49 protein-coding genes and 4 tRNA genes (1 of these 53 running past the window's edge) are annotated in these 57,671 nt (G+C 67.6%); 19 read left to right on the top strand and 34 right to left on the bottom strand.

Features of this window, described 5'->3' with window-relative positions; all coding sequences use genetic code 11:
- Together G3N62_RS10030 and G3N62_RS10025 are read left to right on the top strand one after the other, a co-directional pair.
- Positions 1–3,118, top strand: the 3' portion of a protein-coding gene (locus G3N62_RS10030; RefSeq protein ID WP_034186562.1) for an efflux RND transporter permease subunit. 191 nt of this gene lie to the left of the window's left edge; only the last 3,118 of its 3,309 coding nucleotides appear in the window; its start codon lies off the left edge, out of view; it ends in the stop codon at positions 3,116–3,118.
- Between the two features lie 159 nt (positions 3,119–3,277).
- Positions 3,278–3,661: a VOC family protein gene (locus G3N62_RS10025; protein ID WP_124670441.1), complete on the top strand. Its 384-nt coding sequence runs from the start codon at positions 3,278–3,280 to the stop codon at positions 3,659–3,661.
- Positions 3,662–3,743: 82 nt separating this feature from the next.
- Here the strand turns inward: G3N62_RS10025 and G3N62_RS10020 are convergent, their stop codons facing one another.
- Positions 3,744–5,213 (bottom strand): NYN domain-containing protein, encoded by a 1,470-nt coding sequence (locus tag G3N62_RS10020; RefSeq protein ID WP_124670442.1) that lies wholly within the window; start codon positions 5,211–5,213, stop codon positions 3,744–3,746.
- A gap of 230 nt (positions 5,214–5,443) precedes the next feature.
- Here G3N62_RS10020 and G3N62_RS10015 point away from each other — a divergent pair, with 230 nt between their 5' ends.
- Complete coding sequence (locus tag G3N62_RS10015; protein WP_034186559.1) at positions 5,444–6,073, top strand: NAD(P)H-binding protein; 630 nt, start codon at positions 5,444–5,446, stop codon at positions 6,071–6,073.
- A gap of 87 nt (positions 6,074–6,160) precedes the next feature.
- Here the strand turns inward: G3N62_RS10015 and G3N62_RS10010 are convergent, their stop codons facing one another.
- Positions 6,161–6,709, bottom strand: coding sequence for a peroxiredoxin (locus G3N62_RS10010; RefSeq protein ID WP_034186558.1), 549 nt, complete (start codon positions 6,707–6,709; stop codon positions 6,161–6,163).
- Positions 6,710–6,987: 278 nt separating this feature from the next.
- On the opposite strand from G3N62_RS10010, the gene cdpA reads away from it, so the two are divergent.
- Both cdpA and G3N62_RS10000 read left to right on the top strand, forming a co-directional pair.
- Positions 6,988–8,730: a cyclic di-GMP phosphodiesterase CdpA gene (cdpA, locus tag G3N62_RS10005; RefSeq protein WP_193791016.1), complete on the top strand. Its 1,743-nt coding sequence runs from the start codon at positions 6,988–6,990 to the stop codon at positions 8,728–8,730.
- A 27-nt stretch (positions 8,731–8,757) separates the two neighbouring features.
- On the top strand, positions 8,758–10,248 hold the full coding sequence (locus tag G3N62_RS10000; RefSeq protein WP_124670443.1) for an HDOD domain-containing protein: 1,491 nt from the start codon (positions 8,758–8,760) through the stop codon (positions 10,246–10,248).
- Positions 10,249–10,338: 90 nt separating this feature from the next.
- Here G3N62_RS10000 and G3N62_RS09995 read toward each other — a convergent pair whose 3' ends face one another.
- The 16 genes from G3N62_RS09995 to hpnI form a co-directional block, all read right to left on the bottom strand.
- Positions 10,339–11,133, bottom strand: a complete 795-nt coding sequence (locus G3N62_RS09995) for an ABC transporter substrate-binding protein (protein ID WP_059560659.1) — start codon at positions 11,131–11,133, stop codon at positions 10,339–10,341.
- Between the two features lie 276 nt (positions 11,134–11,409).
- Positions 11,410–12,438 (bottom strand): succinylglutamate desuccinylase, encoded by a 1,029-nt coding sequence (astE, locus tag G3N62_RS09990; RefSeq protein WP_176730047.1) that lies wholly within the window; start codon positions 12,436–12,438, stop codon positions 11,410–11,412.
- Between the two features lie 7 nt (positions 12,439–12,445).
- Complete coding sequence (gene astB, locus G3N62_RS09985; protein WP_034186553.1) at positions 12,446–13,786, bottom strand: N-succinylarginine dihydrolase; 1,341 nt, start codon at positions 13,784–13,786, stop codon at positions 12,446–12,448.
- A 14-nt stretch (positions 13,787–13,800) separates the two neighbouring features.
- On the bottom strand, positions 13,801–15,264 hold the full coding sequence (gene astD, locus G3N62_RS09980) for a succinylglutamate-semialdehyde dehydrogenase (RefSeq protein WP_124670444.1): 1,464 nt from the start codon (positions 15,262–15,264) through the stop codon (positions 13,801–13,803).
- 7 nt (positions 15,265–15,271) lie between these two features.
- Positions 15,272–16,318 (bottom strand): arginine N-succinyltransferase, encoded by a 1,047-nt coding sequence (astA, locus tag G3N62_RS09975; RefSeq protein WP_124670445.1) that lies wholly within the window; start codon positions 16,316–16,318, stop codon positions 15,272–15,274.
- A complete protein-coding gene (gene aruF / locus G3N62_RS09970; RefSeq protein ID WP_034186550.1) occupies positions 16,315–17,367 on the bottom strand; it encodes an arginine/ornithine succinyltransferase subunit alpha in 1,053 nt (350 codons plus the stop codon). Before aruF ends, astA begins: the two co-directional genes overlap by 4 nt.
- 31 nt (positions 17,368–17,398) lie before the next feature.
- Complete coding sequence (locus G3N62_RS09965) at positions 17,399–18,631, bottom strand: aspartate aminotransferase family protein (RefSeq protein WP_034186549.1); 1,233 nt, start codon at positions 18,629–18,631, stop codon at positions 17,399–17,401.
- Between the two features lie 1,008 nt (positions 18,632–19,639).
- On the bottom strand, positions 19,640–20,680 hold the full coding sequence (locus tag G3N62_RS09960) for a GlxA family transcriptional regulator (RefSeq protein WP_059560667.1): 1,041 nt from the start codon (positions 20,678–20,680) through the stop codon (positions 19,640–19,642).
- A 22-nt stretch (positions 20,681–20,702) separates the two neighbouring features.
- Complete coding sequence (locus tag G3N62_RS09955) at positions 20,703–21,497, bottom strand: ATP-binding cassette domain-containing protein (protein WP_034186547.1); 795 nt, start codon at positions 21,495–21,497, stop codon at positions 20,703–20,705.
- 20 nt (positions 21,498–21,517) lie between these two features.
- Positions 21,518–22,231 (bottom strand): ABC transporter permease, encoded by a 714-nt coding sequence (locus G3N62_RS09950; RefSeq protein WP_034186546.1) that lies wholly within the window; start codon positions 22,229–22,231, stop codon positions 21,518–21,520.
- The gene (gene hisQ / locus G3N62_RS09945; protein WP_006488734.1) at positions 22,228–22,917 is read right to left on the bottom strand and encodes a histidine ABC transporter permease HisQ; all 690 of its coding nucleotides are present in this window, start codon (positions 22,915–22,917) and stop codon (positions 22,228–22,230) included. The genes G3N62_RS09950 and hisQ overlap by 4 nt, the downstream gene beginning before the upstream one ends.
- Positions 22,918–23,186: 269 nt before the next feature.
- Positions 23,187–23,744, bottom strand: coding sequence for a lipoprotein (locus G3N62_RS09940; RefSeq protein ID WP_034186545.1), 558 nt, complete (start codon positions 23,742–23,744; stop codon positions 23,187–23,189).
- An 87-nt stretch (positions 23,745–23,831) separates the two neighbouring features.
- The gene (locus G3N62_RS09935; RefSeq protein WP_049031205.1) at positions 23,832–24,878 is read right to left on the bottom strand and encodes a lysylphosphatidylglycerol synthase domain-containing protein; all 1,047 of its coding nucleotides are present in this window, start codon (positions 24,876–24,878) and stop codon (positions 23,832–23,834) included.
- Entirely contained in the window at positions 24,875–25,759 is an 885-nt protein-coding gene (hpnK, locus tag G3N62_RS09930) for a hopanoid biosynthesis-associated protein HpnK (protein WP_034186543.1), read from the bottom strand. The genes G3N62_RS09935 and hpnK overlap by 4 nt, the downstream gene beginning before the upstream one ends.
- A gap of 3 nt (positions 25,760–25,762) precedes the next feature.
- Positions 25,763–27,184 (bottom strand): hopanoid biosynthesis associated radical SAM protein HpnJ, encoded by a 1,422-nt coding sequence (hpnJ, locus tag G3N62_RS09925; protein ID WP_049035264.1) that lies wholly within the window; start codon positions 27,182–27,184, stop codon positions 25,763–25,765.
- Positions 27,185–27,339: 155 nt separating this feature from the next.
- Positions 27,340–28,515 carry a bacteriohopanetetrol glucosamine biosynthesis glycosyltransferase HpnI gene (gene hpnI, locus G3N62_RS09920; protein ID WP_034186541.1) on the bottom strand — a complete coding sequence of 392 codons (1,176 nt, stop codon included), beginning with the start codon at positions 28,513–28,515 and terminating at the stop codon, positions 27,340–27,342.
- A 638-nt stretch (positions 28,516–29,153) separates the two neighbouring features.
- On the opposite strand from hpnI, the gene G3N62_RS09915 reads away from it, so the two are divergent.
- Complete coding sequence (locus G3N62_RS09915) at positions 29,154–30,152, top strand: LLM class flavin-dependent oxidoreductase (protein ID WP_124670446.1); 999 nt, start codon at positions 29,154–29,156, stop codon at positions 30,150–30,152.
- Between the two features lie 19 nt (positions 30,153–30,171).
- Here the strand turns inward: G3N62_RS09915 and G3N62_RS09910 are convergent, their stop codons facing one another.
- Entirely contained in the window at positions 30,172–31,233 is a 1,062-nt protein-coding gene (locus G3N62_RS09910; RefSeq protein WP_124670447.1) for an alpha/beta hydrolase, read from the bottom strand.
- A gap of 172 nt (positions 31,234–31,405) precedes the next feature.
- Here G3N62_RS09910 and pdxY point away from each other — a divergent pair, with 172 nt between their 5' ends.
- From pdxY to G3N62_RS09895, 3 genes are all read left to right on the top strand, one after another.
- The gene (gene pdxY / locus G3N62_RS09905) at positions 31,406–32,266 is read left to right on the top strand and encodes a pyridoxal kinase PdxY (RefSeq protein WP_034186753.1); all 861 of its coding nucleotides are present in this window, start codon (positions 31,406–31,408) and stop codon (positions 32,264–32,266) included.
- 273 nt (positions 32,267–32,539) lie between these two features.
- Complete coding sequence (locus tag G3N62_RS09900) at positions 32,540–34,684, top strand: phospholipase C, phosphocholine-specific (protein ID WP_124670448.1); 2,145 nt, start codon at positions 32,540–32,542, stop codon at positions 34,682–34,684.
- A 375-nt stretch (positions 34,685–35,059) separates the two neighbouring features.
- Positions 35,060–36,208: a branched-chain amino acid ABC transporter substrate-binding protein gene (locus G3N62_RS09895; RefSeq protein WP_034186537.1), complete on the top strand. Its 1,149-nt coding sequence runs from the start codon at positions 35,060–35,062 to the stop codon at positions 36,206–36,208.
- Positions 36,209–36,345: 137 nt separating this feature from the next.
- On the opposite strand, the gene G3N62_RS09890 is transcribed toward G3N62_RS09895, so the two are convergent.
- Entirely contained in the window at positions 36,346–37,095 is a 750-nt protein-coding gene (locus G3N62_RS09890) for a FadR/GntR family transcriptional regulator (protein WP_059560683.1), read from the bottom strand.
- A 361-nt stretch (positions 37,096–37,456) separates the two neighbouring features.
- Here G3N62_RS09890 and gudD point away from each other — a divergent pair, with 361 nt between their 5' ends.
- Entirely contained in the window at positions 37,457–38,809 is a 1,353-nt protein-coding gene (gene gudD / locus G3N62_RS09885) for a glucarate dehydratase (protein WP_034186535.1), read from the top strand.
- 56 nt (positions 38,810–38,865) lie between these two features.
- On the opposite strand, the gene G3N62_RS09880 is transcribed toward gudD, so the two are convergent.
- Positions 38,866–39,675 carry a hypothetical protein gene (locus G3N62_RS09880; protein ID WP_124670449.1) on the bottom strand — a complete coding sequence of 270 codons (810 nt, stop codon included), beginning with the start codon at positions 39,673–39,675 and terminating at the stop codon, positions 38,866–38,868.
- A 236-nt stretch (positions 39,676–39,911) separates the two neighbouring features.
- A complete protein-coding gene (locus G3N62_RS09875) occupies positions 39,912–40,976 on the bottom strand; it encodes a glycosyltransferase family 4 protein (protein WP_034186533.1) in 1,065 nt (354 codons plus the stop codon).
- Positions 40,977–41,541: 565 nt separating this feature from the next.
- Here G3N62_RS09875 and G3N62_RS09870 point away from each other — a divergent pair.
- Positions 41,542–43,374, top strand: a complete 1,833-nt coding sequence (locus G3N62_RS09870; protein WP_124670450.1) for an ABC transporter ATP-binding protein — start codon at positions 41,542–41,544, stop codon at positions 43,372–43,374.
- A gap of 77 nt (positions 43,375–43,451) precedes the next feature.
- Here the strand turns inward: G3N62_RS09870 and otsA are convergent, their stop codons facing one another.
- Together otsA and otsB are read right to left on the bottom strand one after the other, a co-directional pair.
- Positions 43,452–44,840, bottom strand: a complete 1,389-nt coding sequence (gene otsA / locus G3N62_RS09865; RefSeq protein ID WP_034186531.1) for an alpha,alpha-trehalose-phosphate synthase (UDP-forming) — start codon at positions 44,838–44,840, stop codon at positions 43,452–43,454.
- Positions 44,837–45,589, bottom strand: a complete 753-nt coding sequence (gene otsB, locus G3N62_RS09860) for a trehalose-phosphatase (protein WP_034186530.1) — start codon at positions 45,587–45,589, stop codon at positions 44,837–44,839. The genes otsA and otsB overlap by 4 nt, the downstream gene beginning before the upstream one ends.
- A 282-nt stretch (positions 45,590–45,871) precedes the next feature.
- Here otsB and G3N62_RS09855 point away from each other — a divergent pair, with 282 nt between their 5' ends.
- Genes G3N62_RS09855 through G3N62_RS09845 form a run of 3 tightly spaced genes read left to right on the top strand, consistent with a single transcriptional unit; the run spans position 45,872 to position 47,842 of the window.
- A complete protein-coding gene (locus G3N62_RS09855; protein ID WP_124670451.1) occupies positions 45,872–46,507 on the top strand; it encodes an SCO family protein in 636 nt (211 codons plus the stop codon).
- Between the two features lie 8 nt (positions 46,508–46,515).
- On the top strand, positions 46,516–46,962 hold the full coding sequence (locus tag G3N62_RS09850) for a copper chaperone PCu(A)C (RefSeq protein WP_124670452.1): 447 nt from the start codon (positions 46,516–46,518) through the stop codon (positions 46,960–46,962).
- A gap of 10 nt (positions 46,963–46,972) precedes the next feature.
- Complete coding sequence (locus tag G3N62_RS09845) at positions 46,973–47,842, top strand: cytochrome c oxidase assembly protein (RefSeq protein ID WP_069705373.1); 870 nt, start codon at positions 46,973–46,975, stop codon at positions 47,840–47,842.
- A 10-nt stretch (positions 47,843–47,852) separates the two neighbouring features.
- Here the strand turns inward: G3N62_RS09845 and G3N62_RS09840 are convergent, their stop codons facing one another.
- Positions 47,853–48,338, bottom strand: a complete 486-nt coding sequence (locus G3N62_RS09840) for a GNAT family N-acetyltransferase (RefSeq protein WP_034186526.1) — start codon at positions 48,336–48,338, stop codon at positions 47,853–47,855.
- Positions 48,339–48,482: 144 nt separating this feature from the next.
- The gene (locus G3N62_RS09835; protein ID WP_049029664.1) at positions 48,483–49,355 is read right to left on the bottom strand and encodes a pirin family protein; all 873 of its coding nucleotides are present in this window, start codon (positions 49,353–49,355) and stop codon (positions 48,483–48,485) included.
- A 111-nt stretch (positions 49,356–49,466) separates the two neighbouring features.
- On the opposite strand from G3N62_RS09835, the gene G3N62_RS09830 reads away from it, so the two are divergent.
- Complete coding sequence (locus G3N62_RS09830; RefSeq protein ID WP_069705371.1) at positions 49,467–50,384, top strand: LysR family transcriptional regulator; 918 nt, start codon at positions 49,467–49,469, stop codon at positions 50,382–50,384.
- A gap of 79 nt (positions 50,385–50,463) precedes the next feature.
- Positions 50,464–50,967 (top strand): GAF domain-containing protein, encoded by a 504-nt coding sequence (locus tag G3N62_RS09825; RefSeq protein ID WP_034186523.1) that lies wholly within the window; start codon positions 50,464–50,466, stop codon positions 50,965–50,967.
- A gap of 96 nt (positions 50,968–51,063) precedes the next feature.
- Here the strand turns inward: G3N62_RS09825 and map are convergent, their stop codons facing one another.
- A complete protein-coding gene (map, locus tag G3N62_RS09820; RefSeq protein ID WP_124670453.1) occupies positions 51,064–51,870 on the bottom strand; it encodes a type I methionyl aminopeptidase in 807 nt (268 codons plus the stop codon).
- Positions 51,870–52,106, bottom strand: coding sequence for a ParD-like family protein (locus G3N62_RS09815; protein WP_034186521.1), 237 nt, complete (start codon positions 52,104–52,106; stop codon positions 51,870–51,872). The genes map and G3N62_RS09815 overlap by 1 nt, the downstream gene beginning before the upstream one ends.
- Positions 52,107–52,255: 149 nt before the next feature.
- Between G3N62_RS09815 and G3N62_RS09810 the strand changes: the two genes are divergently transcribed.
- Complete coding sequence (locus G3N62_RS09810; protein WP_034186520.1) at positions 52,256–52,879, top strand: helix-turn-helix domain-containing protein; 624 nt, start codon at positions 52,256–52,258, stop codon at positions 52,877–52,879.
- Between the two features lie 47 nt (positions 52,880–52,926).
- The gene (locus G3N62_RS09805; protein ID WP_034186519.1) at positions 52,927–53,475 is read left to right on the top strand and encodes a GNAT family N-acetyltransferase; all 549 of its coding nucleotides are present in this window, start codon (positions 52,927–52,929) and stop codon (positions 53,473–53,475) included.
- Between the two features lie 97 nt (positions 53,476–53,572).
- Here G3N62_RS09805 and G3N62_RS09800 read toward each other — a convergent pair.
- The 6 genes from G3N62_RS09800 to uvrC form a co-directional block, all read right to left on the bottom strand.
- Positions 53,573–53,646, bottom strand: a tRNA-Cys gene (locus G3N62_RS09800).
- A gap of 99 nt (positions 53,647–53,745) precedes the next feature.
- A tRNA-Gly gene (locus tag G3N62_RS09795) sits at positions 53,746–53,821 on the bottom strand.
- A gap of 51 nt (positions 53,822–53,872) precedes the next feature.
- A tRNA-Gly gene (locus G3N62_RS09790) sits at positions 53,873–53,948 on the bottom strand.
- Positions 53,949–54,001: 53 nt separating this feature from the next.
- A tRNA-Gly gene (locus tag G3N62_RS09785) sits at positions 54,002–54,077 on the bottom strand.
- 149 nt (positions 54,078–54,226) lie between these two features.
- On the bottom strand, positions 54,227–54,814 hold the full coding sequence (gene pgsA, locus G3N62_RS09780) for a CDP-diacylglycerol--glycerol-3-phosphate 3-phosphatidyltransferase (protein ID WP_034186518.1): 588 nt from the start codon (positions 54,812–54,814) through the stop codon (positions 54,227–54,229).
- Between the two features lie 91 nt (positions 54,815–54,905).
- On the bottom strand, positions 54,906–56,948 hold the full coding sequence (uvrC, locus tag G3N62_RS09775; protein ID WP_124670454.1) for an excinuclease ABC subunit UvrC: 2,043 nt from the start codon (positions 56,946–56,948) through the stop codon (positions 54,906–54,908).
- Between the two features lie 76 nt (positions 56,949–57,024).
- On the opposite strand from uvrC, the gene earP reads away from it, so the two are divergent.
- The coding region (gene earP, locus G3N62_RS09770; RefSeq protein WP_206141229.1) for an elongation factor P maturation arginine rhamnosyltransferase EarP at positions 57,025–57,671 on the top strand (647 nt) is incomplete at its 3' end.

The following is a 57,671-nucleotide window of genomic DNA, read 5'->3' as shown; positions in this document are numbered from 1 at the left end:
GAGCCCGCTCGAGCGGCACCTCGGCTCGATCGCCGACGTCTCCGAAATGACGTCGACGAGCACGGTCGGCAACGCGCGGATCATCCTGCAGTTCGGCCTGAACCGCGACATCGACGGCGCCGCGCGCGACGTCCAGGCCGCGATCAACGCGGCACGCGCCGACCTGCCCGCCGCGCTGAAGAGCAACCCGACCTACCGCAAGGTCAATCCGGCCGATTCGCCGATCATGATCGTGTCGCTGACGTCGGAAACGTCGTCGCCCGCGAAGCTGTACGACGCCGCATCGACGGTGCTGCAGCAGTCGCTGTCGCAGATCGACGGGATCGGCCAGGTCTCGGTGAGCGGCTCCGCGAACCCGGCCGTGCGCGTCGAGCTCGAACCGCAGGCGCTGTTCCACTACGGGATCGGTCTCGAGGACGTGCGCGCGGCGCTGGCGTCCGCGAACGCCAACGCGCCGAAGGGCGCGATCGAGTTCGGCCCGCAGCACTACCAGCTCTATACGAACGACCAGGCCTCCCAGGCGTCGCAATACCGCGACCTCGTCGTCGCCTACCGCAACGGCTCGGCCGTCAGGCTGTCCGACCTGTCGGACGTCGTCGATTCGGTCGAGGACCTGCGCAACCTCGGCCTGTCGAACGGCAAGCGCGCGGTGCTCGTGATCCTCTACCGCTCGCCCGGCGCGAACATCATCGATACGATCGACCGCGTGCGCGCGGCGCTGCCGCAACTCACCGCGTCGCTGCCGGCCGACATCACGGTCACGCCGGTGCTCGACCGCTCGACCACCATCCGCGCGTCGCTGAAGGACACCGAGCACACGCTGCTGATCGCGGTCAGCCTCGTCGTGATGGTCGTGTTCCTGTTCCTGCGCAACTGGCGCGCGACGCTGATCCCGAGCGTCGCGGTGCCGATCTCGATCGTCGGCACGTTCGGCGCGATGTACCTGCTCGGCTTCTCGATCGACAACCTGTCGCTGATGGCGCTGATCGTCGCGACCGGCTTCGTCGTCGACGATGCGATCGTCGTGCTCGAGAACATCTCGCGGCACATCGAGAACGGCAAGTCGCGGATGCAGGCCGCGTTCGACGGTGCGCGCGAGGTCGGCTTCACGGTGCTGTCGATGAGCATCTCGCTCGTCGCGGTGTTCCTGCCGATCCTGCTGATGGGCGGCATCGTCGGGCGGCTGTTCCGCGAATTCGCGCTGACGCTGTCGCTCGCGATCGCCGTGTCGCTCGCGGTGTCGCTCACCGTCACGCCGATGATGTGCGCGCGCCTGCTGCCCGAGTCGCACGACCCGCAAAACGAAGGCCGCTTCGGGCGCTTCCTCGAGCGCGGCTTCTCGCGCATGCAGCGCGGCTACGAGCGCTCGCTGTCGTGGGCGCTGCGCCGGCCGCTGCTGATCCTGCTGACGCTGTTCGCGACGATCGGGCTGAACGTGTACCTGTACATCGTCGTGCCAAAGGGCTTCTTCCCGCAGCAGGACACCGGCCTGATGATCGGCGGCATCCAGGCCGACCAGTCGACCTCGTTCCAGGCGATGAAGCTGAAGTTCTCCGAGATGATGCGGATCGTGCAGGGCAACCCGAACGTGAAGAGCGTCGCGGGGTTCACCGGCGGCACGCAGACCAACTCGGGCTTCATGTTCGTCACGCTGAAGGATCGCTCCGAGCGCAAGCTGTCGGCCGACCAGGTGATCCAGCAGCTGCGCCCGCCGCTGGCGGACGTCGCGGGTGCGCGCACGTTCCTGCAGGCCGCGCAGGATATCCGCGTCGGCGGCCGGCAGAGCAACGCGCAGTACCAGTTCACGCTGCTCGGCGATTCGAGCGCCGACCTGTACAAGTGGGGGCCGATCCTGACCGAGGCGCTGCAGAAGCGCCCCGAGCTGACCGACGTGAACTCCGACCAGCAGCAAGGCGGTCTCGAGGCGATGGTGACGATCGACCGCGCGACGGCCGCGCGCTTCGGCATCAAGCCCGCGCAGATCGACAACACGCTGTACGACGCGTTCGGCCAGCGCCAGGTCTCGACGATCTACAACCCGCTGAACCAGTACCACGTCGTGATGGAAGTCGCGCCGAAATACTGGCAAAGCCCGGAGATGCTGAACCAGGTGTGGATCAGCACGTCGGGCGGCAGCGCGAACGGCTCGCAGACCACCAACGCGGCCGCCGGCACCTATGTCGCGACGTCGGCCGGCACGTCGAGCGCCGGGACGGCCACGCAGAGCGCCGCGGCGATCGCGTCCGATTCCGCGCGCAACCAGGCGCTCAACTCGATCGCCGCGAGCGGCAAGTCGAGCGCGTCGTCGGGTGCGTCGGTGTCGACGTCGAAGTCGACGATGATCCCGCTGTCGGCAATCGCGACGTTCGGGCCGAGCACGACGCCGCTGTCGGTCAACCACCAGGGGTTGTTCGTCGCGACGACGATCTCGTTCAACCTGCCGCCGGGCGTGTCGCTGTCGCAGGCGACCCAGGTGATCTACCAGACCATGGCGCAGGTCGGCGTCCCGCCGACGATCGTCGGCAGTTTCCAGGGCACCGCGCAGGCGTTCCAGCAGTCGATGAACGACCAGCCGATCCTGATCCTCGCCGCGCTGCTGGCCGTCTACATCGTGCTCGGGATCCTGTACGAGAGCTACATCCACCCGATCACGATCCTGTCGACGCTGCCGTCGGCCGGCGTCGGCGCGCTGCTCGCGCTGCTGCTGTTCAAGACCGAGTTCAGCATCATCGCGCTGATCGGCGTGATTCTGCTGATCGGCATCGTGAAGAAGAACGCGATCATGATGGTCGACTTCGCGATCGACCAGACGCGCAACAACAAGAAGTCGTCGTTCGACGCGATCCACGAGGCGTGCCTGCTGCGCTTCCGCCCGATCATGATGACGACGATGGCCGCGCTCCTCGGCGCACTACCGCTCGCGTTCGGCAGCGGCGACGGCGCCGAGCTGCGCGCGCCGCTCGGGATCGCGATCGCCGGCGGCCTGATCGTGTCGCAGGTGCTGACGCTCTATACGACGCCGGTCGTCTACCTGTACATGGACCGGTTCCGCGTGTGGGGAGAGAAACGCCGCAATCGCCGCGGCAATTCGGGCGGGCCGGCGGTGGCCGGCGAATGACGGGAAGCGGCGGCCCGACTGAGCCGACCCCAAGGGTTGGAGTGGTGTCCAACTCCTGGGGGCAATTCAGGCAGGCGGCCGTTTTTTTGCCCTTGAACCCGGGCGGCGATCGGCTATCGTGAGTCCATGCCTACCGCGAGCCCTTCGCCGGAACCCGCCATGAACGTCCAGCTCAATCACACGATCGTCTGGTGCAGCGACAAGCATGCGTCGAGCCGCTTCCTGACCGAACTCCTGGAATTGCCGCCGCCGACGCCGTTCGGCGCGATGCTGGTCGTCGCGCTCGACAACGGCGTGTCGCTCGATTTCTACGAACAGGCGGGGGAAATCAGGTCGCAGCACTATGCGTTCCTGCTCGACGAAGCCGGCTTCGATCGCGTGCTGGCGCGCATCCGCGCGCGCGGGCTCGCGCACTGGGCCGATCCCGCGAAGCGGCAACCCGACGACATCTACCGCCACAACGGCGGGCGCGGCGTGTACTTCGACGACCTGGACGGCCACTTCCTCGAAGTGATGACGCGTCCGTATGTGCTGAACGGCTAGCGCAGCCGCGCCGGCATTGCGCCGGCCGGTATCGTTCGGCGCGGATGCCGTCCCGCTTCGGACGGCACCCGGACGCCTGCCGTTACTCGGCCGCCGTCGTCTTGCGCGGACGACGTGCGCGCGGTGCCGCCTTGCGGGCCGGCTTTTTCTTGGCAGCGGCCGGCGCGTCGGCATGCGCTTCGAGCGGCGCCGCCTCATGCGACGGCTGGGCGGCAGCCCCGTCGCCGCCGACATCGCCGGCCGCCGGCTCGGCACGCGTCACGGCGGCATGCCGTTCGTCGCCCTGCTCCGCGTCGTCGGCATGCCTGCCGTGCGCGTGCTGGTCGCCGCCGCCGTGCTTCGCCTCACCGTGGGCGTCGTCGGTCTTCCCGGCCGCATGATGGCCGGCGCCCTTCGCGGCGGCACCCTTCTTCGCGCCCGTCTTCTTCGCCGCGCTCTTGCGCGCACGCTTGCGGCCGTCCTTCGCCTCGCCCGGTGCGTCGACCGCCTCCGCCGCTTCAGCCGTTTCAGCCGGTGGCGTCACCGACCCAGCCTCGACGAACTCGGCGACGTCCGCCGCTTCCGCTTCGGCCTGCTCGCTTTCGTGCGCCACCGCTTCGGCCCGCTGCCCGCGACGTTGCGCATTGCGCCCGGCCCGCGCCGGTTCGGCCGCGCGCGCACCGTGGTGGTGGGCGCCGCCGTGCGCGCTGCCGTCCCCGCCCGCCGCGACATGCTCCATGGCCGCCGGCTGGCGGGCCCGCGACACGAACGCGCCCGACTTGTCGTCGCGCCCCACTTCCAGCAGGCCGCGCGCCTGCGCTTCGTCGAGCAGGTTGCCGAACGCGCGGAACCCGTAGTACGACTCGTTGAAATCCGGCTTGCGGCGCTTGATCGCGCTCTTGAGCACCGACGCCCAGATCTTGCCGACGTCGTCGCGCTCCGACGCGAGCGCATCGAACGTCTCGACCGCCAGCGCGATCGCCTCGGCCTTGCGGGCATCCATGTCGTGCTTGCGCGAGGCCGGCTCGTCAGGCCGCCTCGCGCCGCCGTTGCCGGCACGCTGCTGCTGTTCGCGCTTCGCGAGCGTGCGCTGCTGCTCGCGCACCAGATCGTCGTAGAAGATGAATTCGTCGCAGTTCGCGACCAGCAGGTCCGACGTCGATTTCTTCACGCCGACGCCGATCACCTTCTTCGCGTTCTCGCGCAGCTTCGACACGAGCGGCGAGAAGTCGGAATCGCCGCTGATGATCACGAACGTATCGACGTGCGACTTCGTGTAGCAGAGATCGAGCGCATCGACGACGAGCCGGATGTCGGCCGAATTCTTGCCCGACTGGCGCACGTGCGGAATCTCGATCAGCTCGAAGCTCGCCTCGTGCATCGACGCCTTGAAGCCCTTGTAGCGATCCCAGTCGCAATAGGCCTTCTTCACGACGATGCTGCCTTTCAGCAGCAGGCGCTCCAGCACGGGCTTGATGTCGAATTTCTCGTACTTCGCGTCGCGCACGCCGAGCGCGACGTTCTCGAAGTCGCAGAACACGGCCATGCTGACGTTGTCCAGGGGTAATGCCATGTGTACTCCAACCGGTGGGCCGGCGCGTTATACGCGTAACGGCGAAAAAACCATCGCGCACATGATAGCCGGTCGGCGCGTCATTCCCGCATCCGTGTGAACGAATGAACGCCCGACGCCGGTACGCCCCTTAATACGCGCCCGCCGGCGGGGCAAATCGACATTACACTTGAGTTATCGGTCGTCCGTCCCTATCTGGACGGAAGACGCATCGAGCAAGGAGCGGTTTCATGACGACGAAGGTACTGCTGATTGGTGCGACCGGCCGGACGGGCCAGGCCTGCGCGGATCTGCTGCTCAAGCAGCCGGAGTTCGAGGTCACGGCGCTCGTGCGCCGGCACGGCTATGCGCTGGCGGGCGCACGGGTCGTCGAGGCCGATCTGACGAACGATTTCTCGCACGCGTTCCAGGGCATCACGCACGTGATCTACGCGGCCGGCTCGGCCGAATCGGAGGGCGCGGCCGAAGAGGAACAGGTCGACCGCGACGCGGTGGCCCGCGCGGCCGAATACACACTCGCCTTCAACGCGCAGAAGCTCGTCGTGATCAGCTCGCTTTCGGCGTACCGGCCCGAACAGGCGCCGGACGCGCTGCGCCATTATTCGCAGATGAAGCGCGAGGGCGACGACCGCGTGATCGCGTCGGGTGTCGACTACGTGATCCTGCGCCCGGGCCCGCTCACCGACGATCCGGGCGTCGGCAAGATCGCGCTGACCGACGCCTGGCTCGACCCCGCGCCGCCCGTGTCGCGCCAGGACGTCGCATGGGCCGCGATCGAGGCGATCAAGCTCGGCATCTCGCGCAAGATCGTCGGCTTCGTCGGCGGCAGCGTGCCGATCGAGCAGGCCTTGCGCGCGTGACGGCCCGCTGCGCGCCGCCGCCCGGCGGCGCGTGTTGTCGTGCCCGCGGCCCGCACGGCGGGCCGTTTTCGTGCCAGGCGCGGCCGCTTACGGCTTCGGATGCGCGTCGGCCCACGCCTTCACGGCGGCGAGCGTGTTCTCGACGTGCTTGTCGGGCGACAGGCTCGTGTATTCGTAGAGCACCTTCCCTTCCGGCGAGATCACGTAGGACACGCGGTTCGCGCGGTCGAGCGCCGGCAGCTTCGCATCGTATTCCCGGATGATCTTCGCGTCCGGATCGGCCGCGACCGGGAACTTGCTGCGGCACTCGCTCACCGAGAATTTCGTCAGCGTGTCGATATTGTCGGCCGATACGCCGATCACCGTCGCGCCGTAAGCCTTGTAACGATCGACCGCATCGGCAAACGCATGCGCCTCGATCGTGCAGCCCTTCGTGAACGCCGCCGGGTAGAAATACAGCACGACCGGCCCCTGCTTCAGCGCGCCGGCGAGCGAGTACGTGTAAGTCTTGCCGCCCAGCGACGCCTGCGTCGTGAAATCCGGCGCCGCGGCGCCCGGCTTCAATTCCGCCTGCGCCATCAGCGCATGGCCGGCCACCAGCGCCGCCACGGCGCCCAGCAACAGTTTTCGCTTCATCTGCGTCCTCATTTCTTATAAAGTCAGCCTCGATACAGGCCACGCCGGCGTTCGCCTGTCGAACATCCGGGATGCGATCCGGGCCGGCGGCTGCGCCATCCGCGGCCGGCCCGTTAAAGATTCCGCACAATCTGCCGTTATTCCTTGCGGACAACCAGTTCCAGCCCTTCACGTCAGCGAGAAACATGGAAGCCAACAGGAAACAGACGTCACGCAAGGGCTCCTGGCGCAGCGCCTTGCATACGCTGCGCCGCTTCGCCTGGTCGGGCGGCGCGCTGATGCCGGCGCGCGCCGGCGCGCCGCGCCGCGACGACTCCGTGCGCAACTGGCTGGAACAGACGGTCGGCACGGTGGATTTCCTCGCCCATGTCGACCGCGAGCTGCGCTTTCTGTACGTGTCCGACGCGAGCCTGCGCTTCATCGGCTACCACCGCGACTACCTGCACACGCTGACGCTGCGCGACCTGATCGCCGAACAGGATACCTCGGCGCTCGAAGGCCTGCTTGCGCGCGCCGCGCGTTCCGGCCAGGTCGAGAAGGCGACGATGTGCATCGTCAAGTCGCTCACCTACCCGCTGGACGTCGAGGTCCGTGCGTTCAAGAGCCGCCATCACGGCGTCGACGGTTTCGCGATCGCGGCATTCGACGTGTCGTCGTGGCGCGCGCTCGAGGCGAAGCTGACGTATGAAATGCACCATGACCCGATGACGGGGCTCGACAACCTGTCCGCGCTCGTGCCGGCGCTGATGCGTGCGCAGCAGACCGCCGACGAGGACGGCACCTGCGCGGCGCTGCTGCTGCTCGACCTCGACGACTACCAGCGGATCAACCGCGCGCTCGGTTACGACGCGGGCGACACGCTGCTGCGCGAGACCGCGCAGCGGCTGAAGGCGCTCGTCACGCCGAACGAGCGGCTCGCGCGCGTCGCGAGCGACAAGTTCGCGATCGTGCTCGGCGCCTCGGACCGCTCGCAGGCGAGTCACGCCGCCGACGCGCTCGCGCGCCGGCTGCAGGCCGCGGTGCGCGAGCCCTACGTGTACCAGGGGCAGACCGTGCACCTGTCCGCGAGCATCGGCATCGCGCTCTACCCCGACGAACGTGCCGCGCCGCATCGCGCGCAGCATCACAGCCCGCTGCTGCGCCGCGCCGACCATGCGCTCGCGCAGGCGAAGGCATCGGGCGGCAACGCGCTTGCGTTCCATGCGCCGGTCGACGATCCGGCCGACGCCGAACGGCTGAAGCTCGAGGCCGACCTGTACGACGGCGTGCGCAACGGCGAGTTCTCGCTCCACTTCCAGCCGATCACGCACAGCCAGTCGGGCGCGGTGGTCGGCGTCGAGGCGCTGATCCGCTGGCGCCATCCGGTACACGGCCTCGTGCCGCCGGCGACCTTCATTCCGCTCGCCGAATCGATCGGCCTGATCAACTACCTCGGCAACTGGGTGCTCAAGGCCGCGTGCATGCAGCTCGTCGCATGGGACAGCCAGGGGCTTGCGCTGCAGTACGTGGCGGTCAACGTGTCGCCGCAGCAGTTCCGCGACCCGCGCTTCACGCAGAGCGTGCGCGAGGCGATCGCGCTGACGGGCATCGACCCGCGCCGCATCGTGCTCGAAATCACCGAAAGCCTGCTGATGCACGATCCCGCGCATGCGAAAGTGCTGCTCGAGGAGCTGACCGATCTCGGCATCCGCTTCGCGATCGACGATTTCGGCACCGGCTATTCGAGCCTCGCGTACCTGCAGCGCTTCCCGCTCGCGAAGCTGAAGATCGACCGCAGTTTCGTCGAGAACCTGCTGACGTCGCGCAACGACCGCGCGATCGTGTCGGCGGTGGTCGGCCTCGCGCAGACGCTCGATCTCGAACTCGTCGCCGAAGGCGTCGAGACCGAGGCGCAGCGCGCACTGCTGACGGAGATGGGCTGCAATCACATCCAGGGCTGGCTCGTCTGCCAGGCGCTGCCGTCCGAGGAGCTCGCGCGGCGCTTCGAGGCGCAGCAGCTGCACCTGCACGCCGCCGCCTGACGCGCGCGGCGAACCGGACAGATCCGTATGTCAATCACCGAACACCTGCCCCGCACCGCTTTGCTGGACAAGCTGTGGGCCCGGATGAGCGAACGGGGCGATTTCCCGCTGCTGTCGGAATCGCTGCGCGCGACGATGGCCGCGATGAAGAACGACGACCTCGACTTCACCGCACTCGTGCGCGTCGTGCTGTCGGACTTCGCGCTCACGCAGAAAGTGCTGCGGCTCGCGAACTCCGCGATGTACATGGCGTTCGGCGGCAACATCACGACCGTGACGCGCGCGCTGATGGTGCTCGGCATGGACGCCGTCGGCCATCTGGTCGTCGGGCTGAAGCTCGTCGACCATTTCCACCACAGCACGCCGCGGCGCATCGACGCGAAGCTCGAGCTGAACCGCGCGCTGCTGTCCGGCTGCGTCGCGCGCAAGCTCACCGAGCGCGCCGACCTGCGCGCGGGCGAGGAAGCCGTCGTCTGCACGCTGATGCGCCAGGTCGGCAAGCTGCTCGTGGTCTGCTATCTCGACAGCGAATGGGACAAGATCCGCCGCCGCGCGGCCGAGATGCACGTCGACGAAGCGGCCGCCTGCGTCGAGGTGCTCGGCGTCGGTTTCGACGAGATCGGGCTCGAGGCGGCGGCACGCTGGCGGCTGCCCGACATGATCCGCGACGGCATCGCCGACCACTACCACCACGTGAACCGCGTCGACGCGTTCGGCCGCGAACTCGCGGCCGACGAGGACATGATCGAACGCGTGAACTGGCTGCGGGCGGTGAGCCGCTGCTCGGCCGACGTCGCGAGTGCGCTCGCGATGCCCGATGGTCCGCAGCGCGACGCGCACATCGCGGCGCTCGCGCAGCACTATGCGCCGGCGCTCGATACGGAACCCGACGCGCTCGTCGAGATCGCCGACCGGCTCGCGCACGAGGAAGCGAGCGACACCGTGATGCGCGAGATCGTCGAGTTGCGCGCGAACGCCGATGCGATTGCGCGTGCGCAGGCCGAGCCCGAAGCCTGTCTCGAAGCCGGCCTCGCCGACCTGCGCGCGCTGCCGTCCGAGCACGTACTGACGCCGGTGCTCGCGCTGGCGTCGGAAAGCCTGCTCGCGAGCCTCGCGTTCACGCGCACCGTCATGTTCGTCCGCCACGACGACGGCACGTTCGCCGCGCGCCTGGGTTTCGGTCCCGGCGTCGACGCGGCGCTCTACCGGCTGCGCTTTCACGAGCGCTTCGAGCCGGACGTATTCCATCTCGCGATCACCAATTCGGTCGGCATCTTCATCGAGCAGGCGCAGGAACCGAAGATGCTCAAGCGCCTGCCCGCGTGGTATCTCGACGTGTTCGACGACACGCGCGCGTTCGTGCTGCTGCCGGTGCGGGTCGATGCGGCGACGGTCGCGCTGCTGTATGGCGACTGGGCCGGCGCGCAGCCCGCACGCAAGATCTCGCAACAGGAAATGAGCATCCTCAACGAGCTCGCGCACGAACTGGGGCGGTTCTTCCCCGCGCAGCACGGCTGACGGCCGGCCGCCCGCGCGGTTTCCGGTTCCCAAAAGCAAACCGGCCGCATTGGCGGCCGGTTTTTTACATCGTGCGTTCGAACGAAGCGCTTACTTGAGCGTCACGGGCACGCTGAAGTACTTCTTCGCGAGGTTGTCGATCGTGCCGTCGGCCTTCAGGTCCTTCAGCGCCTGATCGAGTGCGGTCTTCAGCGCCGCGTCGTTCTTGCGCAGGCCGAAGCCGACGCCCGAGCCGAGGATCTCGGCGTCGCTGACGGTGCCGCCCGCGAACGCGAAGCCCTGGCCTTGCGGCTTCGTCAGGAAGCCCTTCGAGCCGGCTTCCGAATCCTGGAACGTCGCGTCGAGACGGCCCGACTTCAGGTCGGCGTAGGCCAGGTCCTGCGTCTGGTACGGCACGACTTCAACGCCGACCGGCGCCCACTTCTTCTTCGCGTACGCTTCCTGGATCGTGCCCTGCAGCACGCCGACGCGCTTGCCCTTCAGCGACTGCGGGGTCGGCAGCAGGCCGCTGCCCTGCTTCGCGATCAGCTGGTTCGGAATCGTATAGATCGGGTCGGTGAACGCGATCGCGTGCTTGCGCTGGTCGGTGATCGTCATGTCCGAGTTGATCGCATCGAACTTGCGCGCCTGCAGCGCGGGGATCAGGCCGTCGAAGTCGTTCTCGACCCACACGCACTTCGTCTTCAGCTTCGCGCACACCGCGTTGCCGATGTCGATGTCGAAGCCGGTCAGCTTGCCGTCGGGCGTCTTGTATTCGAACGGTGCGTACGAGGCCTCGACGCCGAACCGGATCTCCTTCAGATCCGCGGCAAACGCGCTGCCTGCCGCCGCCGCCGATGCCGCCACCACCGCATGCGCGGCCACTTTACGCCAATCCAACTTCATCAGGTGCTCTCCTCGATACTCGAATGTTCCGGAACTACGGACGCAGCCATCATTGCAGGGTCGGATGACTACGACAATGCGGCTGCCGCGCCGTGATGCGGCGCAACAGCCGCAAGGCCGCGATTGTACCAATCCGCGCGGCCCGGCATGGCAAAGCGGCTGCCGATGCGCGATGCTGCGGTGCGCATACGACACCGGCCGCGCCGGCCATCGAACTTGCAAGACGATGTCGCAAATACGCAAGGCGGGCCGCGCGTCGGCGCGGCCGCCGATCGGTCAGACCAATGCCGCGATCGTCTCGCGCGTCGTGTCGACGACGAGCAGGCCCGCACGCAGCCCCGGCTTCACGGTCGGGTTCGGAAACACGATCCGCTCCTCGTCGTGCGTCACCGTGTAGCGGTAGTCGCCGTCCTGCGCGAGCACCGTGCCGCGCGCGAACGCGGTGAAGTTCGCGACGTCGGCCGCGACGAACAGCTCGAGCGCGTCACTCTGCTTCGTGATCTGGTCGATCACCGTGAAGACGCGCGGCAGCGCCGCGTCGGCATCCGTCGGCCGGCCCGACACCAGCTTGCGCACCGCGCGGTCGGCCGGCGCGAAGCGCGTCAGGTCGTTCTGGCCGAACGGCCGCACCTTGCCGAGTTCGAGCGTGCAGGCGAGCGCGCCGCAATGCTCGGCCGTGAAATGCGAATACGTGTTGCCCTTCGCGGTGTGCAGCAGCACGGCCGCGATGCGCGCGTCGCCCAGCCATTCGACCATCGTGCGCGTCGGCGGCGTGCCCGTATGCGGCAGCAGCGCGAACTGCTCGAACACCGACGCGCGGATCGCCGTGTGCATGTCGATGTGCCAGCGCGCGCTGCCCGCCGGCGCGGCCGCGAAGAACGCGGCCGCGGCCGCTTCGAGCTGCGCGGCGCGTGGCGCTTCGCGGCTCGCGGGCACCTGCGTGTGACGGCCGCTGAACAGGCGGTTCAGGTCGTCGTCGAGATAACGCTCGCCCGCGCGCATCGCCGGCACGTTGCCGAGCACGACGAGCAGCCGGCACGCGAGCGGCAGCGCGCCCGACGCGAGATCGCGCACCAGCATCGACAGCAGCTCGATCGGCGCCGTCTCGTCGCCGTGCACGCCCGCCGATACGAGCACGCTCGCGCGTGTTGCCTCGTTCGCCGCGACCGGTTCGAGCACGAGCAGCCCGTCGCCGGGCCATTGCCAGCGCACCGCACCGCCCGCGCAGGTACCGCCCTGCTCGGCCGGCACGCTGCCGGCCAGCGTGAACGCGAGAAAGTCGTCGAGCAGCGCGGCGGACGGCATCCGTGCCTCAGCGCTGGAAGTCATACAGCGAACCGACGCGCAGGATCTGCGTGAGTTCGTCGAGCGCCGTGCGCGATTCGTCGAGCAGCGCCGGATCGGCGAGATCTTCCGGTGCGAGGCGATCGCGGTAGTGCTTGTCGATCCATGCGTCGAGCGACGCGAACAGCGTGTCGTTGATCCACACGTTCGACGTGACCGCCGCGCGCTCCGCGTCGTTCAGCACGACGCGCAGGCGCAGGCATGCGGGGCCGCCGCCGTTCTTCATGCTTTCGCGCAGGTCGAACACGAGCACGTCGTGAATCGGGCCGTTGCCGGCCGCGAGGTGGTCGAGATAGGCCGCGACGTTGGCGTTCTCGCGGCATTCCTGCGGCACGACGAGCACCTGCGAGCCGTCCGCGCGCGACAGCAGCTGGCTGTTGAACAGGTACGACGTCACCGCGTCGTTCACGCTCACGGCCGCTTCCGGCACCTCGATCACGTTCAGGCGCGCGCCGCGTGCGTCGAGCGCGGCGGTCAGCGTGTCGTAGATCGCCTGCTTGTTGACGAACGCGCGCTCGTGCGTGAACAGCGTGTCGCGGTTGCCGACCGAGATCACGTCGTTGTGGAACACGCCCGCGTCGATCACGTCCGGATCCTGCTGCGCGTAGACCGTCGCTTCCTCGGCGAGCCCGTGGCGATGCGCGACCGCGCGGCTCGCCTCGAAGGTCTGCCGTGCCGGGAAGCGCTTCGGTTCCGGCCCGCGGCGGTATTCCGCGCGGCCGTACACGAAGAATTCGATGCCCGGCTTGCCGTATTCCGCGCAGAAGCGCGTATGGTTCGCCGCGCCTTCGTCGCCGAGCGCCGGCGTGCCGGTCAGCGCTTCGTGCACCGCGAAGTGCGCGGGATCGGCGAACAGCGTCGACAGCGTGCGGCGCGTCGCTTCGTGCTCGATCGCGCGATGCAGCTTGCTGCACAGGTTCGCCGGCGTGAAGTGCACGCGGCCGTCGCTCGTGTCGGCCGACGGGCTGACCGTGGCCGCGTTCGCGGTCCACATCGCCGACGCCGAGCTCGCCGCGGCGAGCAGTTCCGGCGCCTGCTTCGCGGCCTTCGCGATCACGTCCGCGTCCTTGCCCGAGAAGCCGAGCTCGCGCAACAGGCGCAGCGACGGCCGCTCCTGCGGCGGCAGCACGCCCTGTGCGAAACCGAGATCGGCGAGCTGCTTCATCTTGCGCAGCCCCTGCTTCGCGGCGGCCTTCGGGTTCGCGGCCGACTTCTCGTTGTTGAGGGACGCCACGTTGCCGAACGACAGCCCGGCGTAGTTGTGGGTCGGGCCGACGAGCCCGTCGAAATTGGCTTCTTGTGCGTTCATCGTCGCTCCCTCGATCAGAAATGCAGGCCCGGCGACAGGCTCGCGGGCAAGGTCAGTTGCGTGCTTTCCACCGACGCCATCGGATACGCGCAGTAGTCGGCTGCGTAGTACGCGCTCGGGCGATGGTTGCCCGAGCGGCCCGTGCCGCCGAACGGCGCGGCGGACGACGCGCCGTTGGTCGGCCGGTTCCAGTTGACGATGCCGGCGCGGATCGTGCGGCGGAAGTGTTCCCATGCCTTCTCGTCGTCGGCCAGCAGGCCGGCGGACAGGCCGAACGCCGTGTCGTTCGCGCGCTCGATCGCTTCGTCGAACGTCGCGTAGCGGACGATCTGCGCGAGCGGGCCGAAATGTTCCTCGTCGGGCAGGTTGGCCACGCCCGTCACGTCGACGATCGCCGCGTTCACGAAGCCGAGGCGCGGATCGCGCTGCGTCATCGCGATGACCGGTTTCGCGCCCTGCTCGATCAGGCGCGACTGGGCATCGACCAGCTTCGCGGCCGCGCGTGCCGAGATCACCGCGCCCATGAACGGCTGCGGATCGGCATCGAACACGTCGGCCGTGATCTTCGACGTGACGTCCGCGAAGCGCGCGAGGAAGCGGTCGCCGAACGCGCCCTGCGGCACGAAGATGCGGCGCGCGCACGTGCAGCGCTGGCCGGCCGACAGGAACGCCGACTGGATCGTGTGATGCACGGCCGCGTCGATGTCCTCGACTTCGCCGATCACGAGCGGATTGTTGCCGCCCATTTCGAGCGCGAGCACGATCTCCGGACGGCCGCCGAACTGCTTGTGCAGCAGCGTGCCCGTATCGGAGCTGCCCGTGAAGAACAGTCCGTCGATCTGCCGATGGTTCGCGAGTGCGATGCCGGTGTCCTTCTCGCCCTGCACGAGGTTCAGCACGCCGGCCGGCAGCCCGGCCTCCTTCCACACTTCGACCGTCGCGCGCGCGACGCCCGGCGCGAGTTCCGACGGCTTGAACACGACCGCATTGCCCGCGATCAGCGCGGGCACGATATGGCCGTTCGGCAAGTGGCCGGGGAAATTGTACGGACCGAACACCGCGACGACGCCGTGCGGACGGTGGCGCAGCACCGCGACGCCGTCGGCCATGTCCTGGCGCTTCTCGCCGGTGCGTTCCTGGTAGGCCTGAATCGAGATGCCGACCTTCGCGGCCATCGACGCGACTTCGGTGCGTGCTTCCCACAGCGGCTTGCCCGTCTCGCGGCCGATCGCGGTCGAGATCGCTTCCTTGCGTTCGTTGAGCAACGCGGCGAAACGCTTGACGATCGCGCAACGCGATTCGAAGTCGAGCGCCGACCAGCCGGCGAATGCACGGCGCGCGCTCGCGACCGCACGGTCGACGTCGGCCGCCGACGCGCTTTCGCCCTGCCATGCGATCTCGTCGGTGCCCGGGTTGCGCGAAGCGAACACGGGGCCCGAGCCTGCGACCCAGGCGCCGTCGATGAAGAGTTCCGTCATGATTCGTTTATCCCTGTTTGACTTTGAGCGGCAGCACGCGGACCGGATCGCCGGCCTTCACGTCGAGCGCGGCGGCATCGTCGGCCGACAGCACGAACGAGCCGTTCGCCACGACGCCCGGCGCGACGCCGACGCGGAAATCGCCGAGCGACGTATTCGACACCAGCGACCTCGGCGAATGGCCGCCCTGCGCGTCTTCGCGCGTGTCGGGCACGCCGATCGCGACCGGCACGACGACGCTCTCGCGCACCGTGCGCAGGTCGTTGATGTGGCATTCGAGCACGGGGCCCGCGTCGAAGATGTCGACGTGATTCTGGTAACGCAGCCCTTCCGCTTCGAGCATCTTGCGGGCCGGCAGCGTGTCGCGGTGCGTGAGGCCGACCGCGTCCTGCGCGTCCTGCGGCAGCAGGTCGACGTACACCGGGTAGCGCGGCATCAGTTCCGCGAGGAACGACTTGCGGCCGTGCGAGCTGAGGTAATCGGCTGCGTTGAAATCGATCTGGTAGAAGTGCGAACCGACTGCGCGCCAGAACGGCGACGTGCCGTCCTCGTCGAAGTGGCCGCGCAGTTCCGCGCAGAGGCGTTCCGGGAAGCGCTCGCGGAACTGCGCGATGAACATGAAGCGCGAGCGCGACAGCAGGCCGCCGACGCCGCCGGTGCGATAGCGCGGGCTCAGGAACAGCGAGCACACTTCCGCGTAGCCCGTCAGGTCGTGCGAGATGTTCAGCGCGGACATCCGCGTCCACACGCCGAGCTCCTGGCTCGCGTGCACGACGGTGCTCACGCGATAGTTGTAGAACGGCTGCTCGAGGCCGACCTGCGTTTCGATCCCGCACACGCCCGCGATGTCGCCCGTCTTCGATTCTTCCATCACGAAGAAGTAGCCGGCCTCGCCCGGCGCGGCCTGCCCGTCCAGCGTGCGGCGCGCGCGCGCGATACGCGCGGCGAGCGCGTCGCGGTCGGGCTTGAACGTGGTCAGGCCCGGCCCGGTTTCCTTCGCGAGCGACACGAGCGCGTCGACGTCGCCCGTTTGTACGACCCGAACGACGATCATGCTGCGTCTCCCTTCAAATCTTCATCGTCGCGGCGGTGCAGCGGCACGCAGCGCACGACATCGCCATCCTTCACATCGAGCGCCGCGCGCACGTCGCCGGCCAGCGGTGCCTCGGCCGTGTCGCCCGGCAGGTCGGCCAGCACGCAGCGGAACGATTCGCCGCTGCCCGTCGACACCAGGTACGCGACATCGCCCTGCTGGTGCGCGGCCTCGCGCACGACGCGCTCCGAGCCGTGCTTCACGCACGCGGTGCGGTCGACCTGCGCGGTCAGCACCGGGCCTGCGTCGAAGATGTCGACGAAGCGGTCGGGCTCGAAGCCTTCCTCGAGATGGATGTCGTATGCGAGCAAGGCCGTTTCGTTCGGCTCGCCGAGCACGCGCTGCGCGGCTTCCGGCAGCAGCGGCACGTAGAGCGGATAGGCCGGCATCACTTCCGCGATGAACGTGCGGCTGCGGCCGCCCGACGCGATGTCGACGTCGGTGAAATCGCGGCCGAAGAACTTGCGCCCCACCGCTTCCCAGAACGGCGATGCGCCGTTGCCGTCGCTCACGCCGAGCAGCAGCGTGAATACTTCCGGCGTGAAGCGCCGGCGGTTCGCGGCGATGTACATCATCCGCGCGCGCGAGATCAGGTGCGCGGCCGCATCGCCGCGCAGCGACGGATCGACGTAGAAGCCCGCGAGCCGGCTCTTGCCGGTCAGCTCGTGCGACATCGTGAGCGCGTGAATCTTGCGGTTCACGTGCAGCTCGCGCGACGCGTGGATCAGTGCGTCGTTGCGGAACGCGTAGAACGGCTCCGAGTAGCCGGCCGCGGCCACGATGCTCGCCGTGCCGAGCAGCTTGCCGGTCGACGATTCCTCGAGCACGAAGAGGTAGAACTCCTCGCCGGCGAAATCGACGTCCGCGCGAAACGAATCCTCGGAGAGCGCCACGCGCGCTTCGAGCGCCGCGCGGTCGTGCGGCAGCGAGTGCAGGACCGGCTGCGCGGTGCGCGCCATGTGCGCGAGCGCATCGAGATCCGTGAGTTTGCCGGGGCGAACAAATAGCATCGTCGTTCCTGTCTGCGATGGGGGGCGCCGATCAGCGCGCGGTGGCTTCCTGTGCGGCGAGCACCTGTTCGACCGCCTTCTCGAAGCGCTTCACGCCTTCGTCGAGCAGGTCGAACGGGATCACCAGCGACGGGACGAAGCGCAGCACGTTCGGGCCGGCGATCAGCATGATCAGGCCGTTCTCGGCGGCGGCGGTGACGAAGTCCTTCGCGCGGCCGTCGAACGCGGCGGTGAGTTCGGCGCCGACCAGCAGGCCCTTGCCGCGCACGTCCTTGAAGATGCCGAAGCGTGCGTTGATGCGTTCGAGCGCGCCCTTCAGGCGCACGCTGCGTTCGCGCACGCCTTCGAGCAGTGCCGGATCGCCGATCAGCTCGACGACCTTGTCGGCGATCGCCGAGGCGAGCGGGTTGCCGCCGTACGTCGTGCCGTGCACGCCGACCTTGAAGTGCGCGGCCAGTTCGTTCGTCGTCAGCATCGCGCCGATCGGGAAGCCGTTGCCAAGCGCCTTCGCGGTCGTCAGGATGTCCGGCGTGACGCCCGTGTCCATGTACGCGTAGAACTGGCCCGTGCGGCCGACGCCCGTTTGCACTTCGTCGAAAATCAGCAGCGCGCCGTGCGCGTCGCACGCTTCGCGCAGCGCCTTCAGGAAGGCCGGATCGGCCGGGATCACGCCGCCTTCGCCTTGCACGGGCTCGACGATCACGGCGCAGGTTTGCGGGCCGATCGCGGCCTTCGCGGCTTCGATGTCGTTGTACGGCAGGTGCGTGATGCCGGCCGGCACGGGGCCGAAGCCTTCCGAGTACTTCGGCTGGCCGCCGACGCTGACCGTGAAGAACGTGCGGCCGTGGAACGACTGCACGAACGAGATGATTTCCGCTTTATCGGCGCCGTGGCGGTCGAACGCGACGCGGCGTGCGAGCTTCAATGCGGCTTCATTTGCTTCCGCGCCCGAGTTCGCGAAGAACGCGCGGTCGGCGAAGGTCAGCGATTCGAGACGCTTCGCGAGGCGCAGCACCGGCTCGTTCGTGTAGCCGTTGCCGATGTGCCAGAGCTTGCGGCTTTGTTCGTCCAGGACCTTCAGCAGTTCCGGGTGGCCGTGGCCCAGCGACGTGACCGCGATGCCGCACGCGAAATCGATGTATTCACGGCCAGCCGTGTCCCACACGCGGGAGCCCTCTGCGCGATCCGGCACGAACGGGGCGGGGGAAAATACCGGCACCATCACTTCGTCGAATGTCTGGCGGGTCACGGTCGAGGTCGTCATGGTCGTTCCTTTCGGTTTCGTAAGAGGGTTCAACAGGATCAAGTTTAGGTAAGGGTGACGCAAGCGTCTTGCGGATTTGCGACGGGTTCTATCGGAAGCGGATAGTGCGCTTTTATTTTGCCTTCTGGGGGTGGGGGGTGGTTTTTTTGGGGGTTTTGGGCGGTTCGCTCGCGTTTTGACGTGAATTGCCTGTGATCGTAACGGTCTATTAGCGTCGCCCCTGCGCGGGGCGGCGGTTACTTTTCTTTGTCTTGCCAAAGAAAAGTAACCAAAAGAAAGGCGCTGTGAAAACGCATGACTTCCCGGTGCCATGGTCAGCAAAGTGGCCCTCGCCTAAGTGTCCGCGCCAGCAACGAACCCGGAGTGGTTCGAGCAATGGTTCTGACACCACTCATCCCCCAACAGAGCGGTATACCGCCCGCTAGCTCCGCCCTCGCTTCGCTCGGCCGACAGGTACACCCCCTCCAGCGTCGCCATCGATCAGCAATCGCCCTCACTCGTCTGGGCAAGGCGTCATTTTCGGTGAACACCTGATTCGCTGCCCCGGCCAGGAAAAATGGGGTACAGCAATACGCCGCGAGCAATGATCGATTTGCAGGCGGCGTAATTGCACGATCGATGTGAATCGTCGGAGATGCCTGGCAGGCAACGGCTCCTGGATAAGCAAACGTGCGCACCGCACGACCAGAAGCACCTTGCAGCCGAGCGAAGCGAGGATGGAGCTGGCGGGCGGTATACCGCTCCGCTGCGGGATGAGTGGAGTCAGAACCATTGCTCGAACCACTCCGGGTTCCTTGCTGGCGCGGACACTTAGGCGAGGGCCACTTTGCAGGCTATGGCACCGGGAAGTCTTGCGTTTTCACAGCGCCTTTCTTTTGGTTACTTTTCTTTGGCAAGACAAAGAAAAGTAACCGCCGCCCCGCGCAGGGGCGACGCTAATAGACCATTACGATCACAGGCAATTCACGTCAAAACGCGAGCGAACCGCCCCCAAAAAAACCAAAAAAATCAATCCTTCCCCCACTCCACGAGCGCCCCCGCCCGCGGCTCACTCCCCCCACCTGTCTGCTTCTCGAGCCACGCGCGCCGATCCTCCCGAGGCGTGACCCCGAACCTTTCGCGATACGCATTAGAAAAGTGCGCAGCAGAAGAAAACCCACAGGCGAGACTAACCTGCACGACCGACTTGCTGGTCCGCTGCAACTGCGTCCTGGCCTTGAGCAATCGGAGATTGAGGTAATACTTGGAGGGCATCGCCCCGAGATACTGTCGAAAGAGCCGCTCCAACTGTCGGCGCGACACGCCGACCAGCTCGGCGATCTCGTCGGTCGTCAGCGGATCCTCGACATTGGCCTCCATCAGCAGCAACGCGTCATTCAACCGAGGATGCCGCTCACCGGGCGCGGTGACGAAGGGAATCCGCTGCCGCTCCTCGCCGCTGCGCAAGGTCCCGGCGCCGAGCGCATCGGCAATCCGCTCGCCCAACTCGGGCCCGTGTTCCCGGCCAATCATGGCCAGCATGAAATCGACGGTCGCCTGCCCGCCGGCACAGGTCGCCCGATCGCGATCGATCTCGAAAATCTGCTGCGTGACGATCGACCGCTCGAACTGCTCGGCGAACTGCTGATACGTCTCCCAGTTCACGCTCACGCGATACCCGGAAAGCTGCCCGGCCATCGCGAGCCACCACACGCCGTGGTGAATGCCGGTCACGACCGGCGTCCGCTGCCCGACCCGCGCGAGACTCGCGAGAAACAGCCGGTAATCGGCAAACTGCTGAAACCGCTCGGTCACGACGATCAGCCAGTCGCATGCGATCGCATCGTTGAACGCCGCATCGGCATGCCACTGCGCCCCGCCCGCGAGCGGCACGGGCCGCCCGTCCCACGAACACACCTGCCAGCGGTACAGCAGCCGCCCGTCGATCTCGTTCGCCAGATTCAACGCATCGACGATCGGACCCACGCCCGACATCGACACGGGCGGCAATGCAACGATCACCACCTGCGTCGTGCGGGTGGCGCCTGCGGGACGAGACACCGGTACCACGGCTGAAACCTGCCCCGTCGCGTTACTTGAGGCTGCCCGACAGGAACTGCTTGAGCCGCTCGCTCTGCGGGCGCACCAGCACCTCCTTCGGATCGCCCTCTTCCTCGGTCCGCCCCTGATGCAGAAACATCACATGATTCGACACGTTGCGCGCGAAACCCATCTCGTGCGTGACGACGATCATCGTGCGGCCTTCCTCGGCCAGCTTCTGCATCACCTTCAGCACTTCGCCCACCAGCTCCGGGTCGAGCGCCGACGTCGGCTCGTCGAACAGCATCACGTCCGGATGCATCGCGAGCGCACGCGCGATCGCGACGCGCTGCTGCTGGCCGCCGGACAGGTGCGACGGATACTGCTTCTCGACGCGCGGCGGCAGGCCGACCTTCTCCAGGTACTCGCGCGCACGATCCTCGGCTTCCTTCTTGGAAATGCCGAGCACGTGCACGGGTGCCTCCATCACGTTCTCGAGCACGTTCATGTGCGCCCACAGGTTGAAGTGCTGGAACACCATCGCGAGCTTCGTGCGGATACGCTGCAGCTGCTTGTGATCGGCAACTTCGAGCGCGCCGGCGCGGTCGGCCTTCGTGCGGACGGCCTCGCCGTCGACGACGATCTGCCCCGCATTCGGCCGCTCGAGGAAGTTGATGCAGCGCAGGAACGTGCTCTTGCCCGAGCCGCTCGCGCCGATGATGCTGATGACGTCACCGGCCTTCGCGTTCAGCGACACGCCCTTGAGCACTTCGTTGTCGCCATAGCGCTTGTGGATGTCGAGCGCCGCAAGCTTGGTGGCACCGTGCGTTTGAGTGATCTCGGCCAACTGGCTCTCCTCGAAGTGAATCAATGACGGGCGGCCGCGAGATACGCGAGCCAGTGGCGCTCCGCCCGGCGAAACGCCGCGACGAGTGCGAACGATACCGCAAGATAGATCAGCGCGGCGATTCCGAACGACTGGAACGCCATGTAGGTCGCGGAATTCGCGTCACGCGCGACCTTCAGGATGTCCGGCACGGTCGCCGTGAACGCCACGGTCGTCGCGTGCAGCATCAGGATCACCTCGTTGCTGTACAGCGGCAGCGCACGGCGCAGCGCCGACGGCAGGATCACGCGGCGATACATCGTGAACGGCGACATCCCGTACGCACGCGCCGCCTCGACCTCGCCGTGCGGAATCGCACGGATCGCGCCGGCGAAGATCTCGGTCGTGTACGCGCAGGTATTCAGCGCGAACGCGAGAATCGCGCAATTGAAGCCGCTGCGGAAGAACGCATCGAGCAGCGAGTGCGACCGCACGAACTCGAGGCTGTACATGCCCGTGTACATCAGCAGCAGCTGCACGTAGAGCGGCGTGCCGCGAAACACGTACGTGTAGAACCGCACGGGCATCGACACCCACTTCTTCTTCGACACGCGCGCGACCGCGAGCGGCACCGCGCACACGAAGCCGAGCGAGATCGACGCAACGAGCAGCCACAACGTCACCGCGAGGCCGGAGAGGCGCTGGCCGTCCCAGAAAAGGAACGCCTTGCCGAATTCCTGGAGGATCTCGATCATAGTTCTGCGTGCCGCACGCCCATGGAATATCGCTTCTCGAGCTGGATCAGCACGAGGTTGGAAACGGTCGTGATCGCGAGGTAGATCAGCGCCGCGACGAGGATGAAGAAGAACATGTTGAACGTGCTCTTGCCGGCGTCCTGCGCGGCCTTCACGACGTCCGCGAGGCCGATGATCGACACCAGCGCGGTCGCCTTCACGAGCACCTGCCAGTTGTTGCCGATGCCCGGCAGCGCGAAGCGCATCATCTGCGGAAACATGATCCGCGCGAACACGCGCGCGCCGCTCATCCCGTAAGCCGCGCCGGCCTCGAGCTGGCCGCGCGGCACCGACAGGAACGCACCGCGGAAGGTCTCGGTGAAATACGCGCCGTAGATGAAGCCGAGCGTCAGCACGCCGGCCACGAACGGGTCGATGTCGATCTGGTTCCAGCCGACGAGGTCGGTGAACTGGTTCAGCCAGATCTGGATGCTGTAGAACAACAGCAGCATCAGCACAAGATCGGGCACCGAGCGGATCAGCGTCGTATAACCGGTCGCGATCGCTCGCAGCACCCGGTTGTGCGACAGCTTCGCCACCGCGCCGATCAGCCCCAGCGCCACCGCAGTGGCAAGCGACAGCACCGACAGCTCGATGGTCTGCACGGTGCCGGCCCAGAGAACAGGACCAAAGCCGTAAAGGAACACGCGCGTCTCCAGAGTTGGAATGGATGCCGACGCGTCGCCTGTCCCGCGCCGGGCTGACGCGGATAGTCGCAAGCGAAATTGATTGTCTCAAATCACCTGGCGCGCGATTGCTGCATCGCAGCAACCCGCCCCGCCATTTGCGACCGATGTCTACTTCGCTGTTTCAAAAGGAAAAAAGCCGCTTCCTGACAGTCGGATGACACGCAGGGAAGCGGACTTTTTGCAATGTTCCGGTCGCTTTTTCGATATAGCGCCGCAGACGGCCGCGCTTACCGCCCCTTCAGGATGTCGGAGCGCGAAGTCGTATAGACCAGCCCGTCTGGGCCGAAATGGACGTTGAAGAACGCGTCGGTGTTGACGCCGTCCTCGAGCCAGCGCCAGCTCCAGACCGTCTCGGGCTTCAGCGGATACTGCGCGATGTCGCCGGGCTTGCCGAGCAGGCGCCGTACCTCGTCCTCGTTCATCCCCGGGCGCACCTTCGCGAAATTCTCGGCGGTCAGCACCTGCGTGGCGCCCGCGTAGCGCCCGTTCGCATCGAGATCGACGAACCAGGTCTGGTTGCCCATCGGGCCGCGCGGATATTCGTAGCGCTTCGAGCCGTCGGTGAACTCGCGCACGATCTCGGGCTTGCCCATCGTGCCGCGCACGTCGGCCTCGGTCGATTCACCGACCTTCAGCCCCTTGAGCAGCAGCGGCGCGGGCTTGATCGCGTTGAAGAAGTCCCTGATACGTTGCACGTCGAGGTCGCCTTGCTTGTCGTCGCAGCCGGTCAGCGCCAGCGCGGCGGCCAGCATCGTCACGGGAAGCAGCCGGAATCGGAAAATCATCGGAAGAAATGCACGTCGAGAAAACACGCGGCAAGGATACCCGTGCGACGCCAAAAGCGCGAGACGGGCGCGCGGCCCGTCTCCTGTTCAATGCGTCGTTTCGGTTTCCGTCTCGGCTTCGGTCACGCGGCCCGCCTGCGCCGCGCGCGGCGCGGCCGGCGGCGCACCGATGCGGCGGCGCGTACGCACGAGCTCGGCAAGCTGCCACGAGCCGAGCGCCAGGCAGCCGAACAGCACCTCGCGGCCGCGCTTGACCACCGCGAGCGACAGCGCCGTCTCGCGGTCGACGCCGAACATCTGCGCGAGCAGCACGACGGTCGCCTCTTGCACGCCGAGCCCGCCCGGCACCATGAACGCCGCATGCCGCACGGCCTGCGTCATCGCCTCGATCGCGATCGCGCCGCCGATCGACACCGGATGGCCGAGCAGCGCGAGCGCCCAGTAGATCTCGAGCGCGCCAAGCACGTAGCCGGCCAGTTGCCAGAAGAATGCGCTGAACAGCAGGCCCGTGCGCGACATCAGCGCGTCGATGTCGGCGTCGAGCCGGCGCCCGTCGACGCCCTGCAGCAGCCGGTGCGAATCGCCGAGCAGGCGCCCCGCGAAACGCTCGATCGCGTGGAAGACGCCGCCGCGCCGCATCAGCACGACGCCGAGCACCGGCAACGGCAGCGTCAGCAGCAGCGCGAGACCGATCGTGCCGCCGCCCATGTTGTCCGTCGTCGCGAGCAGCAGCACGAGGCCGAGCGCCGCGAAGGCATACTGGACGACGATCGTCACGAGCACTTCGACGATCACCGATGCGGTGACACGGCTCGCATCGGGCACCTGCCAGCGCGCGAGCCGGATGCCGACGATCTCGCCGCCGATCCCGACCACCGGCAGCAGCCGGTTCACGGCCTCGCGCACGGTCGCGATCCACCACAGGAACGGCAGCGAACTGCGCCGGTCGAGCAGCAGGTGCCACGCGTACGCATCGAGCAGCAGCGGCAGCCCATGGAACGGCACGAGCCACAGCAGCGCATAGCCGGCGCGCGCGAGCATCTGCGACACGTCGCCGACGCCTTCGTGCAGCCCCAGCGCGAGCAGGATGCCGATGCCGATCGGCCAGCCGAGCCACTTGATCCACTTGCTCATGACGGCTGCGCTCCCGGTGCGCGCGCCGCCTGCGCGCCGCGACGTGCCGCGGGCTGGCCGAAGACGTCGGCAAAGCCGCCGGTCGCGACGCCCGCCGCCTTCAGCGCGGCCGCCACGCGCGGCGACAGCAGCGCGTCGAGTTCGTCGACCGGACGGTAGCCGGCCATCGTCGGCGTGATCGGGCCGTCGCCGGCCTCGGCCGGATGGCAGTAGATCTCGCCGACGCCCGGCGGCAGCGTCGCGAGCGCGTCGAGCAGCACGGCCTCGTCCATCGCGCCCGTCTGCGCGATCCCGACCACGTAGTCGTTGTGCGCGAGCCCGGCGCGGTCGAGCCGCGCGCGCACGAGCGCGATCCACGGCTTGAGCAGCGCGGGCGCGCTCGTCTCGTACGGCAACCGCACCGCGCGCAACCCGTAGTCGCGGCCGATCTCGATGATCATCGACAGCACGGTCGGATGCAGGTGGAAATGCTTGTGCGCGTTCACGTGATCGAGCGGCAGGCCGCTCGCCGCGAACGCGTCGAACTGCGCCCGGATCTCGCGGCGCAGTTGCGCGCGAACGTGCGGCAGGAAGAAAAAGCGACAGCCGTCCTTCGCCATCGCGTCGCCGAACCGCCCGTCGGGCCCGACGAGCGCGGGAATGTCATGCGCGGGCAGCGTGGCCGGCCCGTCCGCGAGCACCAGGTGGAGGCCGACCGCGAGCGACGGCAGCCGCCGCGCGCGTTCGATCGCATCCCGCGCCGCGGGCGCACCGACCATCAGGCTCGCGGCATTCAGCACGCCGTCGCGATGCGCGCGCTCGACCGCCGCGTTGACGCGCGGGTGCAGCCCGAAATCGTCCGCGGTGAAGATCAGCGCCCGCGCCGCCCGCTGCGTCGCCACGGACTACGCCTCGTGCGCGCGCAGGAAGCGGAAGAACTCGACGCCTTCGCGCAGGCGGCGCTTCATCATGTCCCAGCTCGTCAGCATCTCGCGCACGATCTCCCAGATCTTCGACGGGCGGAAATAGAACTCGCGGTAGAACTGCTCGAGGTGGTGATAGATCTCGTCGCGCGACAGGTGCGCGTAGCCGATCGCCGCGAGCTGCACGCCTTCCTTGCTCACCAGGTTGATCGTCTTGTTCTCTTCCATCCAGCCGTTTTCGACGGCCTGCTTGTAGAGCGTCGTGCCCGGATACGGCGCGGCGAGCGAGACCTGGATCGTGTGCGGATTGATTTCCTTCGCGTACTCGATCGTCTTCTTGATGGTTTCCTGCGTCTCGCCCGGCAGGCCGAGGATGAAGGTGCCGTGGATCTTGATGCCGAGCTTCTTGCAGTCCGCGCTGAAGCGGCGCGCGAAATCGGTGCGCACGCCCTTCTTGATGTTCACGAGGATCTGGTCGTCGCCGGATTCGAAGCCGACCAGCAGCAGGCGCAGGCCGTTTTCCTTCATGACCTTCAGCGTCTTGTACGGCACGTTGGCCTTCGCGTTGCACGACCACGTGATGCCGAGCTTGCCCAGGCCGACGGCGATGGCTTCGGCGCGCGGCAGGTCGTCGGTGAAGGTGTCGTCGTCGAACATCAGTTCCTTCACTTCCGGCATGTTGTCGCGGATCCACTTCGCTTCCGCGAGCACGTTCTCGACCGAGCGCGTGCGGTAGCGATGGCCGCTGACCGTCTGCGGCCACAGGCAGAACGTGCAGCGCGACTTGCAGCCGCGGCCCGTGTAGATCGACACGTACGGATAGTTCAGGTAGCCGATGAAGTAGTTGTCGATCTTCAGGTCGCGCTTGTAGACGGGCGCGACGAACGGCAGCTCGTCCATGTTCTCGAGGATCGGACGCGCTTCGTTGTGCTCGATCGAGCCGTCCTTCGCGCGCCAGCTCAGGCCCTTGATCTCGGGGAACGGCTTGCCTTCGGCGAGCTCCTTGCACGTGTAGTCGAATTCCTCGCGGCACACGAAGTCGATTGCGTCGCTCGCCGTGAGCGAGTTGTGCGGATCGACCATCACCTTCGCGCCCACCATGCCGACCAGCATCGACGGCTTCATCTTCTTGAGATCCTGCGCGAACATCGCGTCGGTCGGGAACGACGGCGTGCTCGTGTGAATGATCACGAGGTCGTAGTCGTTGGCGATCTTCAGCGTTTCCTCGACCGACAGGCCGTCGGCCGGCGCATCGACGACACGGCTGCCCGGCACGAGCGCGGCCGGCTGCGCGAGCCAGGTCGGATACCAGAAGGAACGGATTTCGCGCTTCGCCTGATAGCGCGAGCCGGCTCCGCCGTCGAAGCCGTCATACGAAGGGGCCTGCAAGAACAGCGTTTTCATGAATGCTCCGGTAGCCTGCATAGTTCGTTTCGTTGCAACGATTCAGTCAAAAAACCGCGGGCCGCCGTGCCGGCGCCCGCCTCTCTGTCATGTCGCGCCGCGCGGCGTCGCCGTGCAGCGCGTCTCGGCCCTCGGGCCGGGTTCGATCGACGGTCCTAATGGCCGTCCACTGCTTCCACCGCCGCCGTCGCGCGTTCGCCGCCGACGACCGTCATCCTTGCGCCGCGCCACACGACGTGCGTGCCGAACACGGCCGCGAGCCATTCGAGCGCGAGCAGCGTGTCGCGCACCGCGACAAGCGGCAGGTCGCGCCAGAACGCGCGCCAGCCCTCTTCGCCGCGCGCGTGCAGCACGAGCCGCCCGAATGCGCCGACCACGGCTGCGCCGCCCGCCAGCGTGCCGGCGAAGGTGCCGTCGAGGCGCAGCGCGAGCGCCGCGCCGATCGCGAGCCACGGCACCGTAAACGTAATGAACAGGAACGCGAAGCCGGCCGGGTTCAGCGAACGGATCGTGCGCAGCCAGCGCGTTTCGCGGTGCCACAACGGCCCGAACGACGGCTCGATCACGTCGGTCGCGACCTCGACCTCCGACAGTACTGTGCGCCGCCCGAGGCGCCTCGGCAATTCCGCCAGCCAGAAATCGTCGGCCAGCTCGTCCTTCAGCGCGAACAAGCCGCCGATCCGGTCGAGTGTGTCGCGCGTCAGCGCGAGCGTCGCGCCGAAGCCGAAGCGGCTCGAGCGGCCGAGGTGCGTGATCCGCACCGACGGCGCGAACCACGCGTCGACGAACTGTGCGCCGATCCGCGTCCAGAAGCCGCCGACGCTGCGCGCATGATACAGACACGTGACGACCCCGACCGACACGTCGGCGAGCGGCGCCGTCACGCGCTCCAGATAGTCGGGCTGTACCGCGATGTCGCTGTCGGCGATCACGATGCGGTCGTATTTCGCGCGCGCGGCGAGATTGATCAGGTTGCTGACCTTCAGGTTCTTGCCGTGCACGCGCGCGTCGACCACCAGCGTGATGTCGCACTCGGGATAGTCGGCGCGCAGCCGCTCGACGACGGCAATCGCCGGATCGGCCGGCGACGCGACCCCGAACAGCACCTCATGACGCGGGTGGCGCTGCTCGCAGAACGTCGCGAGGTTTTCGTACAGGTGCGGCTCCGCGCCGCACAGCGGCTTGAGCACGCTGACCGGCTCGAAACCGTCGCGCGCGGCGGTGCGCGGCGTGCGCGGCCGCGGCGCGAAGGCCGCGACGAGCGCATAGCCGGCCGCGGCCAGCGTGAAGGCGATCAGGAGCCAGTCGAGCAGTGTTGCGGTTGGCGTCATGCGCAACGCCTCCCGGCAGCCTGAACGCCATGGAGAAGGCTTGAGCGCGATTGAGCGTGATGCGGTATTCCGGCGACGACGAACGCGGGCACGACCCGACTCCTTGTTCCAGCAGCGTCTGTAATGGGGGAGGCGCGCCCCGTTGTTCGGGTGCGGCCATGCCCGGTTTCGCGTGGCATCTCTCCGCGCAATGCCCGGAAGGGGATGCGGGAAGACTCGAATGGCTACCATCGGCACAACATGGGCAGGCGCCGGATTTTAGCAGTCCGCAGCCCCCCGCGCGCGGCACGACGAGAAACGGACTAGTGCAATTCCGGCAAAGCTGAGCGGACGACGAACCTTATCGATACAGCCACGTTCACATTAGCGTAAGCACTTTGCAGGCGTATTGCAGTCTTGAAAATCAGACGTTTCGTGCAAATTTGTACGTCGATGCGGATTCACCTCCAATCGCCGTAAAGATTGGTAATTAATCGGCGATTAGGTTGATTTCTGCAACGATCAAGAACGACGCCCCTGCACCCCTGTAAGGCGCATGGGTATCGGCGCGCCGCCAGCACGTTCCGGAACCCTTTGGCAAAATCCTTGGCATTTGTTGCATAAGCGCATCACCGCGCCCCTCATTCGAAGGCCACCCGATGACACCGTTTTCCGTACTCGATCTCGCCCCCATTCCGGCCGGCACCGACGCCTCGCAGGCGTTCCGCAACACCGTCGATCTCGCGCAGCATGCGGAGCGCTGGGGCTACCGGCGCTACTGGCTGGCCGAGCATCACAACATGCCGGGCATCGCGAGCGCGGCCACCGCGGTCGTGATCGGCCACGTCGCGGGCGCCACGCGAACGATCCGGGTCGGCTCGGGCGGCATCATGCTGCCGAATCACGCGCCGCTCGTGATCGCCGAGCAGTTCGGCACGCTCGCCTCGCTGTATCCGGGGCGCATCGACCTCGGCCTCGGCCGCGCGCCCGGCACCGACCAGACCACGTCGCGCGCGCTGCGCCGCGACCTGATCGGCAGCGCCGACTCGTTTCCGGACGACGTCGCCGAGCTGCAGCGCTACTTCGCGGAGCCGGTGCCCGGCCAGCGCGTGCGCGCGGTGCCCGGCGCGGGGCTCGACGTGCCGGTGTGGCTGCTCGGTTCGAGTCTGTTCAGTGCACAGCTCGCCGCGATGCTCGGGCTGCCGTTCGCATTCGCGTCGCACTTCGCGCCGGACTACCTGATGCGTGCGCTCGAGATCTATCGCGCGCAGTACCGGCCGTCGGCCGCGTGGCCGAAGCCGCACGCGATGGTCGGCGTCAACGTGTTCGCGGCGGAGACCGACGACGAGGCACGGCGCCTGTTCACGTCGCTGCAGCAGCAGTTCATCAACCTGCGGCGCGGCACGCCGGGCAAGCTGCCGCCGCCCGTCGACGTGCTCGAGGCAAACGAGCTCGAGCTCGCGACCGTCGCGCATTCGCTGTCGTTCGCGGCGGTCGGCTCGCGCGACACGGTGCGCGACAAGCTGCGCGATCGCATCGCGCAAACCGGCGCCGACGAGCTGATCGTCACCGCGCAGATCTACGATCACGCCGCGCGGCTGCGCTCGTTCGAACTGACCGCGCAGATTCGCGACGAGCTCGCGAACGAGGCGCGCTGACGGCGCCCCTGCCCCCGCGTCACTGCGGGTGCACGGCCTCCAGCCCGTCGAGCAGCGCCTTGTGGAACGCGTCCGGATCCTGGATCTGCGGCGCGTGTCCGAGCGCCGGGAATTCGACGAGCTGCGCGCCGGGGATCGCGGCCTGCGTGCGCTTCGCGAGTTCCGGATAGCGGCCGAGCTTCGCATGCACGTCGGGCGGCGCGACGTCCTTGCCGATCGCGGTCGTGTCCTTGTCGCCGATCATCAGCAGCGTCGGCACGCGGATCGCGCCAAGTTCATAGACCACCGGCTGCGTGAGGATCATGTCGTAGATCAGCGCGGAATTCCACGCGACCGCATCGCGGCCGGCGCCGCGATACATGCCGGCCAGCATCTGCACCCAGCGCTCGTACGACGGCGACCACTTGCCCGCGTAGTACGTGCCCTGCTCGTAGCGGCGGATGCCGTCGGCCGTCGTCTTCTGCTCGCGCGCATACCAGTAGTCGACCGACAGCGGCGGCACGCCGAGCGCCTTCCAGTCCTCGAGGCCGATCGGGTTCACGAGCACGAGCTGGTCGGTCGCCTTCGGATACATCAGCGCATAGCGGATCGCGAGCATCCCGCCGGTCGAATGACCGACGATCGTCGCCGACTTCACGCCCACCGATTCGAGCAGCGCATGCGTGTTGCGCGCGAGTTGCTGGAACGTGTACTGATAGCGCTCGGGCTTCGACGACTTGCAGAAGCCGATCTGGTCCGGCGCGATCACGCGGTAGCCGGCACGGCTCAACACGCCGATCGTGTCCTCCCAGGTGGCCGCGCAGAAGTTCTTCCCGTGCAGCAGCACGACGGTGCGACCGTTCGGGTGGGCGGGCTGGACATCGAGAAACGCCATCTCGAGGGTTTCGCGCTGCGACACGAACGTATACAGGTGCACGGGCGCCGGATACGTGAACCCTTCCAGGCGCGGGCCGTACACGGGCCCGTCGTTGCCCGCGGACGGTGCGGCAACGGCCGCCGCAGGCATGGCGCACACGGCGGCGGCGGCCGCGCCGAGCACGGCGGCGCGCGCAACAGACAACATCTTGCAAATCGAAAGCATGGCGATCACGGAGATTGGAGACGCGCGCGGGCAGCCGGGCCGCCGCGCGCCCCGCGATTCTACGCGCTCGCGTGACGACGGCGCGCAACACTCCGGGGCCACGCGACTTCCGCGCGTGCGACGAACTCGGGTATCGTGTGACGTGACCCTGAAACGCGTGCAGGCGATTCCCATGAAAAACGTCCTCAGCATTCAGTCGCACGTCATCTACGGACATGCCGGCAACAGTGCGGCCGTGTTCCCGATGCAGCGCCTCGGCGTCAACGTCTGGCCGCTCAACACCGTCCAGTTGTCGAATCACATGCAGTACGGCCATTGGGCCGGCAGCGCGATCGATGCCGCGAAGATGGAACAGCTCGTCGACGGCATCGCCGCGATCGGCGCGCTCAAGCGCTGCGACGCCGTGCTGTCCGGCTTCCTCGGGTCGCCGCCGCAAGCACGCGCGGCCGTCGAGATCGTGCGCTCGGTGAAGGCGATGAATCCGGACGCGTGGTACTTCTGCGATCCCGCGATGGGCCAGACGGGCGGCATCCGGCCCGAGCCCGGCGTCGAGGAGTTCATCGTGCAGGAGGTGCCGGCGCTCGCGGACGGCATGTCGCCGAATCACACCGAACTGCAGAAGCTCGCCGGGCGGCGCATCGAAACCGTCGCCGAAGCCGTCGACGCGTGCCGCGCGCTGATCCGCCGCGGCCCGCGGATCATCCTCGTCAAGCACCTGCACGACCGCAACAGTCCGGCCGACCGTTTCAACATGCTCGCCGTCACCGAAACCGAAGCGTGGATCGGCCAGCGCCCGCTGTACGCGTTTCCGCGCCATCCGGTCGGCGTCGGCGACCTGACCAGCGCGATCTTCGTCGCGCGCCGGCTGCGTGGCGACTCCGTGCGCGCCGCGTTCGAGCACACGCTCGCGGCCGTGCATGCGGTCGTGAAGGCGACCTACGATGCGCGCCGCTACGAACTCGAACTCGTCGCCGCGCAGGACGAGATCGCCCGCCCGAGCGAATGGTTCGGCGCGTGGGTGACCGACGCCTGACGCATCGCCCTCCGCTCCGCTTCACCGGCGAGCCGCCTGCGCCGCTTGCCCGCTTCCCCTGCCGCGCCACGACCGCGGGCGCCCCGTGTCCCGATGCTGCTTCGCCGTCGTTTCACCGCATCTGCAAACGTTTCCGGACTTCACATGAATGACACCGATTTCTCGCTATGCTCGCGGCGGCACGAACCCGCGCAGCCGCATCCTGCGCCCCGGAGCGCGCCCTTCCAGCAGGTCCCGCCAATCGGCTTCCCCCTTTAACGCACGATAACGACCATGACCCGATCGAACCGTCGTGACTTCCTGCGCGTCGCCGCCGGCACTGCCGGCGCCGCCGCGCTGAACCTGTTTCCGCCCGTGATCCGCGATGCGCTCGCGATTCCCGCGAACCGCCGCACCGGCACGATCCGCGACATCGAACACATCGTGATCCTGATGCAGGAGAACCGTTCGTTCGACCATTACTTCGGCACGATGCGCGGTGTCCGCGGTTTTGGCGACCCGCGCCCGCTGCGTCTCGCGAACGGCAAGTCGGTGTTCCACCAGCCGGTCGGTCCGGCCGAACTGCTGCCGTTCCATCCGGGCGCCGACAAGCTCGGCCTGCAGTTCCTGCAGGACCTGCCGCACGGCTGGCAGGACATGCACGCCGCATGGAACAAGGGCCGCTACGACCAGTGGGTGCCGAACAAGGGCACCACGACGATGGCGTACCTGAAGCGCGACGACATCCCGTTCCACTACCAGCTCGCCGATGCGTTCACGATCTGCGATGCCTACCACTGCGCGATCCCGAGCTCGACCGACCCGAACCGCTACTACATGTGGACGGGCTACGTCGGCAACGACGGCACGGGCGGCGGCCCGGTGCTCGGCAACGAGGAAAAGGGCTACGGCTGGACGACCTATCCGGAAGTGCTCGAACAGGCCGGCGTGTCGTGGAAGATCTACCAGGACGTCGGCACGGGCCTCGACGCGAACGGCTCGTGGGGCTGGACGCAGAACCCGTACATCGGCAACTACGGCGACAACGCGCTGCTCTACTTCAACCAGTACCGCACCGCGCTGCCCGGCACGCCGCTGTACGACAAGGCGCGCACCGGCACCAACATCAGCGCGGGCGGCACGCTGTTCGACGTGCTGCAGCAGGACGTGAAGAACGGCACGCTGCCGCAGGTGTCGTGGATCTGCGCGCCGGAAGCGTATTCCGAGCACCCGAACTGGCCCGCGAACTACGGCGCGTGGTACATCGAGCAGGTGCTGAAGGCGCTCGTGTCGAATCCCGACGTGTGGAGCAAGACCGCGCTGTTCATCACGTACGACGAAAACGACGGCTTCTTCGACCACGTGCCGCCGCCGTTCGCGCCGCAGTCGCGCGACAACGGGCTGTCGACGGTCGCGACGACCAACGAGGTGTTCGCCGGCGACGCGTCGCACATGGCCGGCCCTTACGGGCTCGGGCCGCGCGTGCCGATGCTCGTCGTGTCGCCGTGGACCAAGGGCGGCTGGGTCTGCTCGCAGACCTTCGATCACACGTCGCTGCTGCAATTCATCGAGGCACGGTTCGGCGCGCAATATCCGGTCACGGCCGCCAACGTGTCGCCGTGGCGCCGTACGGTGTGCGGCGACCTGACCGCCGCGTTCGACTTCGCGACGTCCGATGCCGGCTGGCCGACGCTGCCCGACACGAGCGGCTACGCGCCGCCCGACCGCAACCGTCATCCCGACTACATCCCGGTGCCGCCGGTGCTGCAGAAGCTGCCGAAGCAGGAGGCCGGGCTGCGTCCGGCGCGCGCGCTGCCGTACGAGCTGTTCGTGCACGGCCGCGTCGAATCCGTCAACGGCCAGTTCCGGCTGACCTTCGCGAACACCGGCCGCGCGGGCGCCGCGTTCCAGGTCCAGTCGCGCAACCGCCTGGACGGCCCGTGGGCGTACACGGTCGAAGCCGGCAAACGCGTCGCCGACACGTGGAGCGCGGCGGCATCGCTCGGCCTGTACGACCTCGACGTGTACGGCCCGAACGGCTTCTACTGCCATTTCCGCGGCCCGTTCGCGACCGGCGTGGGCAGCGCGAACGTGAACCCCGAGGTGATCTACGGCTATGACGTCGCGAACGGCAACATCACGCTGCGCCTGATGAACCGCGGCCACAAGGCCGTGCGGCTCAAGGTCACGAACGCCTATGGTCATGGCCGCCCGCGCACGTTCGACCTCGCGCCCGGCGCGCACGTCGACGACTACTGGGATCTGCGCGGCAGCCACGGCTGGTACGACCTGACCGTCAGCGACGGCCGGCTGCTCGGCTTCCTGCGCCGCTTCGCGGGCCACGTCGAAACGGGCCGCCCGAGCACCAGCGATCCGCTGATCCGCACGCACGCGTCGCACGACGACACCGAGGCCGCATCGGACGCGCTGTCCGACTGACGGCATCGCTTGCGCGGCACGGCCCCCGGCGGGCCGTGCCGCGCCCTTGTCTCGCCCCCTCCTCCTGCCCTCCTCTTCGCCCCTTCCGTCCGCAACGGGAAACTCCCGATACCGGCCGGTCCTGCCCGCGCGGAAGCTATGCGCAAATCCGCATCGAATGCGCAGCAAATTGCCAAGACCCGCGCATATCGGCGACCTATATATCGAGACAATCGGGGCTCTTCACCGAGCCTGACGGGGGCGTGTTCCGAAGATCGCGATGCCGACCTCCCCGCCCGATTCCGAGAAGCGGTCGAACCGCCCGCCCGTCGCACGCGCCCGGCTCGCCCGGACGCGCGCGGTACCCACTCGCTGGTGTCGAACAAGAGGAACAACATGAAATTCCGTCATTCCCTGCTGTCGGTGTCGATTGCATCCGCGCTGGCCCTCCTCTCGCAACAGGCCGCCCAGGCTGCCGACGCAACCGACGTGAAGGTCGGCTTCGCCGCACCGCTCACGGGTGTGAACGCCGGCTACGGCAAGGATCTGCAGAACGGCGTGCAGCTCGCGCTCGACGATGCCGCCGCGCAGAAGGTGCAGATCGCCGGCAAGCCGGCTCACTTCAATCTCGTCGTGCAGGACGACCAGGCCGACCCGCGCATCGGCGTGCAGGCCGCGCAGGCGCTGGTCGACCAGAACGTGTCGGTCGTGGTCGGTCACTTCAACTCGGGGACGACGATTCCGGCATCGGTCGTCTACGACAAGGCCGGCATCCCGGTGATCGACCCGGCCGCGACCAACCCGACACTCACGTCGCGCGGGCTCGCGAACATGTTCATGGTGATCGCGACCGACGGCCAGAACGCCGGCAACGCGGGCAAGTACGCGGTCGACGTGACGAAGGCGAAGCGCATCGCGATCATCGACGACCGCACCGCGTTCGGCCAGGGCGAGGCCGACGAGTTCGAGAAGGCCGTGAAGGCCGCCGGCGGGAACATCATCGGCCGCGAGTTCACCAGCAACCAGGCCGTCGACTTCCGCGCGCAGATCACGAGCCTGAAAGGCAAGAACCCCGACCTGATCTTCTTCGGCGGCCTCGATTCGCTCGCCGCGAACTTCATCAAGCAGATGCGCCAGCTCGGGCTGAACGCGCAGTTCGTCGGCGGCGGCGGCGTGAAGGACAACGAGTTCATCAAGATCGCCGGTCCGGCCGCAGAAGGGGCGATGGCGTGGGAATACGGCCAGCCGCTCGACGAGCTGCCGCAGGGGAAGGATTTCGAACAGCGCTTCAAGAAGCGCTTCGGCGTCGACGTGCTGTCGTATGCGCAGTTCGGCTATGACGCGGCGTGGGCCGCGATCAAGGCGATGCAGGCGGCCGGCTCGACCGACCCGAAGGTCTATCGCCCGGCGCTGAAGAAGATCGACTTCGAAGGCGTCACCGGCCGCATCTCGTTCGCGAACGACGGTTCGCTGAAGAGCGGGATGTCGACGCTCTACCAGGTGAAGAGCGGCGCGTGGAAGACGATCGTGACGAAGGGAGGCTGATCGGTCATGCAGGCGGCCTGGCGGCGAACCCGCCGCCAGGCCGGGCGGATCGATGCCGTCGCATCGATCTTGTATGACGACTGATGTTGAAGCGATTCGACCGGGCCCACGCCAACGCGGGCCCCGTGACGCGACGGTCAGCCGGCTTCGGCCTCGGCCGCCTCGTGCGCGCGGCGCAGCCGCTCGCGGCTGTTCGTGAGGTGCGTGCGCATCGCGGCGCGCGCGGCTTCGGGGTCGTGGCGCGCGATCGCCTCGTAGATATCCTCGTGCTCGTGGTTCAGCCGGCCGACGTAGCGCTCGAGGTCGTCGCCGGCGAAGCGCGCCGAATTCACGCGTGTGCGCGGGATGATCGAGGTGCCGAGCTGCGTCATGATGTCGACGAAATAGCGGTTGCCGGTCGATTGCGCGATCTGCAGGTGAAACTGGAAGTCGAGCTGCGCGGTATCGCGGCCGCCGCCCGCGCCCGTCGCGATTGCGTCGAGCGCGCGCCGCAGCGCGGCGAGGTCGGCATCGTTCGCGCGTTGCGCGGCCAGGCTCGCGCACTCGCTCTCGAGGCTGATGCGCAGTTCCAGCACCGCGAGCACGTCGCGCAGCGTCGTGATCGTCGCGGGATCGATGCCGAGCGTCTGGCGGCGCGACGGCTCCAGCACGAAGCTGCCGATGCCGTGGCGCGTCTCGATCAGGCCGCTCGCCTGCATCCGCGAGATCGCCTCGCGCACGACCGTGCGGCTCACGCCCTGCGCCGCCATGACTTCGGTTTCGGTCGGCAGCTTGTCGCCGGGACGCAGCGTGCCGTTTTCGATCTGCGCGGTCAGCGCGTCGACGACATCTTGTGCGAGGCTGCGTGCGCGACGGCGCGGCGCTGCGGGAAGCGTGGGCACGGACATGAGGCCGGTTCCTTTTTGAATGATCGTAATGTGAGCCGAGGGTTTACGCGGGGTTTGAGCGAAAGCCGATGATTCATTATACTGCGTCACAAGTCATCCGACGACTGATGATCGGTGCACGGATCTCCTTTCGACTCAGGGCCGGCACTTCAGCGCCGCCTGGTCTCGTGCCTGACGATCGGCCAGCATTCGCGTTCCGCGCTCCGCTGGTCTCGTTGTCGCTCCCACCCCCGTTCCGGGTTGCTGTCGACATGCGGGCCTTGCGCGCCGCGCACGTCGGTTGTCGAATGATCGCACCTCCCGCCGCGCGCGGCAAAGCTTTTGCCGCACGGCATTGCCTACTCTTCTGCCATCGCCGCCCATGAACGCCGTCACTGCCTCGCCTTCCCACGACACGCCGCGCATCGTCGACCTGCAAGCGATTCCGGTCGCCGGCCACGACAGCATGCTGCTCAACCTGAGCGGCGCGCATGGTCCGTTCTTCACCCGCAACCTCGTGATCCTGAAGGACAGCGCGGGCCGAACCGGCGTCGGCGAGGTGCCGGGCGGCGAAAGCATCCGCCGCACGCTCGACGATGCGCGCGCGCTCGTCGTCGGCCAGCCGGTCGGCAACTACCACGCGGTGCTCAACGACGTGCGGCGCACCTTCGCCGATCGCGATGCAAGCGGCCGCGGGCTGCAGACCTTCGACCTGCGCACGACGATCCACGCGGTCACCGCGCTCGAGGCCGCGCTGCTCGACCTGCTCGGCCAGCATCTCGGCGTGCCGGTCGCCGCGCTGCTCGGCGAAGGCCAGCAGCGCGACCGTGTCGAAATGCTCGGCTACCTGTTCTACATCGGCGACCGCACGAAAACCGCGCTCGCCTATCGCGACGGCAGCGGCGCGACCGACGACTGGACGCGCGTGCGCGACGAAGCCGCGCTGACGCCCGAGGCCGTCGTGCGGCTCGCGGAGGCCGCGCATGCGCGCTACGGCTTCAACGACTTCAAGCTGAAGGGCGGCGTGTTCGAAGGCGCGAGCGAGATCGAGGCCGTGACGGCGCTCGCCGAACGCTTCCCCGACGCGCGCGTGACGCTCGACCCGAACGGCGCCTGGTCGCTCGACGAAGCCGTGCGGCTGTGCCGCGATCAGCATCACGTGCTTGCGTATGCGGAAGATCCGTGCGGCGCGGAGAACGGTTACTCGGGCCGCGAGGTGATGGCCGAATTCCGCCGCGCGACGGGGCTGCCGACGGCGACCAACATGATCGCGACCGACTGGCGGCAGATGGGCCACGCGGTGCAGTTGCAGGCCGTTGACATCCCGCTCGCCGACCCGCACTTCTGGACGATGCAGGGTTCGGTGCGCGTCGCGCAGATGTGCCGCGACTGGGGTCTCACGTGGGGCTCGCATTCGAACAACCACTTCGACGTGTCGCTCGCGATGTTCACGCACGTCGCGGCCGCCGCACCGGGCCAGGTCACCGCGATCGACACGCACTGGATCTGGCAGGACGGCGAGCGGCTGACGCGCGAGCCGCTGAAAATCGAGAACGGGCTGGTGGAGGTGCCGAAGCGGCCGGGCCTGGGCATCGACATCGACATGGATGCGGTCGCGCTCGCGCACGAGCTGTACAAGCAGCACGGCCTCGGCGCCCGCGACGATGCGGCGGCCATGCAGTACCTGATTCCGGGGTGGACGTTCAACAACAAGCGCCCCTGCCTCGTGCGCTGAACGCGGAACGAACCGGGCGCCCGGATCGCCCGGTTGCCCGTGCCGTCCCCGCCCTGTCAGACGATCTGCTTGAGCGCCGCGTCGAGCGCGAGCACCGCGACGCGGTCGCCTTCGGTCGCGAGCGGCGCGCGCATCACGATCTGCCGGTTGTGGCCGACGGCCGCCGGCGAATCCCACAGCAGTTCGACCTTGGGCCGATTGAACAGGCTGCCGCGACGCGGCGGCACGACTGCCGGCTGCCCGTCCGCCGCGCCCTGCTCGCCCGGCACGGCAGCCTTGCGGCCCGGCCAGCGCACCGACAGCTCGCGCGCGTCGTACTGGCCGACCTTGCGGCTTTCCATCCAGACGATCGCGGTACGCGTCAGCACGTCGAGTGAAATCGCATACCGGCCGACCGCGAAGCGGCGGGCGGCCACGTTGGTGCGCCACAGCGGCCGCGGGCGGCAGATCCAGACGATGGCCGCGTAAAGCGCCGGCGCGGCGACGAGCCAGCCGTTGGTCGCCGTCACCGCATGCAGCGCGCGGCGCCAGCCGGCCGCCCACGTGAACGCGCCGATCGACCAGACGGCAAACAGGAAACCGATCAGCGCGAAGACGCGCAGCGCCTGACGCAGCCACTGCGGCAGCGGATGGAACGGCCGCTCGGCGCGCGCGACGGCGCCCGGCAGCGCGAGCAGCAGGAAGATCAGCACGAGGTAGACGAACGCCCACGGCGACGACACCATCGCGGACAGCGACGAGCGATAGCCCATCTGGGACATCGAGAACAGCCAGCGCGCGAGCAGCACGAGACCGATCGCGCGCAACGCGAAGATCACACCGGCGCCGGGGGCCGGCGCTGCGCGCGTGGTTTTCGTTCTCGCCAAGACTGCTCTCCTCTTGATATTCGTACAGGGCCGGATTTCACGGCACGGCCATTATAGGGACATTACCGTCTGGACAGACGGCCGGATGGCGTGCCGGGCCGCTTCGGGGGGCGTTCGCGGCGCCGGGCGCGGCGAGAATACAACACATCCGCGCCGCGGATGTGACAACGCCCCGCCGGAAACCCGGACGGGGCGTCGATGACGGCCGCGCGCCGCAGCGCGGCGGCGGCCCGCGATCAGCTTGCGTTGACTTCGCGGAGCACCGTGCGGCGCTTCTGGCGCAGCAGTTCCTCGTAGCCCTTCACGTAATTCTGCGCCATCACCTTCGACGAGAAACGTGCTTCGAACGCGGCGCGAACCTTCTCGCGCGGCAGCGTATCGAGGCGCTTGAGCGCCGCGACGGCCGACAGTTCGTCTTCGACGACGAAGCCCGACACGCCGTTGTCGATCACTTCCGGCACCGAGCCGCGCTTGAACGCGATCACCGGCGTACCGCACGCCATCGCCTCGATCATCACCAGGCCGAAAGGCTCCGGCCAGTCGATCGGGAACAGCAGCGCATGTGCATTGCCGAGGAATTCGGTCTTCTCGGCTTCGCTGATTTCGCCGATGTACTCGACGTGCGGCAGCGCGAACAGCGGCTTGATCTTCTCTTCGTAGTACGCGCGATCGGCCTTGTCGAGCTTCGCGGCGATCTTGATCGGCAGGCCGGCCTGCTCGGCGATGCGGATTGCCGTGTCGACGCGCTTCTCCGGCGAGATGCGGCCCAGGAACGCGAGGTAGCTCGGCTTCACGTTCGGGATCGGCGTCAGCAGGTTTTCCGGCAGGCCGTGGTAGACGGTCGACAGCCAGTTCGCCTGCGGCAGCGGGATGCGCTGGTTGTCGGAGATCGACACGACCGGCACGTCGCTGAATGCATTGAAGATCGGCTGCAGTTCCGGCAGGTCGAGACGGCCGTGCATCGTCGTCAGATGCGGGACCGGCTGGCGCGAGAACAGCGAGAACGGGTAGTAGTCGATGTGGCAGTGCAGGACGTCGAACTCTTCCGCACGGCGGCGCACCTGCTCGAGGAGCAGCATGTGCGGGGCCATCACGTCGCGGATCGTCGGGTCGAGGCGCAGCGCCTGCGGCCAGCACGCTTCGAGCTTCGCGGAGGTTTGCGAATCGCCGCTCGCGAAGAGCGTGACGTCATGCCCCATCTCGACGAGTGCTTCGGTGAGGTAGGACACCACTCGCTCGGTACCACCGTACAGTTTCGGGGGTACCGCTTCATGCAACGGAGCGATTTGGGCGATTCGCATGCGTAACTCCTAAAAAATCGGCTAAAAACCAGGTATGGGTCGGCAACCTGCCGGCGGTCCGGGCTGGATGCTTTTCATCCGAACCATCGGACGAATCAGCCTGCCGGGGACGTCGAACCCGCGCTGCTCAAGGAGCGTCGGCGACGCGACAGGCATAGAACGTTTGAAACGAAGACCCGTTGACAGGGGTTCGTAAAAAAACCTGGAATCGAACCCGGAGCCGATTATCTAGGGTTAATCCCGATACGGCGCACAACATTTCAAACACTTTACTTTGTTACAAAGGCGCAACACTTTGCAACCCGCGGACTCGGGTGTCCGTTCTAGAGTGGAAGGCCCTTTGGCGATCCTCGTCACCCGTGGCTGCCGGCAGCGTGATTCCGGCACACGAGGCAGGACGGGATGCCGGATTTTATCTCAAAATCGACCGCGAGCCCCTGGCCAAGGCAAGATTCGCGCAGCGCGACGCACGGCCTTGTTTACAATGCCGGATTATTCAGTCCGGGCGAACGCCGGCATGCGATCCAGCCGCCACGCTCAATCACCGAATCACCGCACGCATATTTTGGAATATCTCACCCCTGCCCAGCGCAACGCCCACAACGCGAAGCTGTCGAGCTACGCGCACCGGCCGATCGCGTTCCTGTTCCGCTACATCCGCCTCCACCCCGTCGCGCACCTCATCGTGCTCTTCAGCGTGCTGGCCGCCGTCGGCTGCGCGCTCGGTTCGCAATATGCGATCAAGCACCTGATCGACGTGCTCGCGACCGGGCGCCATCACCCGGGTCCGCTGTGGAGCGCGTTCGCGCTGCTCGTCGGGCTGATCGCGGCCGACAACCTGCTGTGGCGCGTCGGCGGCTGGGTCGCCGCGCACACGTTCGTCGCCGTGACCGGCGACCTGCGGCGCGACCTGTTTCAGTACCTGATCGGCCATTCGCCGACGTATTACTCGGAGAAGCAGCCGGGCACGCTCGCGAGCCGCATCACGGCCACGTCGAACGCGGTGTATACGTCCGAGAACACGATGGCGTGGAACGTGCTGCCGCCGTGCATCGCGGTAATGGGCGCGATCCTGATGATCATCGTCGTCAATCCGCTGATGGCCGCCGGCCTGCTCGGCTGTTCGGCCGTGCTGTCCATCATCCTGTTCAAGCTCGCCGGCCGCGGCTCGGCCCGTCACCATGCGTTCGCGGCGAAGGCCGCGGCGGTCGACGGCGAACTCGTCGACGTGATCGGCAACATGGGCCTCGTGCGCGCGTTCGGGATGACGCTGCGCGAGCAGAAGCGCTTCGGCGCGACGGTCAAGGCCGAGATGGACGCGCGCCAGCAAAGCCTGCTCTATCTCGAAAAGCTGCGCCTGCTGCACGCGGTGATCACCGCGATGCTGTCCGCCGGCCTGCTCGGCTGGGCGCTGTGGCTGTGGGACCAGGGCCGCGCGACGTCGGGCGACATCGTGCTCGTCAGTTCGCTCGGCTTCACGATCCTGCACGGCACGCGCGACCTCGCGGTCGCGCTCGTCGACGTCACGCAGCACGTCGCGCGCTTGTCCGAGGCCGTGAAGACGCTGCTCGAACCGCACGGGATGCCCGACCGCTCCGACGCGCAGCCGCTGGCGGCCACGGGCGGCCGCGTCGACTTCGAGCGCGTGACGTTCGCGTATCCGCACCGCCGCGCGATCCTCGACCACTTCGATCTCCATATCGAACCGGGCCAGCGCGTCGGCCTGATCGGCAAGTCGGGCGCCGGCAAGTCGACCGTGCTCGCGCTGCTGCAGCGCTTCTACGACACGCAGGACGGCGTCGTGAAGGTCGACGGCCAGGACGTGAAGGCGATCACGCAGGACAGCCTGCGCCATGCGATCGCGCTCGTGCCGCAGGACATCTCGCTGCTGCACCGGACGATCTACGACAACATCGCGTACGGCCGCCCCGACGCGACCCGCGACGAAGTGCTCGCCGCCGCGCGCGACGCGCGTTGCGCGGAGTTCATCGAGGCGATGCCGGAAGGCTATGACACGATCGTCGGCGACCGCGGCGTCAAGCTGTCGGGCGGCCAGCGGCAACGCATCGCGATCGCGCGCGCGATCCTGAAGAACGCGCCGATCCTGCTGCTCGACGAAGCGACGTCGGCACTCGACAGCGCGTCCGAGGAAGCGATCCAGAGCGCGCTCGACCGCCTGATGGTCGGCCGCACGGTGATCGCGATCGCGCACCGCCTGTCGACGCTGCGCAACTTCGACCGGATCATCGTGATGAACAACGGCAAGGTGATCGACGACGGCCCGCCCGAGGTGCTGCGCAATCGCCCCGGCCTGTACCGCGATCTGCTCGCGAAACAGCACGGCCGCCATCACCCGGCGCACGACGGCAACACGCCGACCGGCGAGCGCGTGGCCTGACGCGCCCCCGCCAGCCGACAAAAAAGCCGCGGTGCATCACGCACCGCGGCTTTTTTCATTGGCGCGGAAACGGCCGGTCAGGCGTGCTGCAGGTCACGCAGGAAGTTGTCGCGCCACACCGACACGTTGTTCTCGCGCAGCTGCGCGATCATGTCCGTATAGCGTGCGCGCCGCTCGGCGAGCGGCATCGTCAGCGCCTGCGACAGCGCATCGGCCATCCCGTCGATGTCGATCGGATTGACGATCAGCGCGCCCGTCAGCTCGCGCGCGGCGCCCGCGAAACGCGACAGCACGAGCACGCCCGGATCGTCCGGATTCTGTGCGGACACGTATTCCTTCGCGACCAGATTCATCCCGTCGCGCAGCGGCGTCACGAAGCCCACGCGCGCGAGCCGGTACAGCGCGGCCAGCACCTGCCGGTCGTACTGGCGGTGAATGTAGAGGATCGGTGCCCAGTCGAGCTCCGCGTAGCGCCCGTTGATGCGCCCCGACTCCGCTTCGAGCTGCAGCCGGATATCCTGGTACGCGCGCAGGTCCGCACGCGTCGACGGCGCGATCTGCAGGAACGACACGCGGTTGCGGATCGACGCCTGGTGCTCGAGCAGCTTCTCGAATGCCCGGAAGCGCTCGACGAGCCCCTTCGAATAATCGAGCCGGTCGACGCTCATGATCAGCTGCCGCCCGCGCAGCGACGTCGCGAGCGTGCGCACGGCCTTGCCGTGTTCGCCCGCCTGCGCGAGCGACGCGATCTCGTCCGGATAGACGCCGATCGGATAGGCAGCCGCACGCAGCGTCTGGCCGAACGCGCGCACGCGCACGGTGTTGTGCCCGTCGCGCTCGACGTCGCCCCCCGCCTCGAACTCGACGTAGTCGCAGAACGCGCGCAAGTCAGGTTCGGTCTGGAAGCCGAGCAGGTCGAACGCGCACAGCGACTCGACGAGTTCGCGATGCGGCGGCACGTTGACGAGCACCTGCGCGGCCGGAAACGGGATATGCAGGAAGAAGCCGATCCGGTTCTTCACGCCGGCCTCGCGCAGCGCGCGCGCGAACGGAATCAGGTGATAGTCGTGCACCCAGATCACGTCGTCGTCCTGCAGCAGCGGCACGAGCTGCTGCGCGAGCCACACGTTGACGCGACGATAGCCGTCGAATTCGTGGCGGTCGTACTGGATCAGGTCCGCGCGGTAATGAAACGCGGGCCACAACGTGGCGTTCGAGAAACCCCGGTAGTACTGGTCGTAATCGCGGCGCGACAGCCCGACGGTCGCGAACGTCACGGGCCCGCGCTCCTCGATGCGGATCTGCGGCTGCGGCGCGCCGGATGCGACGACCTCGCCGCTCCAGCCGAACCACATGCCGCCCGTCTCCTTCAGCGCGTCATAGACGCCGATCGCCAGGCCGCCCGCCGCCGGTTCGCCTTCCGAAATCGGTGCGACGCGGTTTGAAACGATGATGAGCCGGCTCATGCGTGCGGCTGCCCCGTGCCGAGCCAGCGCGCGATCTGCTCATGCAGCGCGTCGACCGAATCGAGCCGCGCGCGGGCCGAGGTCTCGCCCGCGCCGACCTTGATCGACAGGCCGCCGCGCGCGTTGACCACCGCGAAGCCCTTCTCGTCGGTCAGGTCGTCGCCCGCGAACAGCGGCATGCGCCCCGCGAACGGCGGTTCATCGAGGAACGCCGCCAGCGCACGCCCCTTGTCGACGCCCTTCGGCTTGATCTCGAACACCATCTTGCCGGGCTGCAGCACGTATGCATCGGCATAGTCGGCCACGAGACGCTCGGCCGCTTCGCGCGCGACCGCCTCGCGCTCGGGCGCATTGCGAAAGTGCAGCGCGACGGCCGCGCCCTTGATTTCGAGCAGCATGCCCGGATGACGGTCGACGACACCCGCAAGCTCGCGCTCGATGCGCAACAGGCGTTCGTCGTTGAAGCCGATGCGCTGCGTGTCGCCGTTCGCATCGCGGCGCTCCGCCCCGTGCAGGCCCGCGATCGGCAGGCCGGGCATCTGCAGGAACGTGTCGAGGTTGTCGATGCCGCGCCCCGACACGATCGCGACCGCCCCGTGCGAGCGGCGGCGCAACGCGTCCAGCAGCGTCAGCAGCGACGGCGGAACATGGATGCTGTCGGGGGTGGGCGCGAGTTCGACGAGCGTGCCGTCGAAGTCGAAGAAGAACGCGGTATCGGTCAGGGACAGGGAAGCCGGAACGGATTGCATCGATTCGATAGTCTGAGGGTCGGCCGGCAACCACGGGCCGCCGCTGCGCGAATGGAATTGTGCGCATCTTACCGCGCCTGCGCACCGAGATGGGCGAAACCGGTACGTCGCCTGCCGCGCGCCGCCGCTTGCGTCAACTGCGACATATTGCCCCGCTCGCTCGCCCCGTACGGGTTTCGAAAGGACGCGGGCGCGCGAATTGCGCTACAGTCGCAACCGCCTGCCGCGCGACGCCTGGCATCACCGCCGGCCGGCCACTTTTCCGACCGATCGAGCCCCAGGATGTCGTCTGCCCGTCCCGCGCCGCCGTGGCGCCTCCCCCGCCTCATCCGCACGGCCGCGGCCCTCGCCGCCGCCGTGACGCTCGCCGCGTGCACGCACGACGAGCCGCGCTGGAACCTGACCAACGTCACCGGCCACCTGCCCGACCTGTCGTTCACGCTGACGGGCGGCGACGGCCGTCCCGTTGACGCCGATGCGTTCCACGGCCGCGTCGCGCTCGTCTACTTCGGTTACACGCACTGCCCCGATGTCTGCCCCGAAACGATGGCGCGGCTGATGGAAGTGCTCGGCAAGCTCGGCCCGCGGGCCAACGACGTGCGCATCCTGTTCGTATCGGTCGATCCCGCGCGCGACACGCCGCAGATGATGCAGTCGTACGTCGCCGCGTTCGACGCCGCGCACGCGCGCGGCCTGACCGGCACCGACGGCCAGATCGAATCGCTCGCGAAACGCTATCGCGTCGCGTACCAGATGGAAAAACGCGATCCGTCCGGCGGCTACGAAGTCACGCACAGCTCGGCCGTCTACATCTTCGACGCAACCGGCCGCGCGCGCCTGCTCGCGACCGATCGCGATTCGCCCGACGCCATCGCCGCCGATGTGCGCCGGATCATCGACACCGCCTCCACGACCTGAATTCCGCCATGAACACGAAGACGACCCTCAAGACGTTCGCCCTCCTCGCCGCGCTGTGCGCCGGCGCCCCCGCCCATGCCGCCGGCGCGATCACCGCGCAGGGCGCGTGGGTGCGCTGGCTGCCGAACAAGCTGCCCGCGGGCGGCTACGTGACGCTCGTGAACACGAGCGACAAGCCGGTCGATCTCGTCGACGTCGACAGCCCCGACTACGGGATGGCCATGCTGCACCAGACCGTGTCGAACGGCTCGACGCAGAAGATGGAAATGGTCGACAAGCTGACGATCCCCGCGCGCGGCAAGGTCGACATAGCACCGGGCGGCTATCACTTCATGCTCGAGGAACCGAAGCACGCGATCAAGCCGGGCGACACCGTGCACCTGCGCCTGAAATTCTCCGACGGCGAAACGGTCAACGCACCGTTTGCCGTGAAGTCGCCGGCCCAGGCGAAGTGATCCGCGCGCAATGAACCTCCTGTACTGGCTCGACCCGTGGGAGCCGTCGCCGACGGTCGTCATCGCGGTGCTGACGGCGGCCGTGCTGTTCGCGCGCGGCGTGAAGAAGGCGAAGGTGTCGCCGCTGCGGCAGTTCTCGTTCTGGTTCGGGCTGACGGCGCTCTACATCGCGCTGCATACGCGGCTCGACTATTTCTTCGAGCACGAGTTCTTCATGCATCGCGCGCAGCATCTCGTGCTGCACCACCTCGGGCCGTTCTTCATCGCGCTGTCGTATCCGGGCGCGGCGATCCGCGCGGGCATCCCGTTCCGCTGGCGACAGCGCTTCGTGCGCCCCGCGCTCGCGTGGGCGCCCGTCCGGGCCACGCTCGACGTGGTGTTCCATCCGGTCGTCGCGGTCGTGCTGTTCGTCGGGCTGATCTATTTCTGGCTGCTCTCGCCGATCCACTTCATCGCGATGCTCGACTGGCGGCTCTATCGCGTGATGAACTGGAGCATGGTGATCGACGGGCTGCTGTTCTGGTGGCTCGTCGTCGATCCGCGACCCGCGCCGCCCGCGCGGCTGTCGCCGGGGCGCCGGATCCTGATCGTCGTCGCGGCGATCCCGCCGCAGATCGCGCTCGGCGCGCTGATCTTCTTCACGCCGCACGAGTTGTATCCGATCTACTCGATCTGCGGCCGTGCCTTCACGTGGCTGAGCCCGCTGCGCGATCAGCAGATCGGCGGGCTGCTGCTGTGGATTCCCGGCTCGATGATGAGCGTGATCGGCGCGCTGATCGCGCTGCGGCACTGGCTGCGGCTCTCCGCGCGCGGCCGCCTGATCGGCGAACGCGCGGCGCGGCACGCGGACAAGCCGCCGGTGCCCCGCGCCGCGCACTGACCGCTGCGCGTCATGCGCGCGCGCTGCTCATCCACACGTGCGGGATGCCGTCCTCGTCATGCACGTCCGAACTCGGCGTGAAGCCGAACGCCCCGTAGAAACGCTGCAAGTGAGCCTGCGCGTGCAGGCTCACCGGCGTATCCGGCCATTGCGCGCGGATGTGCTCGAGCGCGCGCGACAGCAGCCCGTTGCCGAGGCCCGCACCACGAAACGCGGCGGTCGTCAGCACGCGGCCGATACGCACGTCGGTATGCTGCGCATCGGGCAGCAGCACGCGCAGATAGCCGGCCAGGCGGCCGGCCGGATCGAACGCGGCGAGGTGCCATGCGGCCTGGTCCGCATCGTCGATATCGCGATACACGCAGTTCTGCTCGACGACGAACACGGCGCTGCGCGCCTCGAGGATCGAATAGACTTCGCGCGCCGTCAGCGCGTCGAAGGATTTCCAGCGCCAGTCGAGATCGGCAGCGCTCGGGGATGCGGCGGATGCGTTCATGTACGGTCCTGATTCGGGCGCGCCGGCCGGCGCGCGACAACCGTCGATTATGCCTCGAAGCGCCTGTCGCGCACGACCGCCTGCCCGCGCGCGAAAAAAAGGCCCCGCATTGCGCGGGGCCTGTCCGTCATGCCGTCACGACTGTCATGCCGGCATCTGGCCGAAGCGGCCGCCGTTGAAGTCCTCGATCGCGGTACGGATCTCCGCTTGCGAGTTCATCACGAACGGACCGTAGCCGACGACCGGCTCGTCGATCGGCTCGCCGCTCAGGATCAGCAGCTTCGCGTCGCCGTTCGCTTCGATCTCGACGTCGCTGCCGTCACGGCCGAGTTGCACGAACTGCGCTTCGCGCGCGACCGTCTCGCCGTTCACCTGCACGGTGCCGCTCAGCACGACCACCGCGAGCGTGCGCCCTTCGGCGATCGGGAACCGCGCGTGGCCGCCGGCCACGAGCCGCACGTCCCACACGTCGATCGGCGTGTGCGTGCGGGCCGGGCCGCGCCGCCCGTCGAGTTCGCCGGCGATGATCCGCGCACGCCCGGCGCCGTCCGGCAGCTCGACCACGGGAATGTCCGCGTTCAGCAGCGTCTGATAGCCGGGCGCGCCCATCTTGTCGGCGGCGGGCAGGTTCACCCACAGCTGCACCATCTCGAGCGGGCCGCCCCGCTTCGTGAACGCCTCCGAGTGGAATTCCTCGTGCAGGATCCCGCTCGCGGCCGTCATCCACTGCACGTCGCCCGGGCCGATCGTGCCGCCCGCGCCGGTCGAATCGCGGTGCGCGACTTCGCCGTCATAGACGATCGTCACCGTTTCGAACCCGCGGTGCGGATGCTGGCCGACCCCGCGCGGCGCCGAAACCGAGCCCGGCTCGAACGTCGCGGGGCCAGCGTAGTCGAGCAGCAGGAACGGGCTCAGGTGCGCGCCGTGGGACTGGTAGCTGAACATCGAACGCACTGGAAAACCGTCGCCGACCCAATGTCCGCGCGGCGCACTGTACACACCCTGGATCTTCTTCATGGCCCTTCTCCAAATTGCGGCGAAACACGTGTTTCGCATCCATGGGTAGCAATATAGTGGTGGAACGATCGATCCGGTAGACTGCCGAAATCGCACTCAGCGTTCTATTTCATGAACGATAAAGCACGGGATCTGAACGATCTCTACTACTTCGTGCAGGTCGTCGAACACGGCGGCTTCGCGCCGGCCGGGCGTGCGCTGGACATGCCGAAATCGAAACTGAGCCGCCGCGTCGCGCTGCTCGAGGCACGGCTCGGGATGCGGCTGATCCAGCGTTCGACGCGCCGCTTCACGGTCACCGACGTCGGCCAGACGTACTACGCGCATTGCCGCGCGATGCTCGTCGAGGCCGACGCGGCCGACGAGGCGATCGCGCTGCTGCACGAGGAGCCGCGCGGCATCGTGCGGGTCAGCTGCCCGGTCGTGCTGCTCGATTCGCTGGTCGGGACGATGATTGCCGCGTTCATGGCCGCGTGTCCGCGCGTCGAAATTCATCTGGAAGCAACCAACCGTCGCGTCGACGTGGTCGGCGAAGGAATCGACGTCGCGATCCGCGTGCGCCCGCCGCCGCTCGAAGACAGCGATCTCGCGCTGCGCGTGCTGGCCGAGCGCGGCCAGTGCCTCGTCGCGAGCCCCGCGCTGCTGCGCGAGCGCGGCGCGCCGGCCGTTCCCGCCGATCTCGCCCGCCTGCCGAGCCTCGACCACGGCGTGCCGCAGTCCACCCACGTGTGGCGGCTGCGCGGGCCCGACGGCGCGCACGCGGAAATCCATCACCAGCCGCGCCTCGTGACGGGCGGCATGCTCGCGCTGCGCGCGGCGGCCGTCGCGGGGGTCGGGGTCGTGCAGTTGCCGACGATGATGGTCCGCGACGAAGTCGCGCGCGGCGAACTGGTCACCGTGCTGCCGGACTGGGCGCCGCGCCGCGAGATCGTGCACGCGGTGTTCGCGTCGCGCCGCGGGCTGCTGCCCGCGGTGCGCGCGCTGCTCGACTTCCTGGCCGAGCGGTTTGCCGAACTCGAGCCCGACTGAGCGCTGCAGACCGCACGCGCGTGCCGTAGACTGCGGTACGCGCCACGCGTCTTTTCACAACCCTTATCGCTTTCCCGCCATGTTCACGCTGTCCAACGACCCCAACGCCTCCAAGGCCGATCAATACGCGACGCTCGTCGAGCAGGCACGCGCGCTCGTCGAGTCCGAACGCGACCTGACGGCCAACGCGGCGAATTTCTCCGCGCTCGTCTATCACGCGCTCGATCGTCTCAACTGGGCCGGCTTCTACTTCTTCGACGGGACCGAACTCGTCGTCGGCCCGTTCCAGGGCAAGCCCGCGTGCGTGCGCATCGCGCTCGGCAAGGGCGTGTGCGGCACCGCCGCGCAGACGCGCGAGACGCAGGTCGTGCGCGACGTGCATGAGTTTCCCGGCCATATCGCGTGTGACGCGGCCTCGGAATCGGAAATCGTCGTCCCGCTGGTGGCCGGCGACGGCACGCTGATCGGCGTGTGGGACGTCGACAGCCCGGTCGCCGCGCGCTTCGACGACGAAGATCGCAAGGGCATGGAAGCGCTGTGCCGCGTGTTCGTCGAACACGCGTGGCAGAAGGCGCGCGGCTGAGCCGCGCCGGCCGGTCGCCGCAAACGGAACGGGCCCCGCGAAAGGGCCCGTCTCATTGCAGTGCCGCGCCTCGTCATACGCGGCGCACGGCCGGCGTCACGCCGCGTGCGTGCCCGACAGCGCCGCGAACGCCTGCGGCTTCGCGTCCTCGGTCAGCACCTCGAAGCCCGTTTCCGTCACCACGACCATATGCTCCCATTGCGCGGACAACGAATGGTCCTTCGTGACGACCGTCCAGCCGTCGGCCAGCACGCGCGTGTCGCGCTTGCCCGCGTTGAGCATCGGCTCGATCGTGAAGATCATCCCCGGCCGCAGCGGCACGCCGGTGCCCGGGCGGCCGTAATGCAGCACCTGCGGCTCGTCGTGATAGACATCGCCGATGCCGTGCCCGCAATACTCGCGCACGACGCTGAACCCTTCGCGATGCGCGACCTGCTGGATCGCGTAGCCGACGTCGCCGAGCGTCGCGCCCGGACGCACCGCGCGGATGCCCGCGTGCATCGCCTCGTAGGTGGCCGCGACGAGGCGCCGCGCCAGTTCGTTCGGCTCGCCGACGAAATACATGCGGCTCGTATCGCCGAACCAGCCGTCCTTGATCACCGCGATGTCGAGGTTCACGATGTCGCCGTCGCGCATCGGCCGCGAGGTCGGAATGCCGTGACAGACCACATGGTTGACCGACGTGCACAGCGTCTTCGGATAACCGTGATAACCGATGTTCGCGGGAATCGCGCCGAGTTCGTCGACGATGTATTCGCGGCAGCGTGCGTCGAGCTCGTCGGTGGTCACGCCCGGCTTCACGTGCTCGGTGATCATCGTCAGCACCTGCGACGCGAGCTTCGCGGCTTCGCGCGACTTCGCGATTTCCGCGGCCCCGCGGATCGGGATTTCTCGCTTCGCCATTACGCCACCTGCTCGATCTGCGACGCGACCGGTTCCGCCGGCCCCACGTCGCCGCCCCGCGCCTCGGCCTCGATCAACATCTTGCAGATGTCGCCGTAGGACAGCGCCGGGTTGAGTTCCGCCAGCATTCCGACGCGCAGCCAGTGTTCGGCCTGCGCGTTGATCGAACGGCTCAGCGCCGTGCTCGTCGAGCGCAGCCGTTCATGCATGTGCTCGGAAATCTTGATGATGCCCATATATCCCCAATTAAACGAAACGTAGCTATTTCGTATATTACGCTGCGCACGCCCGCCGGGCAAGCTGCCCGAATCCCGCCCCCCCTCTCCGTCGGCTGCGGCAAATGCCGTTGACATCAAATTCCAGTTTGCTGGAAAATCAATCCATCATGAAAGAATCCACGATCACCGCGGCCGACGACAGCGGCATCAACGAGCGCATCGCACGGCGCGTGCGCGAACTGCGCACCGTTCGAGGCTACACGCTCGATGCGCTGGCCGCGCGTTCCGGCGTCAGCCGTTCGATGATCTCGCTCATCGAACGCGCGTCGGCCAGCCCGACGGCCGTCGTGCTCGACAAGCTCGCGGCCGGCCTCGGCATCTCGCTGGCCGGGTTGTTCGGCGGCGACCGGGACGACGCGCCCGCGCAGCCGCTGGCCCGGCGCGCGCAGCAGGCCGAGTGGCGCGATCCGGCGTCCGGCTACGTGCGGCGCAATCTCTCCCCGGCCGGCTGGCCGTCGCCGATCCAGCTCGTCGAGGTCGATTTCCCGCCCGGCGCGCGTGTCGCGTACGACAGCGGCGGACGCGAGCGCGTGCTGCATCAGCAGGTGTGGGTCATCAGCGGCCGCGTCGACGTCACGCTCGGCGATGCGCTGCACGCGCTTCACGAAGGCGACTGCTTGGCCCTGCGCCTCGACCAGCCGCTGATCTTCAGCAATCCGTCGCCGCATCCCGCGCGCTATGTCGTCGTGATCTGCGATGCGTCCGGCGCGGCCGGCGCGCGGAACGCGTAACGCATGCGCGGGGTGTACGCCCCCGTTCAACCCCACCAGGAACCCGTATGAATTCCCCGAAACAGCACGACGACGTGCGCCTGATCGATTGCAGTGAAGCCGAGCACGCAGCGGCCATCCTCGAGATCCTGAACGACGCGATCGCGAATTCGACCGCGCTGTACGACTACCGGCCGCGCCCGCCGGAAGCGATGGTCACGTGGTTCGCGACGAAACGCGCGGGCGGGTTTCCGGTCGTCGGCGCCGTCGACGCATCGGGCACGCTGCTCGGCTTCGCGAGCTGGGGCACGTTCCGTGCGTTCCCTGCATTCAAGTACACGGTGGAACACAGCGTCTACGTGCGCAGCGACCAGCGCGGCCGCGGGCTCGGCGAACTGCTGCTGCGCGAAGTCGTCCGTCGTGCGCGCGACGCGCAGGTGCACGTGCTGGTCGGCTGCATCGACGCGACCAATGCCGGAAGCATCGCACTGCATACGAAACTGGGATTCGTGCACTCGGGCACGATCACGGAGGCGGGATTCAAGTTCGGCCGCTGGCTCGACGCGGCGTTCTATCAGTTGAAGCTCGATACGCCCGCGCAGCCGGTGGATGGCTGATTGCGCGGAGGCCGTCGCATGCATCCCGTACGGCGGCCGGCAAACGATGCAGAAAAAAGAAAAGCCCCGCCGAAGCGGGGCTTTTTCTCTTCCTACCTGGAGGCGCGAGCCGGAGTCGAACCGGCCTAAACGGCTTTGCAGGCCGCTGCATAACCGCTTTGCTATCGCGCCAAAAGCGGACTGTCCGGATGCCGTGAGGCAAGCGACAGATTTCTATTCGAGGACCGGAAGTCCATCAAATAAAAAGGGAAGCTTGGCTTCCCCATTACTTGGAGCGGGAGACGAGTCTCGAACTCGCGACCTCAACCTTGGCAAGGTTGCGCTCTACCAACTGAGCTACTCCCGCATTGTCCTGCACCTGCAGCGCTTCGCCGACCAACACGCTGCCAGAAAAATCTGGAGCGGGAGACGAGTCTCGAACTCGCGACCTCAACCTTGGCAAGGTTGCGCTCTACCAACTGAGCTACTCCCGCATGGGTCCTGCATCTGCAGCGCTTCGCCAACCAACGCGCTGCCAGAAAAAATCTGGAGCGGGAGACGAGTCTCGAACTCGCGACCTCAACCTTGGCAAGGTTGCGCTCTACCAACTGAGCTACTCCCGCGTATTGCTACGCTACTGCTGCTTCCCCGTCACACGCTTACTTCGTCGTGCAGCGGAGAAGCGAGATTATGTCGAAGGCACATTCGTGTGTCAAGGGCTTTTCCAGCCCTTTTTACAAAAACCGCCTCGACCGAACGCGAGACGCACGTTTCACGCACCGCCGCGCTCACGGATCTGCGGCCACGCGAGCTTCATGTAGTAAAGCATCGACCAGATCGTCAGCACCGCCGCGAGATACATCAGCCACTCACCCCACACGCGCGTGTCGATCGTCACGACGCCGAGCGGCAGCGGCCCGTAGAACAGCAGCATCGGGATCGCGACCATCTGGCATGCGGTCTTGAACTTGCCGAGCTGGTTCACCGCGACGCTCTTCGATGCGCCGATCTGCGCCATCCACTCGCGCAGCGCCGAGATCGCGATCTCGCGGCCGACGATCACCAGCGCGATCGCCGCATCGACCCGCGAAATCTGCACGAGGATCAGCAGCGCGGCCGTCACCATCAGCTTGTCCGCCACCGGATCGAGAAAGGCGCCGAACGACGAGGTCTGGTTCCACTTGCGTGCGAGATAACCGTCGAACCAGTCGGTCAGCGCCGCGAGGATGAAGATCGCCGCCGCCGCGAGATTGCGGTGCGCGCCGCCCATCACCGTGTCCGGCAGGTAGAACACGCCGACGACGAGCGGAATCAGCACGATCCGTACCCACGTCAGGAAAATCGGGAAATTGAACGGCATGGCATGCGGGACAGTAAAGGATTCGCAATTGTGCCGTGTCGACCGGCCTGCCACAAGAACGCTGGCGAGACAGCCCGGCCGCACGGGCGCGTCAGTGAAGCTGCTTGTAGATCTGTTCGGCGAGCGCGTGCGAGATGCCCTCGACGCTCGCGAGTTCCTCGACGCTCGCGGCCACCACGCCGCGCAATCCGCCGAATCGCGCGAGCAGCCGCTGCCGGCGTTTCGCGCCAACGCCCTCGAGTTCCTCGAGCCGCGACGTCTGGCGCGCCTTCGCCCGCTTCGCCCGCATGCCGGTGATCGCGAAGCGGTGCGCCTCGTCGCGGATCTGCGCGACGAGCATCAGCGCGGCACTCTCCTTGCCGAGTTCGAGCGGCGTGCGGCCGTCCGCGAACACGAGCGTCTCGAGGCCGACCTTGCGCCCCTCGCCCTTCGCGACGCCGACCAGCATGGACGTGTCGAGCCCCAGCTCGGTGAACACCTGGCGCGCGATTTCGACCTGCCCCTTGCCGCCGTCGATCAGCACGATGTTCGGCAGCAGGCTCGACGCCTCGGCCTGGCGCGTCGATTCGCCGTCGATGCCGGCCGCTTCGTCCACCGCGGCCGCCTGCGCGGCCTGCTCGACCATCTTCTCGTAGCGGCGCGTGAGCACCTGCCGCATCGCCGCGTAATCGTCGCCCGGCGTAATGCCCGTGATGTTGTAGCGGCGGTACTCGCCCGACTGCATCTTGTGATGATGGTAGACGACGCACGACGCCTGCGTGGCCTCGCCCATCGTGTGGCTGATGTCGAAGCATTCGATCCGCAGCGTCGCGAGATCGTCGATGTCGTAGCCGAGCGTTTCCGCCAGCGAGCGCGTACGCGCCTGCTGGGAGCCCTGTTCGGACAGCAGCCGCATCAGCGCGATCTGCGCATTCTGTTCGGCCATCGACAGCCACGCGCGCCGTTGCCCCTGCGGCTGCCGCACCAGCGACACCTTGTGGCCGGCCTGTTCGGACAGCAGCTCGAGCAGGTCGCGGCTCGCCGGCGCATGGCTGACGACGAGCACCGGCGGCACGCGGTTGCCGAGGTAGTGCTGCGCGATGAACGCGTCGAGCACCTCCGCCTCGACCGATGCCGCCGCGCCGCCGCGCACGCTGCCGGCTTCTTCCGCGGGCTGGTCGGGCACCGCGGCGGCAGTCGCGCCGGTTGTGTCGGCCGCTTCCGACGACTCGGCCTCGTCGCCAAGACCACCTTCGGCGAGCGTCAGCGCGCTTTCGACGTGCGTCGGGAAATACGCCTTGTCGCCGAGATGCCGGCCGCCGCGCACCATCGCGAGATTCACGCACACACGCCCGCCTTGCGCGACGACGGCGAGGATGTCGACGTCGCTGTCGCCGCCGACCTCGATTGCCTGCTGGTGCAGCACCGTCGCGAGCGAGCTCATCTGGTTGCGCACGGCCGCCGCCTGCTCGAATTTCAGCTCGGCCGCGAACGCATGCATCTTCTGCTCGAGTTCCTTCATCACTTCGGACTGCCGGCCGAGCAGGAACCGCGCGGCGTTCGACACGTCGACCGCGTAATCCTCGCTGGAGATCGCGCCGACGCACGGCGCCGTGCAGCGCCCGATCTGGTGCAGCAGGCACGGCCGCGTGCGGTTGTTGAACACCGAATCCTCGCAGGTCCGCAACTGGAACACGCGCTGCAGGATCTGGATGCTCTCGCGCACGGCCCACGCGCTCGGGAACGGCCCGAAATACTGGTTCTGCTTGTCGACCGACCCGCGGTAGTAGGCCATCCGCGGAAACCGATGTGCGGTGAGCTTCAGGTACGGATACGACTTGTCGTCGCGAAACAGGATGTTGTAGCGCGGCGCGAGTGCCTTGATCAGGTTGTTCTCGAGCAGCAGCGCCTCGGCTTCCGAGCGCGTGACGGTCGTCTCGATGCGCGCGATGCGCGTGACCATCATCGCGATGCGCGGCGACAGCTGGGTCTTCGTGAAATAGCTCGATACGCGCTTCTTCAGGTCGCGCGCCTTGCCGACGTAAAGCACGGCGCCCGCCGTGTCGTAATAACGATAGACGCCGGGCATGTGCGGCAACTGCGCAAGGATCTTCTTCGGTTCGAACGGGGTATCGGAGGCTTCTGGGGCTGTCATGCGTGATCCGGGCGCCTTGTAACGCGGAACGGGTCTATTAGAATCGCCAGTTTAGAGCATTCACCGGCCCGCTTCGATGCCACGCACCACCGCTGCCCCACACCCCGCCGCGACGCTCGCGCCGGGCGAACCGATCGCCTGCGACCTCTTCTGCACGGTGATCGACAATTTCGGCGACATCGGCGTGTGCTGGCGCGTCGCGCACCAGCTCGCGCATGAGCACGGCTGGCAGGTCCGGCTGTTCGTCGACGACCTGCGCACCTTCGCGCGCCTGCTGCCGAGCGTCGATCCCGGCGCCGGACGGCAGACGATCGACGCGATCGCGATCGAGCACTGGCATGCGGAAGTCGGCGACGCGCTGGAGATCGCCGATGTCGTGATCGAGGCGTTCGCGTGCGAGCTGCCCGGCGCGTATCTCGCGGCGATGGCGCGCCGCGAGCGTCGGCCCGTGTGGATCAACCTCGAATACCTGAGCGCCGAGGACTGGGTCGCCGATTTCCATTTGCGGCCGTCGCCGCATCCGCGCTACCCGCTGCTGAAGACGTTCTTCTTCCCCGGCCTGTCGGCCGGCACCGGCGGCGTGCCGAAGGAGCACGACCTCGACGCGCGCCGGACGGCCTTCGATGCCGACGCCGCGGCCCCCCCCGCGCGGTCGCGCGCCGCGCCCGGCGGGCCGCCGCCGTCGCCCGCCCCTACACGCCTCGAGCTCGCCGTCCCGCAAAA

This window comes from Burkholderia sp. Tr-20355 (genome assembly GCF_017104685.1).
In the GTDB taxonomy this organism is placed as follows: domain Bacteria; phylum Pseudomonadota; class Gammaproteobacteria; order Burkholderiales; family Burkholderiaceae; genus Burkholderia; species Burkholderia seminalis.
This window is presented reverse-complemented; position numbering and strand designations above follow the sequence as displayed.

Bases quoted from the DNA above. Each gene is read 5' to 3' on its own strand.
- G3N62_RS10025 (WP_124670441.1), top strand. From the start codon at position 3,278: ATGAACGTCCAGCTCAATCACACGATCGTCTGGTGCAGCGACAAGCAT.
- G3N62_RS10020 (WP_124670442.1), bottom strand. From the start codon at position 5,213: ATGGCATTACCCCTGGACAACGTCAGCATGGCCGTGTTCTGCGACTTC.
- G3N62_RS10015 (WP_034186559.1), top strand. From the start codon at position 5,444: ATGACGACGAAGGTACTGCTGATTGGTGCGACCGGCCGGACGGGCCAG.
- G3N62_RS10010 (WP_034186558.1), bottom strand. From the start codon at position 6,709: ATGAAGCGAAAACTGTTGCTGGGCGCCGTGGCGGCGCTGGTGGCCGGC.
- cdpA (WP_193791016.1), top strand. From the start codon at position 6,988: ATGCCGGCGCGCGCCGGCGCGCCGCGCCGCGACGACTCCGTGCGCAAC.
- G3N62_RS10000 (WP_124670443.1), top strand. From the start codon at position 8,758: ATGTCAATCACCGAACACCTGCCCCGCACCGCTTTGCTGGACAAGCTG.
- G3N62_RS09995 (WP_059560659.1), bottom strand. From the start codon at position 11,133: ATGAAGTTGGATTGGCGTAAAGTGGCCGCGCATGCGGTGGTGGCGGCA.
- astE (WP_176730047.1), bottom strand. From the start codon at position 12,438: ATGCCGTCCGCCGCGCTGCTCGACGACTTTCTCGCGTTCACGCTGGCC.
- astB (WP_034186553.1), bottom strand. From the start codon at position 13,786: ATGAACGCACAAGAAGCCAATTTCGACGGGCTCGTCGGCCCGACCCAC.
- astD (WP_124670444.1), bottom strand. From the start codon at position 15,264: ATGACGGAACTCTTCATCGACGGCGCCTGGGTCGCAGGCTCGGGCCCC.
- astA (WP_124670445.1), bottom strand. From the start codon at position 16,318: ATGATCGTCGTTCGGGTCGTACAAACGGGCGACGTCGACGCGCTCGTG.
- aruF (WP_034186550.1), bottom strand. From the start codon at position 17,367: ATGCTATTTGTTCGCCCCGGCAAACTCACGGATCTCGATGCGCTCGCG.
- G3N62_RS09965 (WP_034186549.1), bottom strand. From the start codon at position 18,631: ATGACGACCTCGACCGTGACCCGCCAGACATTCGACGAAGTGATGGTG.
- G3N62_RS09950 (WP_034186546.1), bottom strand. From the start codon at position 22,231: ATGATCGAGATCCTCCAGGAATTCGGCAAGGCGTTCCTTTTCTGGGAC.
- G3N62_RS09940 (WP_034186545.1), bottom strand. From the start codon at position 23,744: ATGATTTTCCGATTCCGGCTGCTTCCCGTGACGATGCTGGCCGCCGCG.
- G3N62_RS09935 (WP_049031205.1), bottom strand. From the start codon at position 24,878: ATGAGCAAGTGGATCAAGTGGCTCGGCTGGCCGATCGGCATCGGCATC.
- hpnJ (WP_049035264.1), bottom strand. From the start codon at position 27,184: ATGAAAACGCTGTTCTTGCAGGCCCCTTCGTATGACGGCTTCGACGGC.
- hpnI (WP_034186541.1), bottom strand. From the start codon at position 28,515: ATGACGCCAACCGCAACACTGCTCGACTGGCTCCTGATCGCCTTCACG.
- G3N62_RS09915 (WP_124670446.1), top strand. From the start codon at position 29,154: ATGACACCGTTTTCCGTACTCGATCTCGCCCCCATTCCGGCCGGCACC.
- G3N62_RS09910 (WP_124670447.1), bottom strand. From the start codon at position 31,233: ATGCTTTCGATTTGCAAGATGTTGTCTGTTGCGCGCGCCGCCGTGCTC.
- pdxY (WP_034186753.1), top strand. From the start codon at position 31,406: ATGAAAAACGTCCTCAGCATTCAGTCGCACGTCATCTACGGACATGCC.
- G3N62_RS09900 (WP_124670448.1), top strand. From the start codon at position 32,540: ATGACCCGATCGAACCGTCGTGACTTCCTGCGCGTCGCCGCCGGCACT.
- G3N62_RS09895 (WP_034186537.1), top strand. From the start codon at position 35,060: ATGAAATTCCGTCATTCCCTGCTGTCGGTGTCGATTGCATCCGCGCTG.
- G3N62_RS09890 (WP_059560683.1), bottom strand. From the start codon at position 37,095: ATGTCCGTGCCCACGCTTCCCGCAGCGCCGCGCCGTCGCGCACGCAGC.
- gudD (WP_034186535.1), top strand. From the start codon at position 37,457: ATGAACGCCGTCACTGCCTCGCCTTCCCACGACACGCCGCGCATCGTC.
- G3N62_RS09875 (WP_034186533.1), bottom strand. From the start codon at position 40,976: ATGCGAATCGCCCAAATCGCTCCGTTGCATGAAGCGGTACCCCCGAAA.
- otsA (WP_034186531.1), bottom strand. From the start codon at position 44,840: ATGAGCCGGCTCATCATCGTTTCAAACCGCGTCGCACCGATTTCGGAA.
- otsB (WP_034186530.1), bottom strand. From the start codon at position 45,589: ATGCAATCCGTTCCGGCTTCCCTGTCCCTGACCGATACCGCGTTCTTC.
- G3N62_RS09855 (WP_124670451.1), top strand. From the start codon at position 45,872: ATGTCGTCTGCCCGTCCCGCGCCGCCGTGGCGCCTCCCCCGCCTCATC.
- G3N62_RS09850 (WP_124670452.1), top strand. From the start codon at position 46,516: ATGAACACGAAGACGACCCTCAAGACGTTCGCCCTCCTCGCCGCGCTG.
- G3N62_RS09845 (WP_069705373.1), top strand. From the start codon at position 46,973: ATGAACCTCCTGTACTGGCTCGACCCGTGGGAGCCGTCGCCGACGGTC.
- G3N62_RS09840 (WP_034186526.1), bottom strand. From the start codon at position 48,338: ATGAACGCATCCGCCGCATCCCCGAGCGCTGCCGATCTCGACTGGCGC.
- G3N62_RS09835 (WP_049029664.1), bottom strand. From the start codon at position 49,355: ATGAAGAAGATCCAGGGTGTGTACAGTGCGCCGCGCGGACATTGGGTC.
- G3N62_RS09830 (WP_069705371.1), top strand. From the start codon at position 49,467: ATGAACGATAAAGCACGGGATCTGAACGATCTCTACTACTTCGTGCAG.
- G3N62_RS09825 (WP_034186523.1), top strand. From the start codon at position 50,464: ATGTTCACGCTGTCCAACGACCCCAACGCCTCCAAGGCCGATCAATAC.
- map (WP_124670453.1), bottom strand. From the start codon at position 51,870: ATGGCGAAGCGAGAAATCCCGATCCGCGGGGCCGCGGAAATCGCGAAG.
- G3N62_RS09815 (WP_034186521.1), bottom strand. From the start codon at position 52,106: ATGGGCATCATCAAGATTTCCGAGCACATGCATGAACGGCTGCGCTCG.
- G3N62_RS09810 (WP_034186520.1), top strand. From the start codon at position 52,256: ATGAAAGAATCCACGATCACCGCGGCCGACGACAGCGGCATCAACGAG.
- G3N62_RS09805 (WP_034186519.1), top strand. From the start codon at position 52,927: ATGAATTCCCCGAAACAGCACGACGACGTGCGCCTGATCGATTGCAGT.
- pgsA (WP_034186518.1), bottom strand. From the start codon at position 54,814: ATGCCGTTCAATTTCCCGATTTTCCTGACGTGGGTACGGATCGTGCTG.
- uvrC (WP_124670454.1), bottom strand. From the start codon at position 56,948: ATGACAGCCCCAGAAGCCTCCGATACCCCGTTCGAACCGAAGAAGATC.